The 57,671-nt window shown below is 30.6% G+C and carries 51 protein-coding genes, 1 other RNA gene and 1 pseudogene (1 of these 53 running past the window's edge); 26 read left to right on the forward strand and 27 right to left on the reverse strand.

The features are described 5' to 3' along the window. Positions 1 to 7: 7 nt before the first annotated feature. From AJ887_RS05315 to AJ887_RS05325, 3 genes are all read right to left on the reverse strand, one after another. Positions 8 to 2,281, reverse strand: coding sequence for an autotransporter outer membrane beta-barrel domain-containing protein (locus AJ887_RS05315; RefSeq protein ID WP_070284923.1), 2,274 nt, complete (start codon positions 2,279 to 2,281; stop codon positions 8 to 10). 203 nt (positions 2,282 to 2,484) lie between these two features. Then, positions 2,485 to 2,843: a transfer-messenger RNA gene (gene ssrA / locus AJ887_RS05320) on the reverse strand. Further along, positions 2,844 to 3,254, reverse strand: coding sequence for a hypothetical protein (locus AJ887_RS05325; protein WP_002783915.1), 411 nt, complete (start codon positions 3,252 to 3,254; stop codon positions 2,844 to 2,846). 90 nt (positions 3,255 to 3,344) lie between these two features. Between AJ887_RS05325 and ruvB the strand changes: the two genes are divergently transcribed. Both ruvB and AJ887_RS05335 read left to right on the forward strand, forming a co-directional pair. Beyond that, a complete protein-coding gene (ruvB, locus tag AJ887_RS05330; RefSeq protein ID WP_002862037.1) occupies positions 3,345 to 4,352 on the forward strand; it encodes a Holliday junction branch migration DNA helicase RuvB in 1,008 nt (335 codons plus the stop codon). Between the two features lie 3 nt (positions 4,353 to 4,355). After that, positions 4,356 to 5,399, forward strand: coding sequence for an AI-2E family transporter (locus AJ887_RS05335; RefSeq protein ID WP_002853922.1), 1,044 nt, complete (start codon positions 4,356 to 4,358; stop codon positions 5,397 to 5,399). A 28-nt stretch (positions 5,400 to 5,427) separates the two neighbouring features. Here the strand turns inward: AJ887_RS05335 and fumC are convergent, their stop codons facing one another. Genes fumC through AJ887_RS05355 form a run of 4 tightly spaced genes read right to left on the reverse strand, consistent with a single transcriptional unit; the run spans position 5,428 to position 14,152 of the window. After that, a complete protein-coding gene (gene fumC / locus AJ887_RS05340) occupies positions 5,428 to 6,819 on the reverse strand; it encodes a class II fumarate hydratase (RefSeq protein WP_002854099.1) in 1,392 nt (463 codons plus the stop codon). Between the two features lie 55 nt (positions 6,820 to 6,874). Beyond that, on the reverse strand, positions 6,875 to 10,000 hold the full coding sequence (locus AJ887_RS05345; RefSeq protein WP_070284925.1) for a S8 family serine peptidase: 3,126 nt from the start codon (positions 9,998 to 10,000) through the stop codon (positions 6,875 to 6,877). 2 nt (positions 10,001 to 10,002) lie between these two features. Beyond that, positions 10,003 to 11,799, reverse strand: a complete 1,797-nt coding sequence (gene glmS, locus AJ887_RS05350) for a glutamine--fructose-6-phosphate transaminase (isomerizing) (RefSeq protein ID WP_070284927.1) — start codon at positions 11,797 to 11,799, stop codon at positions 10,003 to 10,005. A 4-nt stretch (positions 11,800 to 11,803) separates the two neighbouring features. Further along, positions 11,804 to 14,152 (reverse strand): nucleotidyltransferase, encoded by a 2,349-nt coding sequence (locus AJ887_RS05355; protein ID WP_044778859.1) that lies wholly within the window; start codon positions 14,150 to 14,152, stop codon positions 11,804 to 11,806. A 143-nt stretch (positions 14,153 to 14,295) separates the two neighbouring features. Between AJ887_RS05355 and mqnE the strand changes: the two genes are divergently transcribed. The 6 genes from mqnE to AJ887_RS05385 are packed head-to-tail and all read left to right on the forward strand — an operon-like array spanning position 14,296 to position 20,940. Continuing rightward, positions 14,296 to 15,360, forward strand: a complete 1,065-nt coding sequence (gene mqnE, locus AJ887_RS05360) for an aminofutalosine synthase MqnE (RefSeq protein WP_070284929.1) — start codon at positions 14,296 to 14,298, stop codon at positions 15,358 to 15,360. Between the two features lie 9 nt (positions 15,361 to 15,369). Continuing rightward, positions 15,370 to 16,689 (forward strand): NCS2 family permease, encoded by a 1,320-nt coding sequence (locus tag AJ887_RS05365; RefSeq protein ID WP_070284931.1) that lies wholly within the window; start codon positions 15,370 to 15,372, stop codon positions 16,687 to 16,689. Between the two features lie 14 nt (positions 16,690 to 16,703). After that, positions 16,704 to 17,147, forward strand: coding sequence for a phosphoribosyltransferase (locus AJ887_RS05370; protein WP_002862044.1), 444 nt, complete (start codon positions 16,704 to 16,706; stop codon positions 17,145 to 17,147). 44 nt (positions 17,148 to 17,191) lie between these two features. Further along, positions 17,192 to 17,890, forward strand: a complete 699-nt coding sequence (locus AJ887_RS05375; RefSeq protein WP_070284932.1) for a VacJ family lipoprotein — start codon at positions 17,192 to 17,194, stop codon at positions 17,888 to 17,890. A gap of 9 nt (positions 17,891 to 17,899) precedes the next feature. Then, positions 17,900 to 18,469, forward strand: coding sequence for an ABC transporter substrate-binding protein (locus tag AJ887_RS05380; RefSeq protein WP_070284933.1), 570 nt, complete (start codon positions 17,900 to 17,902; stop codon positions 18,467 to 18,469). Further along, the gene (locus AJ887_RS05385) at positions 18,469 to 20,940 is read left to right on the forward strand and encodes an efflux RND transporter permease subunit (protein WP_070284934.1); all 2,472 of its coding nucleotides are present in this window, start codon (positions 18,469 to 18,471) and stop codon (positions 20,938 to 20,940) included. Before AJ887_RS05380 ends, AJ887_RS05385 begins: the two co-directional genes overlap by 1 nt. Before the next feature lie 31 nt (positions 20,941 to 20,971). Here the strand turns inward: AJ887_RS05385 and rdgB are convergent, their stop codons facing one another. Next, positions 20,972 to 21,574, reverse strand: a complete 603-nt coding sequence (rdgB, locus tag AJ887_RS05390) for an RdgB/HAM1 family non-canonical purine NTP pyrophosphatase (RefSeq protein ID WP_052950133.1) — start codon at positions 21,572 to 21,574, stop codon at positions 20,972 to 20,974. Positions 21,575 to 21,741: 167 nt separating this feature from the next. Between rdgB and AJ887_RS05395 the strand changes: the two genes are divergently transcribed. Further along, a complete protein-coding gene (locus tag AJ887_RS05395; protein WP_070284936.1) occupies positions 21,742 to 23,043 on the forward strand; it encodes an MFS transporter in 1,302 nt (433 codons plus the stop codon). A gap of 2 nt (positions 23,044 to 23,045) precedes the next feature. Here the strand turns inward: AJ887_RS05395 and AJ887_RS05400 are convergent, their stop codons facing one another. Then, the gene (locus AJ887_RS05400) at positions 23,046 to 24,719 is read right to left on the reverse strand and encodes a 4Fe-4S dicluster domain-containing protein (RefSeq protein WP_070239542.1); all 1,674 of its coding nucleotides are present in this window, start codon (positions 24,717 to 24,719) and stop codon (positions 23,046 to 23,048) included. A 77-nt stretch (positions 24,720 to 24,796) separates the two neighbouring features. Between AJ887_RS05400 and selA the strand changes: the two genes are divergently transcribed. From selA to AJ887_RS05420, 4 genes are read left to right on the forward strand one after another with little or no spacing between them, the layout of a single operon-like run. Further along, positions 24,797 to 26,119, forward strand: coding sequence for an L-seryl-tRNA(Sec) selenium transferase (selA, locus tag AJ887_RS05405; protein WP_002932922.1), 1,323 nt, complete (start codon positions 24,797 to 24,799; stop codon positions 26,117 to 26,119). Further along, entirely contained in the window at positions 26,116 to 27,921 is a 1,806-nt protein-coding gene (gene selB / locus AJ887_RS05410) for a selenocysteine-specific translation elongation factor (protein WP_070239540.1), read from the forward strand. The genes selA and selB overlap by 4 nt, the downstream gene beginning before the upstream one ends. 48 nt (positions 27,922 to 27,969) lie before the next feature. Beyond that, positions 27,970 to 28,680, forward strand: coding sequence for a thioredoxin fold domain-containing protein (locus tag AJ887_RS05415; protein ID WP_002855861.1), 711 nt, complete (start codon positions 27,970 to 27,972; stop codon positions 28,678 to 28,680). Between the two features lie 5 nt (positions 28,681 to 28,685). Next, on the forward strand, positions 28,686 to 29,216 hold the full coding sequence (locus AJ887_RS05420; protein WP_002884155.1) for a hypothetical protein: 531 nt from the start codon (positions 28,686 to 28,688) through the stop codon (positions 29,214 to 29,216). Between the two features lie 44 nt (positions 29,217 to 29,260). Here AJ887_RS05420 and fldA read toward each other — a convergent pair whose 3' ends face one another. From fldA to AJ887_RS05435, 3 genes are read right to left on the reverse strand one after another with little or no spacing between them, the layout of a single operon-like run. After that, on the reverse strand, positions 29,261 to 29,752 hold the full coding sequence (fldA, locus tag AJ887_RS05425; RefSeq protein WP_002855629.1) for a flavodoxin FldA: 492 nt from the start codon (positions 29,750 to 29,752) through the stop codon (positions 29,261 to 29,263). Beyond that, positions 29,752 to 30,447 carry a hypothetical protein gene (locus AJ887_RS05430; RefSeq protein ID WP_070239538.1) on the reverse strand — a complete coding sequence of 232 codons (696 nt, stop codon included), beginning with the start codon at positions 30,445 to 30,447 and terminating at the stop codon, positions 29,752 to 29,754. Before AJ887_RS05430 ends, fldA begins: the two co-directional genes overlap by 1 nt. A 2-nt stretch (positions 30,448 to 30,449) precedes the next feature. Further along, positions 30,450 to 30,764 (reverse strand): DUF2325 domain-containing protein, encoded by a 315-nt coding sequence (locus tag AJ887_RS05435; protein WP_002855637.1) that lies wholly within the window; start codon positions 30,762 to 30,764, stop codon positions 30,450 to 30,452. A gap of 170 nt (positions 30,765 to 30,934) precedes the next feature. On the opposite strand from AJ887_RS05435, the gene AJ887_RS05440 reads away from it, so the two are divergent. Then, complete coding sequence (locus tag AJ887_RS05440; RefSeq protein ID WP_070239537.1) at positions 30,935 to 32,359, forward strand: catalase; 1,425 nt, start codon at positions 30,935 to 30,937, stop codon at positions 32,357 to 32,359. A gap of 56 nt (positions 32,360 to 32,415) precedes the next feature. Beyond that, positions 32,416 to 32,886 carry a Cj1386 family hemin-binding protein gene (locus AJ887_RS05445; RefSeq protein ID WP_070239535.1) on the forward strand — a complete coding sequence of 157 codons (471 nt, stop codon included), beginning with the start codon at positions 32,416 to 32,418 and terminating at the stop codon, positions 32,884 to 32,886. Here the strand turns inward: AJ887_RS05445 and AJ887_RS05450 are convergent, their stop codons facing one another. Continuing rightward, complete coding sequence (locus tag AJ887_RS05450; protein ID WP_002855654.1) at positions 32,887 to 33,543, reverse strand: transcriptional regulator; 657 nt, start codon at positions 33,541 to 33,543, stop codon at positions 32,887 to 32,889. A 167-nt stretch (positions 33,544 to 33,710) separates the two neighbouring features. Between AJ887_RS05450 and AJ887_RS05455 the strand changes: the two genes are divergently transcribed. The 7 genes from AJ887_RS05455 (at position 33,711) to feoB (ending at position 41,562) form a co-directional block, all read left to right on the forward strand. Continuing rightward, positions 33,711 to 34,073 (forward strand): RidA family protein, encoded by a 363-nt coding sequence (locus AJ887_RS05455; RefSeq protein ID WP_002871979.1) that lies wholly within the window; start codon positions 33,711 to 33,713, stop codon positions 34,071 to 34,073. A gap of 3 nt (positions 34,074 to 34,076) precedes the next feature. Next, positions 34,077 to 35,516 carry a C4-dicarboxylate transporter DcuC gene (dcuC, locus tag AJ887_RS05460; protein WP_070239533.1) on the forward strand — a complete coding sequence of 480 codons (1,440 nt, stop codon included), beginning with the start codon at positions 34,077 to 34,079 and terminating at the stop codon, positions 35,514 to 35,516. A 12-nt stretch (positions 35,517 to 35,528) separates the two neighbouring features. Further along, entirely contained in the window at positions 35,529 to 36,692 is a 1,164-nt protein-coding gene (locus AJ887_RS05465; RefSeq protein ID WP_002855396.1) for a trans-sulfuration enzyme family protein, read from the forward strand. A gap of 9 nt (positions 36,693 to 36,701) precedes the next feature. Continuing rightward, positions 36,702 to 38,069, forward strand: a complete 1,368-nt coding sequence (gene purB / locus AJ887_RS05470; RefSeq protein WP_070209806.1) for an adenylosuccinate lyase — start codon at positions 36,702 to 36,704, stop codon at positions 38,067 to 38,069. Between the two features lie 8 nt (positions 38,070 to 38,077). After that, positions 38,078 to 39,418, forward strand: a complete 1,341-nt coding sequence (locus AJ887_RS05475) for an MmgE/PrpD family protein (protein WP_070239531.1) — start codon at positions 38,078 to 38,080, stop codon at positions 39,416 to 39,418. A gap of 81 nt (positions 39,419 to 39,499) precedes the next feature. After that, on the forward strand, positions 39,500 to 39,724 hold the full coding sequence (locus tag AJ887_RS05480) for a ferrous iron transport protein A (protein WP_002779147.1): 225 nt from the start codon (positions 39,500 to 39,502) through the stop codon (positions 39,722 to 39,724). Then, complete coding sequence (feoB, locus tag AJ887_RS05485) at positions 39,721 to 41,562, forward strand: ferrous iron transport protein B (protein ID WP_070209808.1); 1,842 nt, start codon at positions 39,721 to 39,723, stop codon at positions 41,560 to 41,562. The genes AJ887_RS05480 and feoB overlap by 4 nt, the downstream gene beginning before the upstream one ends. Here feoB and AJ887_RS05490 read toward each other — a convergent pair. Genes AJ887_RS05490 through gap form a run of 5 tightly spaced genes read right to left on the reverse strand, consistent with a single transcriptional unit; the run spans position 41,559 to position 46,755 of the window. Continuing rightward, entirely contained in the window at positions 41,559 to 43,052 is a 1,494-nt protein-coding gene (locus AJ887_RS05490) for a hydrogenase small subunit (RefSeq protein ID WP_070209809.1), read from the reverse strand. The two genes, feoB and AJ887_RS05490, sit on opposite strands and share 4 nt — an antisense overlap. Positions 43,053 to 43,055: 3 nt before the next feature. Beyond that, entirely contained in the window at positions 43,056 to 43,880 is an 825-nt protein-coding gene (gene fabI / locus AJ887_RS05495) for an enoyl-ACP reductase FabI (protein ID WP_002887956.1), read from the reverse strand. Positions 43,881 to 43,883: 3 nt separating this feature from the next. Beyond that, entirely contained in the window at positions 43,884 to 44,555 is a 672-nt protein-coding gene (locus tag AJ887_RS05500) for a triose-phosphate isomerase (protein WP_070209810.1), read from the reverse strand. Further along, positions 44,552 to 45,754 (reverse strand): phosphoglycerate kinase, encoded by a 1,203-nt coding sequence (locus AJ887_RS05505; RefSeq protein WP_070239529.1) that lies wholly within the window; start codon positions 45,752 to 45,754, stop codon positions 44,552 to 44,554. Before AJ887_RS05505 ends, AJ887_RS05500 begins: the two co-directional genes overlap by 4 nt. A 2-nt stretch (positions 45,755 to 45,756) precedes the next feature. After that, on the reverse strand, positions 45,757 to 46,755 hold the full coding sequence (gene gap, locus AJ887_RS05510; protein ID WP_070209811.1) for a type I glyceraldehyde-3-phosphate dehydrogenase: 999 nt from the start codon (positions 46,753 to 46,755) through the stop codon (positions 45,757 to 45,759). Positions 46,756 to 46,814: 59 nt separating this feature from the next. Between gap and nadD the strand changes: the two genes are divergently transcribed. Together nadD and rsfS are read left to right on the forward strand one after the other, a co-directional pair. Further along, a complete protein-coding gene (gene nadD, locus AJ887_RS05515; protein WP_070209812.1) occupies positions 46,815 to 47,360 on the forward strand; it encodes a nicotinate (nicotinamide) nucleotide adenylyltransferase in 546 nt (181 codons plus the stop codon). A gap of 27 nt (positions 47,361 to 47,387) precedes the next feature. After that, the gene (gene rsfS, locus AJ887_RS05520; RefSeq protein WP_002855339.1) at positions 47,388 to 47,714 is read left to right on the forward strand and encodes a ribosome silencing factor; all 327 of its coding nucleotides are present in this window, start codon (positions 47,388 to 47,390) and stop codon (positions 47,712 to 47,714) included. Positions 47,715 to 47,744: 30 nt separating this feature from the next. On the opposite strand, the gene AJ887_RS05525 is transcribed toward rsfS, so the two are convergent. Continuing rightward, positions 47,745 to 48,122, reverse strand: a complete 378-nt coding sequence (locus AJ887_RS05525; RefSeq protein WP_070239527.1) for a DUF1090 family protein — start codon at positions 48,120 to 48,122, stop codon at positions 47,745 to 47,747. A 47-nt stretch (positions 48,123 to 48,169) separates the two neighbouring features. Continuing rightward, positions 48,170 to 49,559 (reverse strand): annotated as a pseudogene (gene pgmL / locus AJ887_RS05530) (phosphoglucosamine mutase PgmL). Positions 49,560 to 49,661: 102 nt separating this feature from the next. Here pgmL and fliL point away from each other — a divergent pair. Beyond that, positions 49,662 to 50,198, forward strand: a complete 537-nt coding sequence (gene fliL / locus AJ887_RS05535) for a flagellar basal body-associated protein FliL (protein ID WP_070243142.1) — start codon at positions 49,662 to 49,664, stop codon at positions 50,196 to 50,198. Continuing rightward, the gene (gene acpS / locus AJ887_RS05540; RefSeq protein WP_070239523.1) at positions 50,199 to 50,546 is read left to right on the forward strand and encodes a holo-ACP synthase; all 348 of its coding nucleotides are present in this window, start codon (positions 50,199 to 50,201) and stop codon (positions 50,544 to 50,546) included. Here the strand turns inward: acpS and AJ887_RS05545 are convergent, their stop codons facing one another. The 7 genes from AJ887_RS05545 to AJ887_RS05575 all read right to left on the reverse strand — a co-directional run. Next, positions 50,547 to 50,966, reverse strand: coding sequence for a hypothetical protein (locus AJ887_RS05545; RefSeq protein ID WP_002862076.1), 420 nt, complete (start codon positions 50,964 to 50,966; stop codon positions 50,547 to 50,549). Further along, positions 50,963 to 52,324 carry a cytochrome P450 gene (locus AJ887_RS05550; protein WP_070239521.1) on the reverse strand — a complete coding sequence of 454 codons (1,362 nt, stop codon included), beginning with the start codon at positions 52,322 to 52,324 and terminating at the stop codon, positions 50,963 to 50,965. Before AJ887_RS05550 ends, AJ887_RS05545 begins: the two co-directional genes overlap by 4 nt. After that, entirely contained in the window at positions 52,321 to 53,442 is a 1,122-nt protein-coding gene (locus AJ887_RS05555; RefSeq protein ID WP_070284938.1) for a DUF829 domain-containing protein, read from the reverse strand. The genes AJ887_RS05550 and AJ887_RS05555 overlap by 4 nt, the downstream gene beginning before the upstream one ends. 71 nt (positions 53,443 to 53,513) lie before the next feature. Next, positions 53,514 to 54,698 carry a capsule polysaccharide modification protein KpsS gene (gene kpsS, locus AJ887_RS05560; protein WP_070239518.1) on the reverse strand — a complete coding sequence of 395 codons (1,185 nt, stop codon included), beginning with the start codon at positions 54,696 to 54,698 and terminating at the stop codon, positions 53,514 to 53,516. Further along, on the reverse strand, positions 54,695 to 56,764 hold the full coding sequence (locus AJ887_RS05565; protein ID WP_070284940.1) for a capsular polysaccharide biosynthesis protein: 2,070 nt from the start codon (positions 56,762 to 56,764) through the stop codon (positions 54,695 to 54,697). The genes kpsS and AJ887_RS05565 overlap by 4 nt, the downstream gene beginning before the upstream one ends. Beyond that, a complete protein-coding gene (locus AJ887_RS05570; RefSeq protein WP_070284942.1) occupies positions 56,761 to 57,273 on the reverse strand; it encodes a cytidine diphosphoramidate kinase in 513 nt (170 codons plus the stop codon). Before AJ887_RS05570 ends, AJ887_RS05565 begins: the two co-directional genes overlap by 4 nt. Continuing rightward, a protein-coding gene (locus AJ887_RS05575; RefSeq protein ID WP_002918393.1) for a CTP:phosphoglutamine cytidylyltransferase crosses the window boundary here: on the reverse strand, positions 57,263 to 57,671 show its 3' portion. Its footprint extends 353 nt past the window's final position; only the last 409 of its 762 coding nucleotides appear in the window; its start codon lies beyond the right edge, outside the window; its stop codon occupies positions 57,263 to 57,265. The genes AJ887_RS05570 and AJ887_RS05575 overlap by 11 nt, the downstream gene beginning before the upstream one ends.

The following is a 57,671-nucleotide window of genomic DNA, read 5'->3' on the forward strand; positions in this document are numbered from 1 at the left end:
TTTAAGATTAAAATTTATACTTAAGTCCTACTTGACCACTTAAGTAAGTTTCATTTTTATTATCTACTTTACCTGCTAGTATTTGTTTAGCACCAAAACCAAGATTCATACTGAGTTGATTTGTAAAATCTATATTACCCCCTACGATAATTTGTCCATAAGTTTTTTTCTTGTTGTTAGCTTCTACACTAGTAAAGAAAGCATTATTTATAGCTAAATTAGCTGTGTAATCATCACCCCTATTGATAACAAATTGTTCTATTTTTGGAGTTACAAAAATATAAGAGTTTTCATTCATATATTTTCTAAATTCAGCACCCACTTCAACACTTACAGAATTGTTTTTCATAGAATCAATATCTTTAGCAATAGCACCATTTTCTGTATGAGATGGAGTATAACTAAAATAATAATTTATCCCTGCAAAAGGTTTGATAAATAAAGTATTATCACTAAAGTCAAACACACGACCTGCATTAGCACTAAGTCCTAAGAATTTGCTTGTATAATCTGAGTTATATGCACCATCTGTTTGAATATTGTCTTGTTTAGTTGGAGAAACTTGAGCATAAGCTTTAAGATTAAGTTCCCATTGTGGAGCTACATTGATAGTAGAATACATACCTAATTGGAAGTTATCACTTTTTTGTTCTAAATTATTGTCTTTGATTTTAGCATTTGCATAAGTAAAATAAGCACCCCATAAAACATTATCATTAGCTTGTTTATCTACCCCTACGGTAGCACCATACATTGCACCACTATCTCCATCGATAATGTTAGCACCACCAAAAGCATTAGCCCAAACACTATTGGTATATTCATTTACATAGCTTGGTCTCATATCACTATCTAAAGCAGCAAATTTAAGATCATTCATTTTAGAAGCATAAGTTCCAAAAGGATTGTTTAGCATTGCTACACGAGAGCCTATAGAAACATCATTAGAAATATTCATAGTGGTATTAACTGCACTAGAAGCTGAATTTAGATTAGATACAGATTTACCTGTATTGTCTGTGTCTTTTTTGATATCTAAAGCTAGTTTTACACCTTCTCTACTTGCTAAATCTGCTCCTATACTTCCTAATTGTTCTGTGATAGAACGAAGTACTAGGATAGAAGCTTTATCATTAGCACTAAGATTTAAATTTAAGTTTTTATTTACTAAATCAATGTATTTTTCATCATCGATTTTACCGCCGTTTTTCTCAGCTTCTTGTTTGAGTTGTTCAAGTTCAGTTTTTTGTTTTTCAAGGGCTTCTTTGGCTTTTGCCCATTCTTCATCTTGATCGGAATCAAATTCATTTTTAAGCAATTTATCAATAGTATCTATATCTACTTTAAGTTGTGTGAGTTTATCTTTAGCTGCTGCAGTAGCACCTCCATTAACTACCAAGCATTTATTGGCACCGCAGTTTTGAACACTAAGTTTATAATCTACTAAGCCTTTTTCTCCATCGCCATATTTCTCTTCATCGCTAATATCTATAACAGCTCCTGTTTCTAATTCATCTTTGCCATGAAGATCAGTTGAAACATAATCATTTAAAAATTTTACAAGTAATGCACCTGCGTTGTTCTTTGCTTTTAAAATATCTTCATTGAAATCTTTAGCTTGAACCATCACTACATTATTTGCTTCTAAGTCTGTATAAGAGCGTTTGATAAGTCCAAAATTTGAATTTGTAAGATTTGCAGTTCCATTTACCTTAACAAAATTTCCATAAGTAGCAAAAAGGGTTTTATCGGCAGTAAAATTTCCATTTATAGTTAAGCTACCATTAGCACTTTGTGTTTCACCTGCTCCATTATAAAGAATTATACCCGAACCTTTTTTTTCATCCTCGGTAATGGCTTCCTTTCCTGAGCCAGTCATAGTCAAATCTCCATTAATCACCGAAGGCGCAAAAGCTTGTAAAATTATATCTGTTGTTTTAACCTCTTTAGCAGTAGCGTTTAGATTTGTTACATAAGCAGGTTCTTGATTGTTATTATGCGTAAAGCTTAAAGTATTGTTTTTACCGATATCAATGTTCAATTGATAATCAGCGCTATCATAGCCATCGCTTGGTAAATCTCCAATGCCCATTTTGATACTTAAATCTTTTCCTTTGTAATTATCAGGATTTTTGAGATTGATATCCTTACCATTTTCTTCAAAATAATTTCCTATATCTGAAGACTCTGTAAGATTGATTTCTTGTGCAAAAGCACCTGAATAAAGCAAAGTTGCTACACCTAAGCTTAGCAATATCTTGCTCGAAGCATTTTTCTTCATAAGTTTCTCCTTCAATAAATTTAAACTAAAGAAGAAATTATACCCCCCCTAAAAATAAGCTTAAAAATAAAACTATAATTTTTTAATGAAAAATTATAAAACTTAATATATCAAAGTTTTAAGGGTAATAAATCGATCTTAACTTCATATAAAAAATTCTAAAAATTTGAAATAAACTTATGATTTACTTAAAATTAGCGTGATGGTGGAAGCGAGGGGAATCGAACCCCTGTCCAAAAATAATCCCACAAAGACCTCTACATGCTTAGCAAAGATGACTACTTCACCCTACTTCGCTCATCTTCCAAAACTCAAAAGCAAGGCTAAGACTTTATTTCACCTCAACGCTTGTCAAACGCAAGGCTACACTATCAAAAATGACCGAAAATTAAGCTAGATAGTATGACTTAAATTTCAGGCTCAACTGAACTTACGCAGCTTTAGCGTAAGCAGGAGCGAATTTAACGTTGTTTGCGTTTAATTTTATTTGGGCTTTTTACGCTTTGCCCAAAGCGACATGCCATCTAAGCAGACTTACTCCTGTCGAAGCCAAGTCGCTCCCTTATTTAGAAATAATATTTGGAACATTAACAATTAAAGGATTAAAAACCGCTAAAACAGAATCATCATTTTCATATGAACGACAATATTTTTCAAACTGATCGCTCATCAAAAGCATCCAATCCGTAAATTCATCACTAGCAGGCCCGTTAAAGCGATTTGCTTGTGCCATCATCTCTTCGCAAAATACACAAAAATCAGTCACTTCTTCAAGATTTAAGCGTCTTGCTGCCCAAGCGGTATTGTGTGCTAAAGTTTCAAGCTCTTTTATGGCTTCTTTATAACGCACGCTATCACTTCCAAGCTTGATGATTAAAGGTTCAAACCTATCGCACATGGTTCTAAAAAATTGTAAAAATTTTTCTATATCGTCAATTTCATAATCTAATTCTAATTTTGTTAAAATTCCCATTTTTAAACCATAATCATTAAAGTTTAATGTAAATTCTAGCAAATTTTAGCTAAAATCTTATTTTAATTTTTCCAAAATATAAGCAAAGATATGGATAGAATAGTAGAAATAGAAAAATATTCCTTTGATGAAACTTACGAAACTTCATTGCGTCCTTCAAATTTTGATGGTTATATAGGTCAAGAAAGCATTAAAAAAAATTTAAATGTCTTTATAGCTGCAGCTAAAAAACGCAATGAATGTTTAGATCATATACTTTTTAGCGGTCCTGCAGGACTTGGAAAAACAACACTAGCTAATATCATCTCCTATGAAATGGGTGCAAATATCAAAACAACCGCCGCTCCTATGATAGAAAAAAGCGGGGATTTAGCCGCTATTTTAACTAATCTTAGCGAAGGAGATATACTTTTTATTGATGAAATTCATCGCTTAAGCCCTGCTATCGAAGAAGTGCTTTACCCTGCAATGGAGGATTACCGCCTTGATATCATTATAGGTAGTGGTCCAGCTGCTCAAACCATAAAAATTGATTTACCAAAATTTACTCTTATAGGGGCTACAACGCGTGCAGGTATGCTTAGCAATCCTTTGCGCGATCGTTTTGGTATGCAATTTAGATTAGAATTTTACAAAGATAGCGAACTTGCTCTCATCTTGCAAAAAGCAGCTTTAAAACTTAATAAAACTTGCGAAGAAAAAGCCGCACTTGAGATCGCTAAAAGAAGTCGTTCAACCCCTAGAATAGCTCTAAGGCTTTTAAAAAGGGTAAGAGATTTTGCTGATGTTAATGATGAAGAGATTATCACAGAAAAAAGAGCTAATGAAGCCTTAAATTCTTTAGGAGTGAATGAGCTTGGTTTTGATGCGATGGATTTAAGATATCTTGAACTTTTAACTGCTGCTAAACAAAAACCTATCGGACTTGCAAGCATTGCTGCGGCTTTAAGCGAAGATGAAAATACCATAGAAGATGTAATCGAACCTTATTTACTAGCTAATGGCTATATAGAACGCACTGCAAAAGGGCGTATAGCTAGTACAAAAAGCTATAGTGCTTTAAAATTAAACTATGAAAAAACTTTATTTGAGGAGTAAATTTTGCAAAATGGAAAATTCTTTCTTATAAGCTTTATTTTAGTTATTTTATTTCTTTTGCTTTATCTTTTTAAAGGTTTTTTACTTGTGATTATCATAGCTAGTTTAATGGCAGTAGCTACCTCAAACATCAATGCGAAATTTTTAAATCTTACTAAAGGACATAAATTTTTAGCTTCCATTCTTACAACAGCTTGCATGGTTTTGCTTTTCTTTGCACCTTTTGTTTATGCCATGATAGAACTTGCCAAAGCTTTAAAGAATTTTGATATCAATTTAGTCACACAAACACTTGATTATGTCAAAAACTATCAATTTACCTTGCCTGAAAGCTTTAATTTTTTAGAACCTAAAATCAAAGAATTTTTAGCTTCTATAGATTTAAATAGCATTTCCAAACAAATTCTAAGTTATGCTTCAAGTTTTACAAAATCAGGAGCTAAATTTCTTATAGATATGGTTTTAATTTGTGTGTTTTACTTCTTTGCAAATTTATATGGAACAGAACTTGTTATCTATCTTAAATCCATCATTCCTATTGATAAAAAAGAACTCGATGATGTTTTAAGTGAAGTGGGTAATGTTATGGCTGTTGTGCTTTACTCTATGGTGATTGTAGCGATATTTCAAGGTGCACTTTTTGGTTTAATCACAATGTTTTATGGTTATGATGGAATTTTAATGGGAGTAATTTTTGCTGTAAGTTCTCTCATACCTGCTATAGGAGGAGCTTTAATTTATGTGCCTGTAAGTCTTTATGAATTTGCCTCAAACAATCTTAACTCAGCTCTTGTTATTTTTATTTATTCTGTAATTGTAATTTCTTTTATAGCAGATACTTTAATCAAACCTTTAATCATCAAATGGATCAACAAAAAACTTGTAAAAACCCCAACCAAAATCAACGAACTTTTAATTTTCTTGGCTATGATAGCAGGAATTTCTACCTTTGGTTTTTGGGGTATTATACTAGGTCCTGCAATTTTAACCTTTTTTGTATCAACTTTAAGAATGTATGTGATTTTAAAAGATAAGAATTTAATTTAACTTGCCTTAAAAAGGCAAGTTTTATGTTTTAAGCTTTTGGGCCTATCATTTTAGTAGGATCAACAAATTTATTGAAATCTTCTTCGCTAACCAAACCAAGCTCCATTGCACTTTCTTTTAAAGAAATACCTTTTTTATGGGCATTTTTGGCTACTTTAGCAGCATTTTCATAACCTATGTGTGGATTTAGAGCGGTAACTAGCATTAAAGAATTATGAAGATTATGATCGATTTTTGCACGATTTGGTTCTATACCTACAGCACAATGGATATTGAATGAATGCATAGAATCAGCCAACAAATCAAGACTTTGCAAGAAATTATAAATAATCACAGGCTTAAACACATTAAGTTCAAAATTTCCTTGACTTGCTGCAAATCCAATAGCTGCATCATTTCCCATCACTTGTACAGCAACCATAGTAACAGCTTCACACTGAGTAGGATTTACCTTACCTGGCATAATCGAACTTCCTGGCTCATTTTCAGGGATGATAAGCTCACCAAGACCGCATCTTGGACCTGAAGCTAGCCATCTAATATCATTTGCAATTTTCATTAAATTTGCAGCCAAACCTTTCATAGCTCCATGAGTGAAATTGATCGCATCATGACTCGTTAAAGCATGAAATTTATTTGGACTTGAAACAAATTTCGTACCTATAAGTTGAGTTAACTCTTCACTTACTTTTTGGCTTAATTCTGGATGTGCATTAAGCCCTGTTCCTACTGCGGTTCCTCCTATGGCAAGTTCTCTTAAAGTTGGTAAAGAAGCGATGATTTGCTCTTTTGAATGCAAAAGCATAGAAAGATATCCACTAAATTCTTGTGCTAGAGTAAGTGGGGTAGCATCTTGCAAATGCGTGCGTCCTATCTTGATAATACCATCAAATTCTTTTACTTTTTTTTCAAAAGTTGCAATAAGCTCATCAAGCGCAGGGATAAGCTTTTTCTCTACTTGCTCAACTGCAACGATACTCATAGCTGTTGGAAAAGTATCATTTGAACTTTGACTCATATTAACATGATCATTTGGATGTACAAGCTTTTCTTTGCGAAAATCCCCGCCCATGATTTCAGTGGCACGATTTGCAATAACTTCATTCATATTCATATTGCTTTGCGTACCTGAACCTGTTTGCCAAATCGCAAGTGGAAAATTATCATCAAATTTACCTGCGATAATCTCATCACAAGCTTGAACTATAGCATTTTTTTTAGCATCATCAAGTTTGCCAAGTTTGTTATTGACTAAAGCTAAAGATTTTTTAAGATTTGCAAAAGCATAGATTAAAACCTTTGGCATTTTCTCACAACCGATTTTGAAATTTTCAAAACTTCTTTCAGTTTGCGCTCCCCAATATTTGTCATTTGGGACCTTAACTTCACCCATGGTATCATGTTCAACTCTGTATTCCATAATTTTTTCCTTTGATTAAAATTTTATTTATTATAAGCTAAAAAAATAAATACTTTCAAAAACGTTTTCCTATTGAACTCATTAAATGCAATTCATAGGCATTATGAGAAAATCTATTCATTAACATAAACTGCCAAAATACATTGTTTTTATATAAAAATTCTGAATTAAAACCTTGACTTAAAATATTATCTTTTAATTTATATTTTTGAATAAAAGCAATAGGAAAATCAACAAAACTAGCCTTATTTTCTAAAGTTCTTCCATAAATTCTTTTTTCAAAAATTACAAAAGTAGAAAAAGAAGCTTGATAATCATCTTGCTCTATATTTTTAGCAAGATTAAAACCTAAATTTGCATTTATGCTATGATGTTTTAAACTTTCGTAATTTTTAGCAAAAGGACTTTTATTTTCTTTAAAATCTTCTTGATAAAAAAAACTATGTGTAAAATACATTAAAGGATTAAAAATAAAATCTTGACCTAAAATAATATCTTTAGTTACACCAAGCTGGGCTGAAGTTTGCAATGTTTTATACTTGCCTTCAATTGGCTGCTCTACTACAAAACGATTAAGAGTATTAAATCCTACACCTATACCTAATCCACTTAATATTTTTATAAAATCTAAATCATGGTTATAATTAAACAATAAGTCCATATTATAACTCTTCAAATCACTACCATTATTAAAATTAAATCTAGCGCTAGAAAGAGATAAAGCATAAGCTAAAAAGCCTGATGAGAAATTTTCTCCTAAAGAGATATTAGCACCTGTTTTTTGACCTGAAAAATCTTTATCTTTATAGTATTTATAGCTTGGAGTAAGGTGCCAAAAATATTCTTCATTACTAAAAATTCTAGGTAAATAAGCACTAGCAAGTAACATATTATTGTTTTGTGCAAAATTATTAATATTAAGAGGATGAAGAGTAAACAATATGTTATTTTGTATCAAATTAGATTGATTATGATTACTAAAAGTGCTTAAATACTCTGAACCTTCTATTCTATTTAATTTAGTCTTTACATCTATTCCATTATCTAAAGAAGCAAAAAATTCCTGATAAGTCCGACTCAAGTCTGCTCTAGATCGCAATTGTCTTAAAGCATTTCCCAAGCTTGTATTAGGAATTTCATAAGCATTGGGTTTTAAATTAGGTTTTATTAAGATTTTATTAATACTCACTAAATCATCACTTAAAACAAAATCAAAATTTAAAGCATAAGTATTTTGCACCAAAACATGATTAAAAGATGATAAACTTTTTTCCAAATCTCCTAAATTAATTTTCACTGGCTTATTTAAGATATAGTATTTAGGTAAAGGAATATATTCTAAATTCCCGCTCTTAATATCATAAGTTTTTGCAATCAGTTTAGAATTTTTATAATTACCAAAATCAAGTTGTAATTTAGAGTCAACTCCTTCTTGAGTATAAGTTCCTTGCACGGTTAAATCACTCAAATCTTCATTTCCAGGTCTAACTATGCCTTTATTGTTTAAATTTTGCCCTACAATACCATTACCGCTTAGCATTGCTTCTTGTTCTACATAAGCATTATTTTTAACTTTTCCTTTGAGCTTTAATTCTCCTTGTTTGATTAAAGTTGCACCCTCATAAGTATTTTGACCACTGATAATCAAAATACCTTCACCTTCTTTAGATAATCCTATGTTAAGATTAGCTAAATGTGTAGGTTTATTAATAGCGCTTGATAAATGAGTACTTTCATCCCATTTTCTTTGACTAATATCATTAGAAAATTCAGCATCATAACCTGCAGTATTTATAGTATAATAAGCTGTATTAGGTTCTTGATCATATTTTAATACATCCTGGTCACTGAGTCTGTTTGCATCTAAAATACTCAGTCCTTTTAACGCCTTTTGTGCATCTAAAATTCCTTGTCCAAATAATTCTTCTTTTTCAACCCTAACTACTCCATTAATAGAACTAATAGTGGAAGTATTAAGTTTTTGCGACTGCGCACTATCTCTATTATCCCAAATATAATCACTATAATCAATCCATTGTCCATTAATTTGAACTTGCATTCCATTGTAAAGCTGTTTTAAATCCCGTTTTATTTCATCTTCTATCTTAGGTGGATCTTGCGAAATATACACAATAAGAAATTTAGGTTGATTTGTTCCATCGGTTACTTGTTTAACAGTAAATTTTGGAGCCTTATAATTTTTATTTGCTGTACTTAACAGTATATCAGCAATTTGCTTACCATCCAAAAAGGGGAAATTTTGCTTGACCAGTGCCGCTGTTCCACTCACCATAGGTGCTGCCATAGAAGTTCCACTTTTTTTTGTAAAGTTATCATTAGTGCTTGAATCAACATTATTAATATTTACTCCAGCAGCAACTAAAGAAAAATTCGTAGCTCCCTTAAAACCATTACTAAAATCGGCCAAACCTTGACTTTTAATTGTTAAAGTCCCATCTGATTCTAAAGTAATCTCATTTGCATCCAAAGCTCCAACAGCCAACCAAGCTCTTAAAGATTCATCATAACTTGGTAAAATCGCATGCAAAGCAGGGCTAAGAATTCCTTCATTACCAGCAGCAAATACATTTAATACTCCCTTATCCTTGCTAAGCCTCATCATATCATTAGCAACTTTATCTGCTTTCATAACATACTCCAAAGGAGTATTACAGATATTATAGCTTTTCCCTTGATTAGTTAGAGTACAATCTACTAATCCAGAATTTGAAGCCCTAAGATTAAAATAAGGATAAAATTTAATACCCCAGCTATTATTAATAATACTCACATTTTTGAAAAAATTATAAATATTAGGATTTTGAGTGTAAGAGCCATTTGGAAACACCCCAGCTCCATAAAATTTTGCCCCATAAGCCACTCCATAAGGTTTACTATCGTCTATCTTTGCTCCAACAGCTATACCTGCTACATGACTTCCGTGTGTTGATTTTTGCAAATCAGGTATAAGCTGTTTCCCAGCTGTATCAGTAGGATAAGTAGACTTTAAAATCTTATCCTTTAAACTAATATGATCTTGATTAAAAGCATCATCGGCTACACCTATTATAATAGTATCTCCACTATACCCTAGCTTATGTACTTTATCAATATGATGAAGTTCAAATTCACTTAAAGCAAAAAGTTTACAAACGAAAGTTAAACAAAAAAATTTTTTCATTTCTATTCTACCGTTACGCTTTTAGCCAAATTTCTTGGCATATCCACATCATTACCAAGTCTTATAGAAATTTCCATTGCTAAAAGTTGAGTAATTATCATCATTTCAAAAAATTCACACATATAGTGATCTTGCTCATTGGTTTTTATAAAATCATCACTCAAATTAAATTCTAAAGGCGAAATGCTAAGCACTGTAGAATCCCTAGCTATAAGCTCTTCAACATTTGATTTTGTTTTTTCATAAAGCATATGCTTTGGCATTAAAGCTATAGTATAAAGTTTAGAATCAGCCAGAGCAATAGGGCCATGTTTCATCTCTCCTGCAGGATAACCCTCAGCGTGAAGATAAGATAATTCTTTAAGTTTTAAAGCTCCTTCTAAGGCCAAAGGATAAAACACATCTCTACCTATAAAGAAAAAGCCATGTCCATCTAAATAACGCTTGGATAAACGATGAATTTTTTCATGTAAAGCCTGTTTTACACTCACACAATTTGGAGTATGTAAAAGCGCTTTAATTTCAGCAGAAACATTTAAATTTCTTTTTTGCGCCATAAAAATAGCAAGCATCCAAAGTGTTAAAACCTGAGTGGCAAAAGCTTTAGTTGAAGCAACTCCTTTTTCTATGCCCGCACGAGTTAAAAGACTTAGGTGTGCTAAACGCACTATATTAGAATTATCCACATTACAAATTGCAAAAGTCTTAGCGCCCTGCTCTTTTGCAATCTTTAAAGCCTCTAAAGTGTCTGCTGTTTCTCCACTTTGAGAAATAACGATAAATAAAGAATCTTTTTTTATAATTGCTTCACGGTAGCGAAATTCACTTGCAATTTCTACTTTAGCTTTAACTTTAGCAATTCTTTCAAATAAATAAGCACTTGCCATTGCAGCATGATAGCTTGTTCCACAAGCACAAAGCGTGATTTCATCTACTTGACTTAAATCTTCATTGTTTAGCTCATCAAAAACGACTTCATCGCCTTGAATACGTCCCATTAAAACTTCACTCATCACGCGACTTTGTTCATAAATTTCTTTTTCCATAAAAAAGCGAAAGCCGTCTTTTTTTGCATAAGCCTTATCGCCTGAAAGCTTAGAAAAACAAAGTGATTTTAAAACATCATTTTCATAAACAACAAGCTCATCTTTACTCGCGTATCCCAAGCTTAAATCTTCAAGATACATTACCTCATCACAACTTCCTATCAAAGGTGCATCACCTGAAGAAAAATACCATTCTTTATTTGCATTTTTACCGATAATCAAAGGAGCAGCATTTTTTGCAAAATACACATGATGGGGATCTTTTTTTGTTACTAACAAAGTAGCAAAAGCACCGCGAAGTTCTTTGATGGTTTTTTGCCAAGCTTCAAAAACTCCCAAATTTCTTGCGTAAAATTCAAAAAGCTGGACAATAACTTCAGTATCGGTTTGACTTAAAAAACTCACGCCTTCTTTTTCAAGTTTATCTTTGATTTCTTTATAATTTTCTATAATACCATTGTGAATCACACAAGAATACTGTCCTAAATGAGGATGTGCATTGATTTCAGTAGGCTTACCATGAGTTGCCCATCTTGTATGACCTATAGCAAAACCATAACCTTGACTTTCAAAATCCGTGCATTTATTCGCCAAATTTTCAAGTTTTCCTACAGCTTTAAAAAAACTAAGCTCTCCTTCTTGCATCACTGCCATACCCGCACTATCATAGCCACGATATTCTAATTCTTTAAGTCCATTTAGTATAATTTGTTTTTTTTCATTATTTCCTATATAGCCTACGATTCCACACATTTTTTTACTCACTTATTAATAAATTAACTAACTTTTGCTCGCTATGTTCTAATTTTTCATTCTTTTGAAAAATAAAAATATTACGCGTCCTTTGTCTTATGGTTTGAATTTTTGCTGCACATAAAACAAGTTCAAGTTCATTAAAAACATTCATCAAATACGCCATTAAACCCTGCTGATCTTTAGTATTAAGACCTAATTTGGCATACATTTTAGAATAATTTAAGTCTAATTTTAACTCATCTTTTTTAATGATTGGCTTTTTAATTTTTTTCAAATTAAAACCAGAAAGATTTGAATTTAAAAGCTCGCAAAGTTTTAGTTTTTGCTCATCACTGATAATATTATCATATTCAAATCTTAAATAAATTTTATCATCAAAAAGTTCAAAAAAATTCATGAAAATAAGATTTAAATTTGTTAAAGAACTTAAAATAATAGCAATATTAAAATGAAGTGGTGCAACAATTTGCAAACTAAGATTTGTTTCATTGCTAAACCAAAATTTAAAATCATTTTCTTTGGCTAATTTAGAAATCATAACAATATCTTCAAAAGTATTTTTTATAATAAAAAGATTTGATTTGATATGTATGATTTTATCTTGCAAAATTTCATCTTGCTCTAAAAAAATCTTACTTCTTTTAAGTGTTAATTCTTTTTTTACTCTTCTTGCGCTTTCTTCAAGTAGATTTTCATCTTCAAAACCTTGTTTTGCATTTTCTAAAAGTTTATCAAGAACTCTAAAATAAAAAGCATTGTAATTTAAAGCCTTAGCCTTTAGCCAAGTTAAAGTGTATAAAAGCTCTAAATTTTCTAAATTTTCTAATTTAGAAACCAAACTACTTACAACAATAGGATTATATATATCTTCTTTTTCTACAAGATCTTTTAAGGCATTATTGTTTTTAAATATTTTAAGACCCCATTCTAAAATTTCATTCTTTAAATCAAATTTGGAGCAATACGCTCTATATATGCCTGCTAAAGAAATTTCATTTTCACTTTCTATAGCGCTTAAAAGTATCACAAGCTTTAAAATCATTTTTTCATCGGTTTTAAGTTTTTGGAGTATCTCAAGCTCATCTTCGTATTTTTCAAATTCACTTAACATAAGAAAAACTTGCTCATCAAAACTATAATTTCCTTCTTCATCACTTAAAAAACGAACTGTCCAAAAAGGCTTGCATAAATCTTTTAAAATTCCACTATCAAGCAAAAGTTTTAAAACACAAAAACTATGCCTTTTATAAAAAATTTTCTCAAAAAGTATTAAAGCTTTTTCTATATCTTTTTTACCGTATTTCAATCTTCTTAGGGCAAAAACCAAGTTAAGATCGAAAATAACCTCTTTATCTTCAAGTTTTAATAAGTATTCTAAAACTTCTATAAGAGTTTTAAATTTATACTCTTGTTTAGGGGTATGATTTAATCCATCTTGAATTTGCTTTGCTAGAAAGTGTGTATAAAAACCTATAGTATGCATACTTTGCAAAGCCTTTTGAACCAACAACTCATTTGCTCCAAAATGTTTTTTAGCTTTTTTATACATTAATTCACTCAAATCATGAACATTAATAAGTAAAAACTCATCCTCATCTTTAGCACTTAATAAATTCATCGCTGATTTTAAAGAAAGTAAAAAATCTCCAGCTAAACGCAACTCGCTTAAATTTTTTTCATCTATAAAATTTAAAGCATAATTTTTTGGAGAAGTCTTAAAAAGAACAAGCAAACTCTCTAAGAATCTTAAATGATTTAATCCGCCAAAATCTTTTAAGATATTAAATTCTTGCTTTATAAATGGAATATCAAATTCTTTAAAATTTTCTAGCAAAAGCTTGGCAAAATCATTTTTATTTTCTTCTAAAATACTCTCAAATTTCGTCTTAATCCCTTTAAATAAAATCCTAGAACCACATATGAAACGAGTTTGTATTATAGAAGTCTTAAGCTCATTGCTAGCATTATAAAGTCCATTAAATTCTAAGATAACAGAGTCAATTTGCAAATGTGTATCATTTAAAATTTCAATAAAAGCCTTAATCATAGGTTTTAAATGAAAAGCCTTAATATCTTTATAAACAAAAATCAAAGAAATACTTTCATTAAAACAAAGACTATTGTTTGCATATGCTTTGCTTGCTAAAACACAAAAAGGGATATTATCACTTGGAGGTGAAAAATCATCAAAATAATCTTTAAGAACTATATCATAAGCTTTTTTTATGAAATTATCCATATTTTTAGAATGATATAAACTAAACGCCCCTTGCTTAAGAAAAAATTTTCTACAACTTTGGGTATAGGAACTAAGATTTTTTTTAAAAATTTCTAATTCTTTATTTAACAAAATTTCCACTCTCTTTTAAATTTTAATATTTTAATAATAATCTTAACAAAAATATCTTTTATTTTGGCTTTTTCTATAAACTCTTTTTCAGTAAGCAAAAATTATAATGCTTTATTTAAAAACAGCAAAAGAGTAAAATTAAAATGAAAAATTTAATTACCAAACTAGAAAATGAAGAAAGATTAAACCAAGAAGAAGCCAATGCACTTTGGGATCTAGATCTTTTTACCCTAGGCAAATACGCCCATAAAAAACGCACCAAACTTCATGGAAAAAAAGTTTATTTTAATATCAATCGCCATATCAATCCAACTAATATCTGTGCAGATACCTGTAAATTTTGCGCCTTTTCAGCACACCGAAAAAATCCTAATCCTTATTTGATGACTCATGAAGAAATCATGAAAATCGTCGATGAAACTGTAAAACGAGAAACTAAAGAAGTACATATCGTTTCAGCTCATAACAAAGATACAACTTGGCAATGGTATTTAGAAATTTTTAAAATGATAAAAGAAAAATATCCTAATCTTCATGTAAAAGCTATGACTGCTGCTGAGATTGATTTTTTACATCGTCGTTTTAAAATGAGCTATGAAGAAGTGATAGAAAAAATGCTTGAATACGGCGTTGATTCCATGCCAGGCGGTGGAGCTGAAATTTTTGATGAAGAAGTGCGTAAGAAAATTTGTCATGGAAAAGTTAGCAGTGAAAATTGGCTTAAAATTCATAAACTTTGGCATGAAAAAGGCAAACAAAGTAATGCTACCATGCTTTTTGGACATATAGAAGAAAGACATCACAGGATCGATCATATGTTAAGACTGCGTGATCTTCAAGATCAAACCGGTGGATTTAATGCTTTTATCCCTCTAGTTTGGCAAAGGGATAATAGCTTTATACAAACTGATAAAATCATGGATAGTGAAGAAATTTTAAAAACCATTGCCATTGCTCGTTTAGTGCTTGATAATATTAAAAATATCAAAGCTTACTGGGCAACAATGACTTTAAATTTAGCCATGGTAGCACAAGAATTTGGGGCTAATGATTTAGATGGCACTATAGAAAAAGAAAGCATACAAAGCGCAGGTGGTGCAAAATCTGCCAAAGGCACAAATTTAAAAACTTTTATCGATATGATAAAAACTTCAAATCTTATTCCTGTAGAACGCGATAGTTTATATAACGAGCTAAAAACCTACTAAGGAGAAAAAATGGACTTTTTTAAACTCAAAGAAAACAATACGAGTTTTAAAACTGAAGTTATAGCAGGGCTTACTACTTTTTTGGCTATGGTTTATATTATCCCTGTAAATTCTAGCATAGTAGGAAATACAGGAATGCCTATAGAAGCTTTAATCACCGCAACAGCTTTAATCACCATAGTTGCAAGTGCTTTTAATGCTTTTTTTGCCAATACTCCTGTAGCTATGAGTGTGGGAATGGGTTTAAATGCTTATTTTACCTTTGCAGTTTGTTTAGGTCAAAACATAGCTTGGCAAAGTGCCTTAGGAGCTGTTTTTATTTCAAGTATTATTTTTCTCATACTTTCTTTTACGCATTTTCGCCTTTGGGTAATCCGCAATATCCCAAAAGATTTACGTCTTGCAATTTGTGCGGGCATAGGTTGTTTTATTGCATTTTTAGGCTTAAGTCAAATGGGTGTGATAATGCATAATAAAGATACTTTAGTCAGTATAGGAAATTTCAAAAGCCCTCATGTGCTTTTTGGAATTTTTACCCTAGCTTTAATCATCTTTTTTTGGGCTATAAAGCTTCGCGGAGCTTTTATTTTGGGGGTATTAGTAAGCTCTATTATCGCTTGGATTTTTCATTTAGATAATGCAAGTTTTCCTGTGCAAATCTTTTCTTTGCCAAATTTTAGCATGGAAAATGGTTTAGGAGCCATCTTTTTACAACTTGATATCAAAAGCGCCTTAAATATTACTATGATACCTATAATTCTTACTTTTTTCATCACTCAACTTTTTGATAGTATAGGAACTATCACAGGTGTGGGTGAAAGAGGAAAGATTTTTGATGATCCCAAAAATGGAGAAAAAAAACTAAGCAAAACCTTAATGGCAGATGCAACAGGATCAGCCTTAGGAGCTATGACAGGCACTTCCACAGTTACTGCTTTTGTAGAAAGCACTACAGGGGTTGAAAGCGGAGGAAGAACGGGGCTTACAGCTTTAGTTGTAGCTATTTGTTTTGCTTTTACACTTTTTTTACTGCCACTTTTTAAAGCCATTCCTGCAAACGCAATATACCCCGTACTTGTAATGGTTGGAATTTTAATGTTTATGGAAGTTAAAAATATAGATTTTAAAGATAGTGCTATAGCTGTAGCAAGCTTTTTTACTATTATCATGATGCCTTTTACTTACTCCATTACCACAGGTTTTGCTTTTGGTTTTCTTTCTTATTTGCTTGTAAGAATTTTTAAACGCGAATGGAATAAAATCAATCTTGGCATTATAGTTTTAAGTTTATTATCTTTGGGTAATTTTTTACTTATGGCACTACAATAAATTAAGGATATATAATGATATTTTACTCCTATGAAGAATTTAAAGAAGATGTAAAAATTCTTGCTAAAGAAATTAAAAAAGATTTTAACCCTGATGCACTTTTAGCTATAGCAAGAGGAGGAATGAGTTTAGGACACTCTTTAGCAGTAGCTTTAAAAACACGTCAGCTTTTTGCTTTAAACTCAATTCATTACGATGATACAAAAAAACTTGATACTATTGAAATTTTTAATATTCCTGATTTAAGCAAGCACAAAAAAATTCTACTCATTGATGATATAGTAGATAGCGGAGAAAGTTTAGTAGAAATAAAAAAAGTTTTGCTTGAAAAATTTCCTCATATAGAACTTAAAATTGCAACCATTTTTTACAAAAAAACTGCTCTTTTGGAGCCTGATTTTAAAGCAAAAGAAGCTACTGAATGGGTGGATTTTTACTGGGATATAAATCTTGATTAAAAATTTGCTATAATTTTACTTTTAAAATTTTTAGGAGTTTTTGCTTGAGAATAAAATTTATATCTTTTATTTTAATTTTTTTTACTATTTTTGCTTTTGCTAAAGAACAAAATTTAGATGATTTTGAACAAGAATACCAAAACTATCAAGTAAACGATCCGCTTTCAGGATATAACAAAGCTATGACAAGCTTTAATGTGGCTTTGTATGATTATGGTTTGCGTCCCGTTCTTAAGGGCTATAACGCCATCACCCCTGAATTTATAAGATTAGGAGTAAGAAATTTCTTTGATAATTTACTTGCTCCTTTGCGTTTTATAAGCAATGTTTTGCAGTTTAAATTTGAAGAAGCAGGAGAAGAATTTAAAAGATTTACTGCCAATACCATTATGGGCTTTGGTGGACTTATGGATGTGGCATCAAAAATGGGTCTTAAAAAACATCCCGCGGACTTAGGAACCGTTTTGGCTCACTGGGGCGTAGGAAGCGGTTTTCATATTGTCTTACCTATACTTGGCCCTAGTAATCTTAGAGACACTCTTGCTTTACCTGCAACTTGGTATGCAAGTTTTACCGCTTACATTGATCCTACTTGGGCAAGTATAGCTATAAGCGCTTATGGATTTGGCAATGAACTTAGTTTTAGACTTGATGAAATTGATGAAATTTATCACAACACGCCTAATTTATATCCATTCTTGCGGGATGCTTACGAGCAAAGACGCAATGAACTTAGCAAATAAAGGAAAATAATGAAAAAAATATTTCTAATCTTGGCTTTATTTTTTAATGCTTTTGCCTTGCAGCTAGATGAAATTTCTAGTACTATGCAAAAAAACATTGATACAAGCTTAAAACTTTTACAAGATAGCAAAGAAGATAAAAAACAAGCTGCTGATGGAATTTTTAAACTTTTTGATAATATAATAGATTATAAACTCATGGCAAAACTCAGTCTTTCGAAAAATTATTCTAAATTAAATCCAAAAGAACAAGAAAAATTTACCACAGCCTTTGAAGCAAGTCTTAAAAAAAGTTTTACCGATAAACTCAGTCTTTATAAAGATCAAGTTTTAAAGGTCAAAAATGGTGAGTTAAAAAATGAAAAACGCTATTTTTTAACCACTTCTATGGTAGTAGATGGGGAAGAAAAAAATATCATTTTCAAATTTTACAATGATAATAACAACTGGCTTATTTATGATGTAGATGTTTTAGGTGTGAGTATAGTACAAACTTATAGATCGCAATTTGGAGATATTTTAGCCAACCAAGGCTTTGATGCCCTACTTCAAAAACTTGAAAGTATTGTCATAGAATAATGTTTGCAAAGCTTTTAAAGTTTTTTATTTCTCGTCCAAAAAGTACTTTTTTTGGAACCTTATTTATATGCCTGTTTTTAAGCTTTTTTGCTTTTAAGCTTAGCGTAGATGCAAGTGCTGAAAGTTTGCTTTTAGAAGATGATGCAGATTTAAAAACTTTTAGAGAAATTTCAAAACATTATAAAAGTGATAATTTTTTACTTTTAGCCTTTAAACCCTATGATGAAAAACCTTTTTCAAATGAAAATTTAGCCAAATTAAAAAAACTTCATGAAGAATTAGAAAAAGCCCCTTTAGTAGAACGCGTTTTTAGTATCATCAATGCCCCTTTGCTTCAAAGTTCGCAAAATACGGATTTAAAAGAACTTTTAAAAAATATCCCAAATATAGAAAGCCAAGATATAAACCGCACAAAAGCTCAAAATGAAATTTTAAATAGTCCCTTTTACAAAAATAATATCATCTCAAAAGATGGAAAAGTAACAGGGCTTATTATTTACTTAAAGCCTGATGCAGTTTATAATAACCTTATAGAAAAACGCGATCTTGCTACCGATGAAAAAGAAAAAGATCAAATTCGTCTTGCCATAAAAGAACATCAAGACAAGCAAAAAGTTATCACGAAACAAAGTCTAGATACTATTAAAAGCATAGTTCGAAATTATGAAAAAAACAAAGATACGCTCTACCTTGGTGGCGTAAGCATGATCGCTGATGATATGATAGCTTATATAAAATCTGATCTTGTGCTTTATGGTGTTTCTCTTGTATTTTTACTGGGATTTGCACTTTATTATTTTTTCCGTTCATGGCGCTTTGTTTTTTTACCTCTTTTTATTTGTTTTATAAGCTTAAGTGCAGCTAGTGGAGTTTTTGCACTTTTAAATTTTCAAATCACGGTTATTTCATCAAATTACGTTGCTTTGGTTTTAATTATCACCTTAAGTGTAGTTGTTCATTTGATCACGCATTTTATCGAAAGTACCCAAAATCATCCCAAAGCTAAAGTTGAGCGCATAGTGCTTGAAACCTTACTAGCCAAAGCAAATCCTAGCCTTTATGCCATTGTTACAACGATGATAGGATTTTTTTCTTTAATCCTATCAAATATCGAACCTATCATAAAACTTGGCATTATGATGAGTATAGGTATAGGTTTAGCTCTTATCTTTAGTTATTTATTTTTAGCAAGTATCTTGGTTCTTTTAAAACCAAAAAATTATCATAAAAAAGAGTTTAAATTTAATCTTTTAGCCTTTTGTGCTAAAACCGCTCTTGATCCTAAAAAGCGTCGCATGATTTATGGAATTTCAGTTCTTGCTATAATCTTAGCTTTAATAGGCATTTCAAAACTCAGAGTTGAAAATTCTTTTGTCAATTATTTCAAAGATGGTAGTGAAATCAAAAAAGGACTTTTGGTTATTGATAAAAATCTAGGTGGAACCTTGCCTTTAGAAGTAATCATTCGTTTTCCAAATAATAAAAACGATCAAAATACAAGCGATGCACTTGATAGTTTTGAAAGCGAATTTGAAAATTTAGCCACACAAGAAACTTATTGGTTTGACTCCAAAAAAACACGCATTGCAAAAAAAGTTCATGAATTTTTAGAAAACAAAGAATTTGTAGGTTCAGTTTTAAGTCTTAATAGTCTTTTAACCCTAGGGAAAAATATCAACGATGGAAAAGATTTAGATGATTTTGCTCTTGCGTTTTTAAATGAGAATTTACCTGCTAAATTTAAACAAGACTTGCTCTCACCTTTTGTAAGTATAGAAAATAATGAATTAAGATTTAGCATGCGTATTGTTGATTCTGATCCGAATTTAAGACGTAATGAGTTTTTAATAGATCTTAAAAAACAGCTCAACGAACTTGTAAAAAACGATGGAGTAGAAGTGCAAATCACAGGCATAATGGTGCTTTATAATAATATGCTCCAAAGTCTTTTTTCATCACAATTTGATACTCTTATATTTGTAATTTTAGCTATTTTCATACTTTTTATCATTGTTTTTAGGGATTTAAAATTTTCAGTTGCAGCTATATTAGTAAATGTTATTCCTTTAAGTGTGGTTTTTGCTCTTATGGGACTTTTAGGTATTCCTTTGGATATGATGAGTATTACTATAGCTGCTATTGCTATAGGTATAGGCGTTGATGATGCTATACATTATATTTATCGTTTTAGAGAAGAAATTAAAAACAAAAGCCTAGAAGAAGCCATTATGACTTCTCACCTTAGTATAGGTTCGGCACTTTATTATACCACCATTAGCATAGTTTTAGGTTTTAGCGTGATGATGAGTAGCAATTTCATTCCAACAATTTATTTTGGAATTTTAACCGTTTTTGTAATGATTTTGCTTTTAAGTGGAAGTTTGTTCTTATTACCAAGCTTTTTAATTACTATTTATTCTAAGAAAACCAAGTTTCCAAACCAACATAAAGAGCATATATTAAAACAATAATAGCTATATATTTTAAAAAATTTTTCATTTCTTATCCTTTATTTAAAATCTTTAAAATGATTTTTGCAAGCTCTAAAGCTTTAAAACGATGAGAGATGTTATTCTTCTCATCCACGCTAAGCTGGGCTAAGGTTTTATCAAAACCTTTTGGAATAAAAAGGCTATCATAACCAAAACCATTTTCACCTTTTTCTGTATCAATCACTTTGCCATGCATTGTTCCATGCGTGCTAAATTCCCCCATCAAACCTACTATAGCAATAGCAGCAACATAATGCGCCTTACTTTGTTTAAAACCTTTTTTTATCATTTCATTTACAAGCTTATCACGGTTGCTTTTATCATTACCTTGACCACTGAATCGAGCAGAATAAATTCCTGGATTTCCTCCTAAAACATCTACGCAAATGCCGCTATCATCACTTAAAGCGATAAAATCTTTTTTTTGCTTTTCATCCAAAGCATTAAAAACCGCTCTTGCTTTAATCAAAGCATTTTCTTTAAAAGTTTTTCCATTTTCTTCAATCTCAAAAGGCGTTAAAACTTCATCAAAAGCATAAATTTCAAAATCTTTCAAAATTTCTTTAAGTTCTAAAACCTTATGCTTATTGCTCGTAGCTAGGATAATCTTCATAACAAAAGCTCCAAAATAATATCAAAAAACAAAAATATGATTTTATAAAATTTATCCTTGTGCGTAGCTTTTAAATATTAAATGATAAAACGATGTTAATCAATGCTTAATCCATTTCATAGTAAAATTATCCTAATTTAAATTTCAAATTTAATAGGAAATTGATAATGCTAAATAATGTTTTACCCTTATCTTTCATAGTTGGAACAAGATTTTTTGGGCTTTTTATAGTTTTGCCAGTTTTAAGTCTTTATGCTTTAAAACTTGAAGGCGCTAATGAATTTTTAGTGGGACTTTTAGTTGGTGTTTATGCCTTAACCCAAATGATTTTACAAATGCCTTTTGGGATTTTAAGTGATAAAATTGGTCGTAAAAAAACCATGCTCATTGGACTGATTATTTTTATAATAGGCTCTTTAATCTGCTCTTTTGCGGAAAATATTTACACCATGCTTTTAGGAAGAATGCTCCAAGGTGCAGGAGCTATTGGAGCTGTGGCTACGGCAATGATAAGTGATTTTATCACAGAAGAAAATCGTGGTAAAGCCATGGCGGTAATGGGTTCTTTTATAGGACTTAGTTTTGCAGCTTCTATGGTGATCTCTCCTTTAATGAGTGCAAAATGGGGTTTGTCTAGCCTTTTTGATCTTAGTGCGGCTTTGTCTCTTTTATGTATAATTTTACTTTATACCGTTGTACCTAAAGAAAATAAAATCACTCATGAAAATGAAAAAACTCCTTTTTTTCATCTTATTAAACAAAAAAATTTAGCCCTTATGAATCTTACTAATTTCATGCAAAAAATGCTTATGAGTATAGCATTTTTAAGTATTCCTATTATCCTAGTAAAACATTTAGGCTTTGCTTCTGATAAACTTTGGATTGTTTATAGCGCTTCTATGATAGCAGGTTTTATCGCTATGGGCTTTGCTGGAAGTTTAGGCGAAAAAAGAGGTTTAGCTAAACAAATTTTACTCTTAGGAATTGTTTTTTTCATACTTTCTTATCTTTTTTTTACTTTTAGTAATTCTATAGATTTTTTTATCATAGCAGTTGTGATTTTTTTTATAGGTTTTAATTTACACGAACCTATTATGCAAAGTTGTGCATCAAAATTTTGTAAAGTTCATGAAAAAGGTGCAGCATTAGGGTTGTTTAATGCTTTTGGATATGGTGGAAGTTTTATAGGTGGTATTATCGGAGGGATATTTTTACATCTAGATGCCTTAAATCTTTTGGCTATTATTTTAGTAATTTTAGCTCTAATTTGGCTTGTGGCATTATTTTTCTTAAAAAATCCAGCTGATTTTAAAAACCTTTATCTACCTTTAGAAACGCCTTTAAATTTCAGTACTTTTGGTGAAAATTTAGGGGTTGTAGATATTTACAAAAACTCTAAAAATCTTGTTGTTAAATTTGATAGCAAACTTACAAATAAAGAAGAATTAGAAGGCAAAATTAAGATCTAAATCTAATTTTGCCCCGCAAAACCCATTGCTTTTATCATCACTTTTGCCTTGCAATCTGCACAGCAATAAAGTGTTTTGATTTTATTCTCATCATTACCAAATTTAGGCTTCATTAAATTGGCTATTTTTTCTACAGCTTTTTTGGTGGCAAATTCTTTACCACATTCTATACAGGCAAAAAGCTCATCTTTTGCCATGGTTTGATATTCAAAATAAGAAGCTCTAAGCTCCATTCCACTACGAAATAATTTTAAAGTATCTTTTTCGGCACAACTTAACTCACAATACCCACAAGTCGTGCAAAGAGAGGCATTAAATTTCAAAGCATTTTCTTGTTTATCAGCGATTAAAGCTCCTACATTACAGGCACCCACACAAGAAAGACAAAGCGTACAGGTGTTAGGATTGATTTCTACCTTACCATAACGCAACCATTCACCACTTTCTATACTGCCAAAATCTTCATTTTTTATCATTTCTTGCATTCTTTTGGCAAAATTTTCTCTTGTAGTTAAGGTGTTATTATGAAAATCATATTTTAAATCTTGTATGAATTCTTGCTCTTTTAAAACATTTTGCAATTCTTTTTCATCTTTAGCAACAAAAATAGCTTTTTTTTGAAATTTTCTCTCAAAAAAAGTATTTAAAAGCACAATAGCCTCATTACTACCACGAGATACAAAATCCGTATAAAAAACTAAATTTGCTCCACTATTTTGCAAAAGCGCTAAAAAATGCATAGAAGAAAGCCATTTTTCACCCTCTATCATAAAGGGTAAAACATCTTTTGGTAAAGCAAGATTTAAATTTTCTAAAGACATTTTTTTGGGAATAATTAAAATTTTTTTATCTTTATAAAACTCACAAAGGGTAAAAAAACTTTCTCTTGGCATAGGAGCATAATCAAGCGATCCGCTAGGACACACACTAATACATCCTCCACAACCCAAACAATCCACTTGAGAAAATTCCAAATGCTTTTTTTCATCATCTTTTAAAATCGCCACAGTAGGACAAATTTCAGCACATTTTGCACAATGCTCACTGCGTCTTTCGTGGTATTGACACACGCTAGCATTATAGCTAATATAAGTTTTATAATGATATTTTGGACTTTTGCTTTGTAAAAACTCAAGCAATACTTCAAGATTTTCAAAATTTAAAAGATTATAACATCCACTTTGTCTTGTAAAATCTTTACGCACAACGCTTAAATCCTCAGCTTTAAAAAGTAAAAAATCAAAATCTATTTCCACTTCTTCGCCTTGATTTTTAACCACAGCACAAAGCTCCCCTACACTTCCAAAAACAGCTAAAATTTCTGCACTACTTAAAGCAATAACCTTAAATCCATGTTCTTTTAAAAACTCTACGGTTTGAGTATCGCTATCTACTAAAATCAAACGATTTTGCACTTCTTTGCTTTGTTCTAAATCAAGCCCTAAATCATAAACACTAGCTCTTGCTTCATAAAGCGTTAAAACATTTTTACTTTGCTCTAAAATTTCATCTTGAGAATTTTTAAGATAAAAATTAATCTCAGGGGCATAAATTTGTGCTTTTTGATTTTTATCATTGCAAACTAATGCTTCTTTATCATTTGCCTGATCTAAAATTTCAATAGCATCGGGCAAAGGGATTAAAACATCATTTTTTATATAAACAAAATCTTGCATTGTCTTCCTTAATCTCTTTAAAACATCATTTTATAAATTCTATGTTAAAATAACCAAATATTTTCTTAAGGCTTAAGATGAACAAATTTAGAACTTTTCCACAAATTAACACTCTTATTGAAGATGAGAGTTTAAAATCCTATCCTTTTTATATCAAAGCATTTTTTTGTAAAAAAGTTGTCGCAAAACTAAAAGAAAATTTTTCCCAAGATGAAATTTCTAAAGATAAACTACTTTTAGAAATCAAAAAAGAAATCAAAACTTTTTACCGCAAAGATTTACAAAGTGTGATTAATGCAAGCGGAGTAGTTATACACACAAACCTTGGCAGAAGTGTAATCCATGAAGAACTTTATGAAGCGTGTAAAGATATCATTTGTAATTATTCTAATGTAGAGTTTGATTTAGAAAATGGAAAAAGAGGCTCTCGCTATGCTTTGGTACTAGAAAAACTTAAAATGCTTTTTGAATGCGAAGATGCTTTAGTGGTCAATAACAACGCTGCAGCAGTTTTTTTAGTACTTAATTCTCTTTGTTATGATAAAGAAGTTATAAGCTCAAGAGGAGAACTTGTAGAAATTGGCGGAAGTTTTCGTGTGCCTGAAGTGATAAAAGCTGCAGGTGTAAAGCTTTGCGAAGTTGGAACTAGTAATAAAACACACTTAAAAGACTATGAACAAGCTATCAGTGAAAATACCGCTCTAATTTTAAAAACCCACAAGTCTAATTTCGCTCTTATGGGTTTTCACAGTGAAGTAAATATAAAAGATCTACATGAACTAGCAAAAGAAAAAGGGCTTTTGAGTTATTATGATCTAGGTTCTGGCTGGTGTGAAAATTTAAACGAAAAACTGATTAAAAATGAACCTAAAATCAAAAAACTCGTGCAAGAATGTGATATTTTAAGTTTTAGTGGAGATAAACTTTTTGGTAGTGTGCAAGCAGGCATTATACTTGGAAAAAAAGAACTCATAGAAAAACTTAAACAAAATCAACTTTTAAGAATGCTAAGAGTGGATAAATTAACCCTATCTTTTTTAAACGAAAGCTTAAAAGCTTATTTACAAAAAGATTATGAAAAAATTATTACCTTAAAACTTTTAAATGATGACTTATCCTTTATAGAGAAAAAAGCTTTAAGAGTGCAAAAAGAATTAAAATTTCAAACCCAGCTTAAAAAAAGCAAAAGTTTAGTAGGAGGAGGTTCTATGCCTGATAAAAGTTTAGATACTTATATACTGACTTTTCAAGGAGATGCTTTAAAACTACAAACTCGATTTAGAAAAGAAAATATCATAGGACGCATTGAAAATGATGAATTTGTTCTTGATTTTAGAACTATACGAGAAAATGAACTTCAAAAACTTATTCTTATAATCAATCAAATGGAAAACTTATGAAATCTGTTATTATAGGAACCGCAGGACATATTGATCATGGAAAAACTTCACTCATTAAAGCTTTAAATGGTTTTGAAGGCGATAGTTTAAAAGAAGAACAAGAAAGACAAATCACCATTAATTTAAGTTTTTCAAATCTTAAATTAAAAAATAAAAACATTTCTTTTATCGATGTTCCAGGACATAAAGATTTGGTTAAAACTATGGTAAGTGGAGCTTTTGGATTTAGTGTTTGTTTATTTGTCGTAGATATTAACGAAGGTTTAAAAGAACAAAGTTTAGAACATTTAGAAATTTTAAAAATTCTTGATATTAAAAATATCATTTTAGTGCTTAGCAAATGCGATCTTTGTGAAAATATAGAGCAAAAAAGTGTAGAAATTTTAGAAGAGTTAAAAAATTTAGATTATCCCATTTTAAAAGTATTTCACACCAGTATAAAAAATAATCAAGGCATAGAAGAATTAAAAAATTATCTTTATACCATAGAAAACAAAGAAAACAATGAAGAACTGATTTTTCATTATTATATCGATAGAGTTTTTTCTCTAAAAGGCATAGGAACTGTCGTCACAGGTAGCCTGAATGAAGGAAGTATCACTTTAAATGAAAAAATCATCTGTTTAGACACTCAAAAAGAACTCATTGTTAAAAATATACAAAATCACGATACTAATTTAGAGCAAATCAAAGCTTGTAACCGTGTGGCTTTGAGTTTAAATTGTGATTATAAAGAGTTAAAAAAAGGTTATTTGCTAAGTAAAAAAGGTTATTTTAAAGCCTTTAAAGAATGCGATGCTTTAGTTAAAGCAAAAAATTTACAAAATAGCAAAATGATTTTTTGTGTAGGTTCAAGACAAATAGAATGCAAAATAAATATATTAAAAAAACTAGAAAATGATGAATTTTTTGTGCATTTTAGTTTTGATAAAAATGTATTTTTAAGTTTTGATGAGGCTTTTATTTTATTACAAAACAATCGTGTTATAGGCGGTGGTAAGGTTTTAAATCCTTTAAGCGAACCTTTAAAAAAAGAACAAAAAAATAAATTTTTAATGTTTTTGAAAAATAAAGATTTTAAAGCAGCTTTTTCTTTCTTAAAAGACGCACACAAATACGGCTTTGGTTTGCTTTCAAGCTATCAAAGATTTAAACTCTCTCATCAAAAAGCATTGAAATTAGCAAAAGAATTAAATCAAGTATTTGTCGATGAAAAAAATCTTAATGTATATCATTTACAAAGTCTAGAAGAAATTAAAAATTTCATCAAATTCATACTTGAAAAAAATCCTTATGCCATGCTTTCAGCACATTCTTTAGCTTTAAGGATTACTTGGGCAAGTGAAAATTTTTGCGAACTCGGACTTAAAGAAATGTCAAATTTATTGGATTTTCAAAATGGAATTTATTTTAAAAAAGGCATAGATTTTGAAAAACTTCAAGAAAAAAATAATAATCAATTATATGAAATTTTAAAAAAACAAGGTATTAAATCCGAAGCTCCTTATAATCTTTATGATTTTTTAGAACTTGATAGAAAAAGCGGAGATAATATACTCAAAAAACTTACCCAAAAAGGCTTGGTTGTAAGACTTTCACACAATCTTTTTATAGAAAAACAAGCTCTTGAAAAACTTATGCAAGAATGTTTAAATTTATTAAAAAATCAAAGTCTTGATGTGCAAAGCATGAAAGAATATTTTAATCTTTCAAGAAAATATGCTATTGCTTATTTAGAATACTTAGACAAATTTCCTCAAGTAAGCAAAGAAGCTGAGAAAAGATTTTTAACAAGCATTTAGAAAATCATTATAAAATTAAATGTAATTTATTTAAAGGATTTATAAACTATGAAAAAATTAAGTTTAATTCTTGCCTGTTCAGCATCTTTGTTTGCTGCAAGTAATTCAGAAATTAGTGATTTTTATTCAAAAAGCATTAAAGCACAATTTCCAAATGCTACCGTTAGTGTATCAAATCGTCAAAAGGTTGGTAATACGGGTTTTGAAAGTGTTATTGTAAGCGTTGAATTAAATGGACAAAAACAAGAAAACATTCTTTTTACAAAAGATAGTCTTATTACCCCTGATCTTATCGACTTGAAAACGGGAATTTCTTATGCTCAAGAATATGAAATGAAAAAATTTCAAGAAGCAAGAGAAAATTTTACAAAAAATGCTAAAGCTGTAGCACAAAAAGAAACCATGGTAATAGCTTTGGGAGATAAAAATAAACCTGCAATTTATGTTTTTTCGGATCCTGAATGCCCTTATTGTAGAGAACATTTAGCTCAAATTGATGATGAACTTAAAAACTATCAAGTTAATTATATTTTAACTCCAGTACATGGAAAATCTGCTTTTGAAAAATCCGCTCTAATCTACAAAGAAGCAAAAAAAGCAAAAAATGATAAAGAAAAAATCGCAATTTTAAACAAATACTATGATGCAAATATCAAAAATTATCCAAAAGTAAGTGATGCAGAATTAAAAGAAGTTTTTTCCTTATATGAAAAATATCGCTCATTAGGTCTTAGCGCTACTCCAACTATTATTAAATAAACCTAATGTCTAAATTTGCTTTAATTTTAAGCTTTTTTATAGCACTCTTTATGAGTGCTTGCACCAATGCAACTTTCATACAAAGCTTTATTCAAACAAGCAATGAAGGCATTTTTATCAGATCGCAAAAACAACAAAGTTTTAAAATTTCCTTTCAAAATCCTAGCCAACTTCGAACTACTTTGGATAGAGATTTGGCTTTAAAACTTAAAAATTTAGGCTTAAAAGAAGTAAAAGAGAATGCAGATTATGAAATTTTAATCAATCTTGTAGATATGAAAAAGCATTCTTATGCTCAAAAAATCACAACTTCAGCAAGATTTTTTTATGATTTTGATCCTTTGGAAAGTGATGGAGAATGGATGGTAGAAAACTACTATACTATGCAAGTTAATTTACAAATCAACTCTAAAAATCACAATTCTCAAAAAACAAGTCTTCTTGCAAGAACAGCTTATCTTGGAAATAAAGAACGCTGTCAATTATCTTTAGAAAATAAAATTATAAATCAAATAGTGAGTTTTTTTTATTTTTAAGAAAAGACAATCAAGAGTATAAAAACTCTTGATTTTAAGAATTATTAAGCAAAATAAGGTTTGATTTGTTCTACCCAAGCATCAATTCTTGATTCAGTTTGATCTTCTTGATTATCATTGTCAAGAGCAAGTCCAACAAATTTACCATCTACAACCGCATCGCTTGCTTCAAATGTATAACCATCAGTTGAAACTTCTCCTACCAAATTTGCACCTGCATCTTTTAAATTTTGAGCTAATTTACCCATGCCACCACAAAAAGTGTCAGAATAACTTTCACTATCACCCATACCAAATACAGCTACAGTTTTTCCACCAAGACTAAGCCCTGAAAAATCAAAACCATCCCAATCATCTTGTAAATCACCACTTCCCCAAGTTGAAGTTCCACAAATTAATTTATCGTAAGAATTCATTTTAGCTGCATCAATATCTGAGATATTAAAAACATCACTAATTCCAAGTTTTGAAGCAATTGTATTAGCCGCTCCTTCTGTATTTCCCATAGCACTACCATAGATTACTGCTACTGACATTATTTTCTCCTTATAATTTGATTTGATATTTTATACGGAACTAATTTTAACATAGTTTTGTTTAAATCACACAAAAAATGTTTTATTTCAATAAAATGTGTGAAATTTTTGTTACGCGGACAAACAATATAAAATTTTTCAAAATTATTTTCTTTTATGAAATTCAATAATTCATAAATTTCATTTTCAATTTTTAAATTATATGTATTAATCTCTTTGCAAAGTGGCAAAATTGCAAATTTCTTATCTATTATAATAAGATCACCATCTTGATCTATATTTTTTCCATTATTTTGAAAAGAAACCTTATCATAAACATAGGAGCTAAATAAAATTTGCGCATCAAAACAAATGCCATAAAGATAAATTCTTAAAAGTCTTAAAAGATCGACATTCTTAGATATTTTAGTATTAAAAATCAAGCTTTTTCTTTTTTGAAAGTAAAAAGCGTATGCATTAAGCTTGATATTTATATTTTGAATCTTACCAAATGAAACATGCATTATATCATGTAAAAAATTTCCAAATATCATTTTTAAACTCTTGGTATTTTTTGCATATAAAAGAGGAATTTTTAGAGCGCTATCAACGCTCGCATTATATTGAGTTAAAAAAGTCAACATAAGCTCTTGATTGTTTAAATAGCGATAAATTTGCGGTATAAATTCTTGCTTATCATCAAATCCAAATAACATCTTTAACCTTTATAGCAAGAAAATTCTTTATTAAGATTAAAAATTTTACAATATTCACAATACACACAACTTACACTTCTTTTTGCACAAACTAATGGAATTTTACGCTTTTTAGCTTCATTTTTGATTTTTTTCATAGTATTATGATTTAAAAAGCTTGTTAACATTACTATACATTCTGTATCACAAGGAATCGGCTTGCGATTAACTCTATTTTCATTACGTGCATCCCAGTGTTCTATTTTTTTAGCACCTAAATCATGTAAAACAGCTCTAATAGGAGTGATTTCATCTGCACCAATAACCAAAACTGACATAAATTCTCCTTTGTGATTTTTAAAATATATTTTGATAATTATTATTATAATATAAAAAAACTAAATTTATTTTGAAATTTATTATCAATAAAATGCAATTATTCAGTTAATTTTAATTTTTAATAGATATAATTTACTAATTAATAAAATTTATTATTTAGGAGAAAACAATGAAAAAATTGACTAACGATTTTGGAAACATTATAGCCGATAACCAAAATTCATTAAGCGCAGGCGCAAAAGGACCTTTGCTTATGCAAGATTATCTTTTGCTTGAAAAACTTGCTCATCAAAATAGAGAAAGAATTCCAGAAAGAACCGTTCATGCTAAGGGAAGTGGAGCTTATGGCGAAATAAAAATTACAGCAGACTTAAGTGCTTATACCAAAGCTAAAATTTTTCAAAAAGGCGAAGTTACTCCATTATTTTTACGCTTTTCAACAGTAGCAGGTGAAGCAGGTGCAGCAGATGCTGAACGCGATGTGAGAGGTTTTGCTATTAAATTTTACACCAAAGAAGGAAACTGGGATTTAGTAGGAAATAATACTCCAACTTTTTTTATCCGTGATGCTTATAAATTCCCTGATTTTATCCATACTCAAAAAAGAGATCCAAGAACACATTTAAGAAGCAATAATGCTGCTTGGGATTTTTGGAGTTTATGTCCTGAAAGCTTACATCAAGTAACCATTCTTATGAGTGATAGAGGAATTCCTGCAAGTTATCGTCATATGCATGGATTTGGAAGCCATACTTATAGTTTTATTAATGATAAAAATGAAAGATTTTGGGTGAAATTCCATTTTAAAACCCAACAAGGGATTAAAAATCTTACCGACCAAGAAGCTGCCGAGCTTATAGCAAAGGATAGAGAAAGTCATCAAAGAGATCTCTATAATGCTATAGAAAATAAAGATTTTCCAAAATGGAAAGTTCAAGTTCAAATTCTTGCTGAAAAAGATATAGAAAAACTTGGATTTAATCCTTTTGATTTAACAAAAATTTGGCCTCATAGTCTTGTGCCTTTGATGGATATAGGCGAAATGATTCTAAACAAAAATCCTCAAAATTATTTTAATGAAGTTGAACAAGCTGCCTTTAGTCCAAGCAATATCGTTCCTGGAATTGGCTTTAGCCCTGATAAAATGTTGCAAGCTAGAATTTTTTCATATCCTGATGCACAAAGATATAGAATAGGAACTAATTATCATCTTTTACCCGTAAATCGTGCAAAAAGCGAAGTGAATACTTACAATGTCGCTGGTGCTATGAATTTTGATAGTTATAAAAATGATGCAGCTTATTATGAACCAAACAGCTATGATAATAGCCCAAAAGAAGACAAAAGCTATCTTGAACCTGATTTAGTCTTAGAAGGCGTAGCACAAAGATATGCTCCACTAGATAATGACTTTTATACTCAACCAAGAGCTTTATTTAATCTTATGAATGATGATCAAAAAACTCAACTTTTTCATAATATCGCCGCTTCTATGGAGGGAGTTGATGAAAAAATTATCACTAGAGCCTTAGAACATTTTGAAAAAATTTCACCTGATTATGCAAAAGGAATTAAAAAAGCTTTAGAAAAATAATTTTTACTTGCCACTTTTGGTGGCAAACTAAAGATTATAATAATTAAGGAAAAACAATGACAACTCTTAGTTTAGAAGAAGAAAAAAGATTTGAAAAGCTTTGCAAAATGGCTTTTAATTTTGCAAGAAATAATGAATGTGAAAATCTTAAAATCATGATAGAAGCAGGTTTAAATGTAAATTTAAAAACTCATAAAGGCGATAGCTTGCTTATGCTTGCAGCTTATAATAATTCTTATGAAAGCGCTAAAATGCTTTTAGAAAAAGGTGCAAAAGTAGATGAAAAAAACGATCGCGGACAAACCCCATTAGCAGGAGTTTGTTTTAAAGGATACTTACCTATGTGTGAACTTTTAGTTAAATATGGAGCAAATATTGACGAAAATAATGGTTTAGGAATGACACCTTATACTTTTGCTATTATGTTTGGACGCAAAGATGTGGCAGAATTTTTACTCAAAAAATCTAAAAATAATTTTTTAAAGAAAATGAGCCTAAAAATACTAAAATTTATCAAAAAATTTTAGTTATTTTTTAAATTTCTTCAGATACCTATAAACACTAGGTTCTGAAATTTTTAAAAATTTTGCTACGATAGGAACCGCTCCTTTTATATTAAAAATACCTTTTTCATATAGCTTTTCAGCAATTTCTTCTTTTTGAGCAATGCTTAATTGATAATCAGAATTTAAATAACTAGAATCTACACTTTGAACTAAAATATCCTCTATCGAGTGACTTAATGTTTCTATGCTTGAATCATTTTGAGAAAAACTAATATTTCCTAAAATATCACCCATATCTCCAATTTTTTCTAAATCAATCATCTTGCATATTAAATCTCTCATAATGCTAGTATCATGATTGATACACAAAATACCTACTAATTTGTCATGATTTTTAATAAAAAAAGTAGATCCTCTAATTAATTTTGATTTTCCAACAAGAGCCTTATAATCACATAAAAAATCTTTTTCTAAATATTTTTTATTTTGCATAAGCTCACTTGCAAAAGCAGTCAAGGGAGAATCTAAACTTCTCCCACTAATGTGATTGTTAGCAATTGCCGCAATATAGGCCCCATCTTCAGTAATTACATGAAAAACTATCTCATATTGCTCACCTAAAACTTCTCCTAAAAAATATGTCAACTTTATAAATTGTTGTTTTTGTCCCTCATCCATAAAACTGCCTTCAATAAAAAATTAATATAATATTAAATTCTACTCTTTATACTTTAAAACATTTCTTAAAAATAAAATTTTATTATTATGATAATAAACTATTGACAAATTATTATTGTAGTGATAAAATGCATTCTGTTTAATCTATATTTAACAAAGGAGAATTCATGTCAAACTATCCAAAGGCCATTGGTCCATACTCAGCTTATAGGGAAGCAAATGGACTTTTATTTATATCAGGACAACTTCCTATCAACCCTGCTTCAGGAGAAATAGAAAGCTCTGATATCAAAGAACAAACCAAACAATCTTTAAAAAATATTGGTGCTATCTTAGAAGAAAATGGTATCAGTTATGATAAAGTGATTAAAACCACTTGCTTTTTAGCTGATATTAATGATTTTATAGCATTTAATGAAATTTATGCTGAATTTTTTAAAGCTCCTTATCCAGCAAGAAGTGCTTTTGCAGTAAAAGATCTGCCAAAAAAAGCTAAAGTAGAGATAGAGATCATCGCTCAAAAAGGATAAAACATGCTAGGTATTGTTTTATCTCTATTTAGCATTTTTTTACTTGTTTTTATGCTTTATAAAAAAATCAATGCTCACATGGCATTGCTTTTAAGTGGTTTACTTTTACTTTCCTTAGCTGCTCTTTTTGGACTTTCTCCACACATTGTCGCTAAAGGTTCTTTAAATTTAGGTTTTTTTGATATTTTTCAAGTTTTCAATCAAACCATGTCAAGTACATTAGCAGGGCTTGGACTTACACTTATGACTATAGCAGGTTTTTCTGCTTATATGGATCATGTAGGGGCTTCTTATGCACTTTTTAAAGTTTTTGAAAAACCTTTAAAAGCCGTAAAATCTCCTTATGTTTTACTCATAGTTGCTTATTTTATCGTGCAATTTTTAGTTCTTTTCATCCCTTCTCACGCAGGCTTGGCACTTTTACTTATGGTTACTATGTATCCTATACTTGTACGCTCTGGTGTTTCAAAACTTTCTGCCTTAAGTGTGATTGCTATTTGTCAATATATCGATCATGGGCCTGGAAGTGGAAATGTGATCATGGCATCAAAAGTAGCTGAAGTTGATCCTGCAATTTATTTTGTTCATTATCAACTCCCTACAACCTTGCCTATCATTATAGCTGTAGGTATTGCGATATATCTTTGCAATAAATTTTTTGACAAAAAAGATAATTTTGTCTTCAATGCACAAGAAATTGAAAAAGAACTAAATGAAAATGAAGGTAAAGAAAAAGAACTTAAAAAGCCTCCTAGAATTTATGCGATTTTACCTATAATTCCTTTGGTTTTAATTCTAGGATTTAGTTCCGTGCTTGATAGCATCTTGGTTTTAATGGGGATAAGTAGTGCTGAAGAAGTTAAAGCAGCTGCTAGCACTGCCATTAAAATGAATGTTCCAGTAGCAATGGTGATTTCAACTTTTGTGGCTATTATTTTTGAAATGATACGCTATAAAAGCATAGTAGAAACTCTTAATTCTATTATGATTTTCTTTAAAGGAATGGGACATTTATTTGTTATCACAGTTTCACTCATCGTTTGTGGTCAAGTATTTGCAAGCGGTCTTTTATCTGTAGGTTTTGTAGATACTTTAATAGAATTTTGCAAAAATGCAGGATTTGGAGTTTTGGCTATTATTATCGCCGTTTCAATCTTGCTTGCAGTTTGTGCTTTCTTAATGGGTTCAGGAAATGCGGCATTTTTTAGCTTTGCTCCACTTATCCCAAATATAGCAAAACACTTTGGAGTTGAAACTATCACCATGATAGCACCAATTCAAATCATGACGGGCTTTGGAAGATGTGTTAGTCCTATTGTGCCAGCGATCTTAGCTATCTCAGCTATTGCAAAAGTAAGTCCTTTTGCCGTGGTTAAAAGAACAGCTATTCCTATGCTTGTAGCGGCTATTGTAAATGTTATTATGACTTATATCTATCTTTAAAAAGGAGAAAAAATGAACTCAAAAACTAAACTTATTCATTGTGGCAGAGGCGATCAAGGCGCTGAAGTAAGATCAGTCAATCCTACACTTATGCGTGCATCAACCATACTTTTTAAAGATCACGCAACTTGGCAAAAATACAGAGAATTAAGAAAAACAGATCGTGTTTTAAGCTATGGGGCTAGAGGAACAACAACCAATTTTGAACTTGAAAAACTTATTTGCACTCTAGAGGGTGGTTATAGAGCACAACTTTTCCCAACAGGACTTGCAGCATTAGCTATGGTGCTTTTAAACTATGCAAGCAAAGATGCACATTTTTTAATCACCGATGCAATTTATGGGCCTGTAAGAACGATTTGCGAATTATTTTTAGAAAAAATGGGTGTTGAAATTGATTTTTTAAAAGCTGATGCAAGTGATGTAGAAGAAAAAATCAAACCCAATACCAAGCTTATCCTATGTGAAAGTCCAGGTTCTATACTTTATGAAATCATAGATTTACCAAAACTTTGCAAAATTGCCCATGCGCATAATATCCCTGTAGCTATTGACAATACTTATTCTAGTGGATATTTTCTAAATCCTTTAGAACTTGGAGTGGATATTTCAGTTATCGCCGCTACAAAATATCTTAGCGGACACTCTGATGTAACCATGGGTATAGTAGTAATCAACGAAAAAGAATGGAAAAATTTTGACAAACTTCCAGAAGCTTTAGGCTTTACAACAAGCCCTGATGATGCTTACTTAGTACTTCGTGGTATGAGAACACTAGATGTGAGAATGAAAGCTCATGAAAAAAGTGCTGATGAAATTGTAGAGTTTTTACAAAGCAGAAAAGAAATTAAAACAATTTTCTATCCAAAACTCAAATCCCACCCAAATCATGAAATTTTCATGCGTGATCATAAAGGTGCAAATGGTATGATTACCATAGAATTTGCAGAAGGTTATAGCAAAGATGATGCTATTAAATTTGTAGATAAACTAGAATACTTTTCAATTGGTGCTAGCTGGGGTGGATATGAAAGCTTAGCCACCGTAACTACTCCACCTAGAACTGCAACAGATTGGAGTGCAAGAGGACCATTTGTAAGATTTCATATAGGTCTTGAAGATACTAAAGATTTAATTGCTGATTTAACACAAGCTTTTGATAGTATTAAAAAATAAGGAGATAAGATGACAGGAATTAGCGTATTTGATCATAGATTACTAGCAGACTCATGGAGCACGCAGGAAATGCGTGCTATTTTTTGCGAACAAAACCGCATACAAAAATGGCTCGATGTTGAAGCAGCTTTAGCAAAAGCACAAGCAAAACTTAAAATTATCCCTAAAAAAGCAGCTGATGAGATCGCAAAAAAAGCTCATTATAAATTTATGGATATGGACTTTATCTTTGCTGAATTTAAAAAGACCAAACACCCTTTAGTTCCTACTGTAAGAGGATTAGAAAAAGCTTGCGATAATAATTTAGGCGAATATGTACATTTTGGAGTAACCACTCAAGATATCATCGATACAGGACTGGTTTTACAATTTAAAGAAGCAATGACTCTTATAAAAAGCGAATTAAAAGCTATCGCAAAAGCCTTAGCGAAACTAGCTAAAACCCATAAAAACACTGCTATGATGGGAAGAACTTTAGCACTTCAGGCTTTGCCTATTACTTTTGGACATAAAGTGGCTATTTGGTTAAGCGAACTTGAGCGTCATTTTGAAAGAATACTTGAGCTTGAAAAAAGACTTTATGTAGGCAGTATAGTAGGCGCTGTAGGAACTAAAGCGAGTTTAAGTGATGAGTGCAACGAAGTAGAAAAACTCACTTTAGAAAATTTAGGACTTGATGTGCCTAATATTTCTTGGCAGAGCGCACGTGATCGCTTTATAGAACTTGGTTTTGTGCTAGGTAATATCAACGCAACCTTTAACAAAATTGCTCATGAAATTTTAATCCTTTCGCATAATGAAATTGATGAAGTTGCTGAACCTTTTGGCAAAGGACAAGTAGGATCAAGCACTATGCCACACAAAAGAAATCCTGCAGTAAGTGAAAATGCAGTTACAGTAAGCAATGCCTTTAAAGCAAATTTAGCCATTTTAAGTGATATTGAAAGACATGAACATGAAAGAGATGGTCAAGTTTGGAAAATGGAATGGAAGCTTTTACCTGAAATGTTTTTAATGCTTTCTGTGGTTTTAGCAAATATGAAATTCGCTCTTAGTGATTTAGAAGTAAAAAAAGACAAAATGCTTAAAAATTTAAATACTCTTAATGGTTTTGTTTTAGCAGAGCGTGTTATGTTTGCATTAAGCGATCATTATGGAAAACAACACGCCCATGAAATTGTTTATGAAAATGCTATGCTAGGTATCGAAAAACAAAAAACTTTTAAAGAAGTTTTACTTGCAGATAAAAGAGTATCTAAGGTATTGAAAGAAAAAGAAATTGATGCTTTGCTTGATGCAACAACCTATGTAGGATATGCACCAAAACTTGTAGATGAATTTTTAGCAAAAATCAAAAATAGCGCTATCTTAAAATAGGAAAAATCATGTTCTATAGTGAAATTTTAGCGGATTTTATTTTCAATCTTAAATATGAAAATATCCCTAATACAGTTGTTCAAAGGGCTAAAGAGCTTATGCTTGATAGCCTTGGAACAGCTATAGCAGCAAGCAAAGAAGAATGTGTTTTAAATGCTTTTAAAGCTTTTGAAAATTTAAGCACAGAAAAAAATACTCCTATTTGGGTAAATGATCAAAAATTAGATCCTATATATGCAGCTATGCTAGATGGCATTGCTTCTCATGCGTTAGATTTTGATGATACGCATACAGAAGCGATTTTGCATGCAAGTGCGATTTTAACTCCGCTTTGTTTAAGTTATGGTTTTCATGTTAACAAAGATGCAAAAAAAATCATCAAAGCTTTTATAGTAGGCTGGGAAATTGCAGCTAGAGTAGGCATTGCAAGCAAAGGTACTTTTCATAAGCGTGGTTTTCATACCACTGCTATTGCAGGAATTTTTGGAAGCGTGAGTGCAAGTGCAATCTTGCTAGATCTTAACAAAGAACAAATCATCAATGCTTTAGGACTTGCAGGAAGTTTTGCAAGTGGGGTTAATGAGTTTTTATCCAATGGATCTAATTCAAAAGTTTTACATATTGCCAATGCTATTAAAAACGGCATTATGGTAGCTCATTTTGCTAAAAACAATATGAGTGGACCTTTGAGTATTTTTGAAGGTAGAGATAATATCTTTAAATGTTTTGGCATAGAAGAAGAATGCGATAAAACAGAACTTAACAAAGCCTTAGGAGAAATTTGGCAAACTATGCAAGTTTCAATCAAGCCTTATCCAAGTTGTCATTTTGCTCATGGGCTTATTGATTGTGCTATTGCTTTAAAAAATGATGGTTTAAAAGCTGATGAAATTAAAAGTATTCATTGTTTTGTAGATGAAGTTCCTATTTCTTTTATCTGTGATCCTTTGGAAGCAAAATACACTCCAAATAGTGCTTATGAAGCTAAATTTTCCATGCCTTTTTTAATGGCTCTAGGATTCTTTGATGGCAAAATCACTCTTAATTCTTATGAAAATTTAAAGCGTGGAGAAGTACTAGAATTTGCTAAAAAAATCAGTTACGAAAAAAGGAAATCTCAAGGCTTTCCAAAATATTTTCCAGGGCATTTAGAAGCCAGTTTGCAAGATGGACGCATAATCCAAAAAGATGTTTTTATCAATAAAGGTAATTTTGATAATCCACTAAGTTTTGAAGAATTAAAAGCTAAATTTTTAGCCAATGCACAAATTTACCTTGATAATGCTAAAGCTAACAAAATTCTAGATCAAATCATCAATCTAGAAAATTTAAACCACTTTTCTTTTTAAATATTTATCCTTCTTTTTACAAGAAGGATAATTTCATTACACTTTTTTATTATAATATTTATTATTAATTTAGGAATTACAATGACTTTAAACGAGTTAAAAGATGGACAAAAGGCTATTATTGTCAATTTAAACGCTCACAAAGAACTCAAAAATAGACTTTTAAGCTTTGGATTTATTAAAAATAAAAACTTGAAAAAAATTCACTCCTCTTTAAAAAATGCCACCATAATGGTAGAACTTGATACAAGTTGTGTTATCCTAAGATCTGATGAAGCTAAAACCATAGAAGTGAATCTTATATGAAAAAAATCAAAATAGCCCTTGTAGGTCAGCCTAATGTAGGCAAAAGTCTTCTTATTAATGCGCTTTGCAAAGCCAATATGAAAGTAGGAAATTTTAGCGGAGTTACTATAGAAAAAGCAAGTGCAAAAACTTTTTACAAAAACTATGAATTTGAAGTCATTGATTTGCCAGGAACTTATTCTTTAGATGGATATAGCGAAGAAGAAAAAATCACACGTCATTTTTTAAATCAAAATGACTATGATGTTATTGTTAATGTTTTAGATGCTACCAATTTAGAACGCAATCTTATCCTTAGTGCAGAACTTTTAAGCCTTAATAAAAAAATGCTTTTAGCTTTAAATATGTGTGATGAAGCCAAAAAAGAAGGTATAGAGCTTGACACTTCTATTTTAAGCCAAGAATTTCAAAGTCAAGTTGTTGAAATTTCAGCAAAAACAAAAGAAAATTTAGAACTTTTGCTGCAAAAAATTATTATTTTATTTGAAAGTAAATTTATTCCAAGATCCCAATTTTACACTCCGCTTTGCGAAAAAAGTCCAGAAAAAGAAGATTTATTATATTTTATTAATGAACTTTCAAAAAAAATTATCACACATAAAAAAGAAGAGAGAAATTTAACCAAAAAAATCGATGCCTTACTTATCCATAAATTCTTTGGCTTACCTATATTTTTATTTTTAATGTGGCTTTTATTTCAACTCACCTTTAGCTTAGGACAAATTCCTATGGATTATATAGAATCAGGCTTTAATGCCTTAGGTGAATTTGTTAAAAACAATATTTCTAATACCTTTATCGCTTCAGCTTTGGCTGATGGGATTATCGCAGGTGTTGGTGCTGTGATACTTTTTTTGCCTAATATAATGATTTTATTTTTAGGCATAGCTCTTTTAGAAACCACAGGCTATATGTCAAGAGTAGCTTTTTTACTTGATGGGATTTTACATAAATTTGGTTTGCATGGTAAAAGTTTTATTCCACTAATCACTGGTTTTGGTTGTTCAGTACCTGCTTTTATGGCTACACGCACTCTTAAGAACAAAAGAGATAGACTTTTAACTCTTTTTGTGATCAATTTTATGAGTTGTGGGGCAAGACTTCCTGTATATGTGCTTTTTATCGGTGCTTTTTTTCCAAGTGAAAAAGCAGGAAATTATCTTTTTGGAATTTATATTTTAGGTGCGATTTTAGGACTTTGTGCTGCAAAATTTTTAAGAATGACAGCATTTCGTGGACTTGATGAACCTTTTGTTATGGAAATGCCAAAATATCGTATGCCAAATTGGCATTTAGTTTGGTTTATGGTTTATAATAAAGCCAAAATGTATCTTAAAAAAGCAGGAACTTTCATACTTTTGGCCTCTTTGCTCATATGGTTTGCTAGCAATTTTCCAAAAAGTGAAGAAAATTTAAATGATTTTAATGCTCAAGAAAGAGCTATAGAACAAAGTTATTTAGGACAATTTGGCAAAAGCATAGAACCTATTTTTAAACCCCTTGAGTTAGATTGGAAATTAAGCGTATCTTTAATCAGTGGTTTGGCTGCTAAAGAAGTGATGATCTCAACTATGGGCGTGCTTTATTCACTAGGAAAAGATGTAGATGAAACAAATAATGATTTAAAAGGAATTATCGCTAAAAATATACCCATACCAAGTGCAGTGGCTTTTATTTTATTTGTAATGATTTATAATCCCTGCTTTGCAGCAACTATAGTTTTTTCAAAAGAAAGTGGAAAGCTAAAATATACTCTCTTTCTCTTTCTTTTTACCTGCACAAGTGCTTATATAGTAGCTTTTATAGGACTTTATATCGCTAAAATTTTATTAAACTAACTTGCTTTTAATGATGAAATTTTAGCGATATTATCTTCAAAAGCTTTTAAAATGCTATAAGCAACACCTTCAAAATCAAGTCCGCCGCAAAGATAGATTAAAGTCATACGAAAAGATTTGCTCACATCAAGCTTTGGTTTTTCAGCGTTCATATTTAACTTAAAATCATAAGGACTTGCATGTTTAAAAGCATAATTTTTTGCCGCAATTAAAAAATCATTCTTATCTTTTAAAAATGCGCCTTTAACCAAAATAAAGCTTATCTCAAGATATTTCCAAAAATCTTTTGAAGGCATAGGATTTTCATCAAAATTTTGTTCTATAAAAGCATAGTTTTTTTCAAAGGATTTTTTATAATTTTCTACAAGCAAAGCGCCTAATTTATTTTTAGCTATATTTTGTAAAATAAGTTTTATATTGCTTTCAAATTCAAAATCTATTTGTTCTAAAATTTTAATTTGCTCTTCTAGAAAAAATTCTTGTTTTAACTCTTCATTGCAAAGTTTAGCGTAAGAAAAAATATTTGCCATAGGCTTTTCATAATTCCCAAACTCATCCCAAAAATTTTTCTCACTACAGGCTATACAACCATGTCCTGCAGCCACTGGCCAAGAAGTTTTAGCATTAAATTTCACTTTAGGGCAGTTATTGTAAGTATAAGGTCCTTTACAACCTATCTTAAATAAACAAGCTCCATTCTTTGCAGCCTCATCGTCAAAATGTTCAGCAAAAATCCCACTTTCAAATTTCGCCTTTCTTTCACACATATCATGCAAACATTTACCATAAGCCCACACAGGACGATTTTGCTCATCAAGTTCAGGCAAAACTCCAAATAAAGCAAAAAAACTTAAAGTCACAATGATATTTGCATCACTTGGAGGACAACCTGGGATATTTACTACTTTTTGACTTAAAACTTCACTAATACCACAAGTTTTACTAGGATTTGGATAAGCAGCCTGAATACCACCATAACTTGAACAAGTACCCACTGCAAAGATAGCCTTGGCTTTAGCAGCTAGTTTTTCTAAAATTTCATAGCCACTCTCTCCTTGTGCTCCTATAGTAAGAAAAAAGGTATCAATGGCTGCAACACCACCTTCAACCGCTAAAATAAAATCTTCTTCTAAAACATGCTCTAAAAGTTCTTCAGCCTTAGTGCCATTTGCTGCCATTAAAGTTTCATGATATTCTAAAGAAAAAAAATCAAAAATAAGCTCATCAAAACTTGGCAACTCAGAACGCAACAAACTCTCACTACACCCTGTACATTCACAAAGATGAAGCCATACTAACTTTGTCTTAGGTGCGATTTGAAAAAATCTTTGAGCAAGAGCTGGAATTTCATTGCCTAAAGATAAATGCCTAGCAAGAATTTTTACACTTTCTTCATTAATAACCTTATCCTCTTTTAAAGTAGAATTTTCAAGTTTTTTAATGCGATCTTCAAGTATATTTTTTAATTCTTCATTGCTAAGCTTTGCCATTTTTTATCCTTTTTGATTATCCCAACAAAGAACAGTTTGCCCTTCTTCATTTTTTTCAACATCACCCATACCCATGATGTTATATCCTGCATCGACATAATGTATTTCACCTGTAACACCATTTGCCAAATCGCTAAGTAAATACATAGCCGAATTTCCTACATCTTCTATACTAACATTGCGTTTTAAAGGAGAATTGATTTCATTGTATTTTAAAATCATTCTAAAATCCCCTATTCCACTTGCTGCCAAAGTTTTAATAGGACCTGCTGAAATAGCATTAACACGGATTCCTTTTACCCCTAAATCTCTTGCCAAATAACGCACAGAACTTTCAAGTGCAGCTTTTGCTACACCCATAACATTATAATGAGGCACATATTTAACCCCTCCAAGATAACTTAAAGTCAAAATCGAACCCTTATCTTTTAAAATAGGTAAAACTGCACGCGTTAAAGAAAGTAAAGAATACACAGAAGTTTGCATAGCTATATCAAAAGCTTCTTTTGAAGTTTCTAAAAAAGAATTTTCTAAAGCTTCTTTTGGAGCAAAAGCAACCGCATGCACTACAAAATCAATCTCGCCTAAATCTTTTTTGATTTTTTCAGCGATAGAATCTAAATGCTCGTTATTATTTACATCAAGCTCATAAACAAAATTAGAATTAAACTCTTGCGCTATAGGTTCTACGCGTTTTTTTAAAGCATCATTCAAAAAAGTAAAAGCGAGCTGGGCTCCTTGATCAAAACATGCTTTTGCTATGCCATAAGCGATAGATTTATTATTTGCAACCCCTACAATAAGACCTTTTTTACCTTTCATAATCATCTTTTATCCTTTGATTAATTTTATAAAATTTTCTACTTTTAAAGCTGCAGAGCCTATCAAAACTCCGCCACAATGATTTACACTTAAAATTTCTTTAATATTATTTTCATTCACACTTCCACCATAAAGTAAAGGCGCCTTAGTTAAACTCGCTAAAAATTCAAGCACTTTAGCAATATCTGTAGTTTGTGCGCTCACTCCCGTTCCTATAGAATAAATAGGCTCATAAGCGATGATGAGTTTTTCATAATTTAAATCAATAATTTCAAGTTGTTTTTTTAAAAACTCTAAAGTCTTGCCTGAATTTTTTGTATCTAAATTTTCACCTATACAAAAAATAATTTTGTAACCATGCTCTTTAGCAAAATCAAATTTAGCCTTAATAAATTCTTCATCTCCTAAAGCTCTTCTTTCAGAATGCCCGATTAAAACACATTTGATCCCAAATTCGTCCAAATGTTCTTTTCCAAGCTCGCCTGTAAAAGCGCCATTAACACAAGGATAAAAATTTTGTGCTCCTTGTATGAAGTTATTTTCATTTTCTAAAAATGCTACGCTAGGTGGAAAAACGATAATATCATCGCATTTTGCCCCCATAGTTTTATTTAAAATTTCAGCATAAATTTTAAAGCTTGCCCTTGTGTGATTGCATTTTAAATTTGCAGCAAAGATCATTCATTTTCCTTAGATCTTAAAGCTTTTACACCTGGAAGTTCTTTACCCTCTATAAGTTCAAGAGAAGCACCACCTCCAGTAGAAATAAAAGTCATCTCATCTGCATCACCTGCACGCGCAACCACATCAGCCGTATCGCCACCGCCAACAACAGAAGTTGCATGTCCTTCGCTAATATAATGACTCATTTTAATACTACCTTTTGAAAATTTATCAATTTCAAAAACACCCATAGGTCCATTCCACCAAATCGTTTGCACATCAGAAATCACCTCTTTAAAAAGTCTCACACTTGCAGGTCCTATATCTAAACCCATCCAACCATTTGGAATTTCTTGCGCTGGAACAAATTTCATCGGCGCATCTTGTGAGCACGCAGGAGCGGCTACAACATCTACTGGAAGATAAATTTTCACTCCTAAATTTTTACCTTTAGTAAGAATTTTATTAGCTTCTTCTAAAAGCTCTTCTTCTAAAAGTGAATTTCCTATATCATAACCTAAGGCTTTTAAAAAAGTAAATGCCATACCTCCGCCTATGATTAATTTATCTACCTTTGGTAATAAATTTGTCAATGCTTGAAGTTTTCCACTTACCTTTGAACCTCCAACAACAGCAACAAAAGGACGTGCTGGATGTTTGATAAGATTGCTTGCAAAATCAATTTCTTTTTGGAGTAAAAATCCTGCGCCTTTGTGTTTTTCATCAAAAAATTTAGTAATCGCCTCTACACTAGAATGTGCTCTATGGCACACTCCAAAAGCATCATTGATATAAACTTGAACCATAGAAGCAAGTTCTTTGGCTAAATTTTCATCATTTTTAGTTTCGCCTTTTTCAAAACGTAAATTTTCAAGAAGTAAAATTTCACCCGCTTTTAAATTCATAGCTTTGGTTTTTGCATCTTCGCCGATAACATCTTTTGCCATAATAATTTCTTTATCTAAAAGTCTAGCAAGACGCTTAGCCACAGGTTCTAAAGAATACTTGGAACTAATTTCTTTTGGACGCCCTAAATGAGAGGCTAAAATCACACTGCAACCATTATCCAAACAATATCTTATTGTAGGAATAGCTGATCTTATGCGTCTATCATCAGTGATATTTAAAAAATCATCTTGAGGAACATTAAAATCACATCTTATAAAAACTTTTTTCTTAGCTAAATCAATATCTTTTATAGAAATAATATCACTCATGATTAAGCCTTATTTGCAATATATACTGCCATATCTACTAGACGACTTGAATAGCCCCATTCATTATCATACCAAGCAATTACCTTGATAAAATCATCCGCAATCACTTGAGTTAAATCACTTGCCACAATTGCTCCATAAGAACAAGTGATAAAATCACTTGAAACTCTTTCATCATCATCCACCATTAAAATGCCTTTTAAATTTGTAGTTGCAGCTTTTCTGAAAGCTTCATTGATTTCATCTTTGCTGACTTTACGGCTTAGTTGCGCAGTTAAATCCACGCTTGATACATCAATCACTGGCACACGCATACTTTGTCCATGAAGCTTGCCATTAAGTTCAGGCATAACAAGTTTCATAGCTTTTGCTGCGCCTGTAGAAGTTGGAATGATATTTTGCGCTGCAGCACGAGAACGGCGTTTATCTTTAGCTTTAGCATCAATAATACTTTGTCCATTTGTATAAGCATGTATTGTTGTCATAAGTCCTTTTTCTATGCCAAAATTATCTTGTAAAACACGACAAACAGGACCTAAACAATTTGTTGTACAACTTGCATTAGAAATAATGCTTTCACCCTTGTAAAGTTCTGAATTTACCCCTAAAACATAAGTAGGTGTATCATCTTTTGCAGGAGCACTCATGATCACTTTTTGTACTCCCATATCTATAAATTCTTGACATTTTTCTATAGTTAAATGCGCTCCTGTGCACTCTAAAACAATTTGTGCACCGTGTTTTGCAAAGTCAAGATCTTTTACATTGCGACTTTTAAATACTTTGATTTTTTTACCATTTACCACTAAATCATCGCCTTCACTATCAACACTGCCTTTAAATTCACCATGTACTGTATCGTATTTAAAAAGGTATTTTGTAAGTTCAATATCCGTAGTATCATTTATCGCCACAAGCTCAATATCATTTCTTTCTAAGATGATTCTTGCAACACATCTGCCTATGCGTCCAAAACCATTTATAGCAACTTTTACAGCCATTTAATTTCCTTTTGCAAAATATAATGTTAATATTCTACAAAAAAAAGGTTAAAATTTTAATGAAGATAGCACTTTTTGGTGGCAGTTTTGATCCACCACATAATGGACACAATAGCGTTGTTTTAGAGGCTTTGGAAAAATTAGATATTGATAAGCTTATTATTATGCCTACTTATATCAACCCTTTTAAACAAAACTTTAGTGCTGATGAAAAGCAAAGATTCTTATGGGTTAAAAAACTTTGGGGACATTTTCCAAAAGTTGAAATTTGTGATTTTGAAACCAAGCAAAAACGCCCTGTTCCTAGCATAGAAAGTGTTAAGTATCTTTATAAGCTTTATAATCCTAGTAAATTTTATCTTTTAATTGGTGCTGATCATTTAGAAAAACTTCATCTTTGGCATGATTTTGAAAAACTTAATTCTTTAGTAGAATTTGTTATTGCTAATCGCAATGATATAGAAATTCCTAAGAATTTTAAAGATTTAAAAACCGATAAAAAAATCGCTTCTTCTTTCATACGCAACACTTTAAATACAAATGAAGTTTGCGAAGAAATTAAAGATGAAGTAAAAAAATATTATGAAAAATTACAAAAAAATTGATACAATTTCAAAAATTAAAGGACAATAATGCAAGAAAGAATAGATTTAATCGTTAAAATTTTAGATGAAAAAAAAGCTGAAGATATCAAAACCATTGACATGAGCGAGCAAGAATACTTTGTAAAATATGTCATTATCGCAGCTACTTTAGGAGAAAGACACGCTCTATCTTTGATCGATGAGCTTAAAACACAACTTAAAGCCAAAGGTGAGGAATTTTTAAACATAGATAGTAGTGAAGAATGGAGCGTGATTGATCTTGGTGATATTTTAATCCATCTTTTAACACCAGAACACAGAGGAATTTATAATATAGAAGAATTATTAGAAAATCTTAAAAAAGGTAGGGTTTAAAAAGGCTAAATTTAATTAGCCTTTTAATTTTTAGAGATTATCGATATATTCTTTAATTTCTTTTTTGATTTTCTCTTTTTGTTCTTTTAAAGCTTCTTTTTTAGCTTTATACTCAGCCTTACTCATATAATCTTTTTGTTCTTTTAAAGCATCAAGTTCTTTTTCGATTTTTTCCACTTCTTGTTCTTTAAGTTTTTTAGCTTCTAACTTTTTATCATAAAACATAGGATCTTTAGCACAATCATTTTGTACTTGTTTTAAAGCAAGCTCTAAGCTTAAAGTTCTAGCTGTATCATTATGTGCTTTAGAAAAACTGATTTCTTTATTAATACGATCAATTTTTTTATCGCATTCACTTACACCAAAAGCAAAGGCACATAGCGTAAGTAGAATAAGTATTTTTTTCATTTTTAATTCCTTTTTAAAATAAATTTAAATCGCGAAATATTATCTCATCAATTCTTAAGCCTAGCTTTTATCTCATTAAACAAACTGAATACCATACTTTCAAGCTCTTTTGCTCTTTCTAAAGAAGTTGCTTCAAAACGTGTGATAAGATAAGGGCTGGTATTAGATGCACGAAGCAAAGCCCATCCATCGCCAAAATCTATCCTAGCTCCATCGATTTCACAAAGACTTTTAACACCTTTTAAAGCTCCTTTTTCGATCTCTTTTTGAAATTCTTCCACAAGTTTAAATTTTTCTTCTTCATTTACAGGAATTTTAATTTCAGGCGTAGTATAAAGTTTTGGTAAAGCTTTAATCATACTTTCTAAATCAAAACCCTTATAAACAAGTTCTAAGGCTCTTAAAAATGCGTAAATTCCATCATCATAACCAAAATATCTATGTTTAAAGAAAATATGTCCGCTCACTTCAGCAGCTAAATCAATATCTTTTTCTTTCATCATTTTTTTGATATTAGAATGTCCTGTTTTTCCCATAAAAATAGTTCCAAATTTAGCCACTTCATCAAAAAGATTTTTAGAACATTTTACCTCACCTAAAATGCGTGGATTAGGAATATTTTTAGCAAACAAATAACAAAGCTCATCCCCACAAAATACATGAGTTTTACTCAAAGCAACCATTCTATCAGCATCCCCATCAAAAGCAAAAGCTAAAGAATAATCTTGATTTTGATTTAAAAACTCTCTAATCGCACTTAAGTTTTCTTCTTCTGTAGGATCTGGAGCATGGTTTGGAAACTGTCCATCAGGCTTTGCAAACATTACATGAGCTTTTAAATTTAAAGCCTTAATTAAAGGCTTTATCACCACTCCAGCCGCACCATTTGTGCAATCAACACCAAATTTATAATTAAAATCCTTTAAAAAGCTAAATTGCTCGCACATAAATTTCACATAAAGGTTTAAAATATCATATTTTTCTACTTCTAAATTTTCTTCAATCTCATCATCTAAATGCTTATAAACTTCTTTTGAAAACTCTTTTAATTCCATGCCAAAAAAACTTTCTTTATTGATAGTGATTTTAAAACCATTATAATCTTTTGGGTTATGAGAGCCTGTTATCATAACATTTGCATCAAATTTCAAGCCCTCATAAAGACTAAAATATCCCAATGGAGTTGGTACAAGCCCTATATCATAGATTTTTATTCCCGCTTTGTTAAGTCCACTCACTAGATAATTAAAAAGTTCATTTGCACTATATCTTGCATCATAGCCTACACTTACATTTTTACAGCCTTTATTTAGCATTGTTTGTCCCAAGCAAAAACCTATAGCCTTAACACTTTTTTCATTCAGTTCTTTGCCATAAAGTCCTCTTATATCATATTCTCTAAAAATCACATCTAACATTATTTTCCTTCAAATTCATCTCTTCTTTAACCTAAATTTATCGTTTTTCTAAAGCAAATTTGGATAGAAAAGAAATTTTTGCTACAATTTTACATTAATTTCACTAAATGAAGGAAAATTTATGGATGAAGAATTAGAAAACGAAGAAACGAAAAAGAAAAAAGGTGGTTCACTTGTAATTATTATTGTTATTTTACTTTTTGTTTTACTTCTTAGTATTATGGGAGTGATTGCTTGGCTTATTTCAAGCAGTTCAAGTGATGAAAGTGAAGTCAAAGAAGCTCCAAAAGAAGAGGTAAAAGCCGATAAACCTAAAGTTTCAGCCCCTACTCAACGAGGTAGTGATTTTGCTAATATAGGTCCTATGTATCCACTTGATCCTTTTACCCTAAATTTACTTAGCGATAGCGGCTCAAGATATGTAAAATGCACTATAGAACTAGAACAAAATAGCGAACTTTTAAAACCTGAACTCGATAAAAAAGTTCCAGTGATTCGTGATATTATTATTCGTACATTAACAGCTAAAACTTTTGAAGAAGTAAGTACACAAAAAGGCAAAGAACGTTTAAAAGATGAGCTAGTTGGAAAAATCAATGAAATTTTAACCGATGGCTTTATTAAAAATGTTTATTTTACGGATTTTGTAGTTTCTTAAATGCGTGTAGGCTGTGATATCATCGCCATTTCTAGGATAGAAAAAATTCATTCTAGACATGGCAAAAATTTTCTGGATAAATTTCTAAGCCCAAAAGAACAAATACTCATTAAAAATCCAGCAACTCTAGCAGGTCTTTGGGCTGCTAAAGAAGCTGCTAGCAAGGCTTTGGGTGTTGGAATTTGTGAATTATGCAGTTTTTTTGATATTGAAATATCAAAAGATGAAAAAAACGCGCCTAAATTAAAATATTCTCAAAAAATTACAAAAGATTTTAATATCACTCAAACTTCCCTAAGCATTTCTCATGATAATGGTTTTGCTATAGCCATAGTGGTTATAGTTTGATTATTTTCCTATAGTTTGCTTGTCTAAATTTCTTGAAAGTATGAAATCTACCACAGGTTGTTCTCTTTTATTTGCTCTTTTACAATGATCTTTTTGAAAAAAATCTGTGATTTTTATAACAATCCTTGCCCATTTTTTGCGATTTCTTTCACGCCACGCATGAGAAGAAACGCTCTCCCAAGCATAGCCATTAAACAAGCTTGCATTTACAAAATGATCTAAGGCTCTAACACCCTGTCTTGCTCGTGCGGTATTAAAAAAAGTTCCTATAATCACGATAAAAAGATATCCTAAAACTGCTAAAGGTACTATTGCACAAAGCAGAATAGTCCCTGCTAATTTTTCTTTTAAGCTTCCTTTTAAGGTACGTTTTACACGACGACGAAAATTGGCACGAATTTTAGTTCTAACTCTTTTCATAGTTTTCTTTTGCTAAATTTTATCCTCATTCCATTAGCCGAACGCACTGTTAAACGCCCTACTACATCAGGTACAAAACCTTCTTCAAGTTCTAGTTTGTAAGTTTTTAAAATATTAGCCAAAATCAAAATCGCTTCTTGCATAGCAAAACCTTGTCCTATGCAAATTCTTTCCCCTACCCCAAAAGGCAAATAAGCATCTTTTTTGTATTCTCCTTCAAAACGAGAAGGATTAAATCCATGTGGATTTGTCCAAAATTCTTCATGTCTGTGTATCAGCCAAGGAGCAATCACCACCCCAGAACCTTTTTTAATAAGCTTATCTCTAACTTGGGTATCTTTTTTTGCCTCTCTTGCAAAAAATCCAACAGGAGGATAAAGTCTTAAAGATTCTTTGAAAATATTTGTTAAGTATTTAAACTGTCTTAGATGCGAAATTTCAATGGCTCCACCCTGTAAAACCTGAGTAATCTCCTCATAAGCTTTTTCTTGCTCCTTAGGATAAAGACTAAGCAAATAAAGCGTCCATGTCAAAGAACTTGCTGTGGTTTCATGTCCTGCTAAAAAAAGCATAGCCACTTGATCTAAAATTTCCTCAAAAGAAAAACGCTTATTTGTATCCGCATCCACTACTAAAAGCAAAGATCCTAAAATATCCTCAAATTCTGCATTATCCGCCATATCATATCTTGGTTTTATGATGTCACTTAAAACCTGCCTAATCACATCTCCGGCCTTAGCACGCTTACGATCTCCTAATATATAAGAAAGCCATTTTGGAAAACGAAACATACGACGCATGGCTGTATGCACGCTTTGCTCTTGAAAAGTCACAAAGGCATTTAAGATTTTTTTACCTTTTTCCTCATCGAGTTTTGAAGACATAATGGTACGAAAAATCACATCAGCAGTAATAAAAGTCATAGCTTCATCTACTTCGATAACAGCATGATTTGGATACTTGCTAAAACGATCCATCATATCTGCCACAGCTTCGCTCATAAGATTAAACACTTTATTGATACGAGTCATTTCAAAACTTGGGCGCAAAAGCTCTCTTTGTTTTTTCCAAGCTTCACCATTTGTAGTAAAAATACTCTCCCCTAAAAGCGGACTTAAAAGCTCATGCAAAAATGCACTTTTAGGAAATTCTCTAACCTCATCAACCATCATTCTTTTAACTTCTTTAGTGTCATTTATGACATAAAGATCAAAATTTGGCATCTTCACATAGCCTGTTTGCATTTTATAACTACGCTCATAAAGTCCATCAAGCCAAGATCTACGCTTTAACAAAAAAGTTAAAAGTGTAGAAGCTTTATTTTTATAAGGTTTTGGAAAAAAGGGACATTCACTCATATTTTTACCTTTTCTTCTAAAAATTTAGGCATTATGATGAAAGAAAAAAAATCATAATCACCTTTAACACTAATACTATAAAGATATAAAAAGTGCGCTTTGTTTTTATCTCTTTTTATTTTTTTATACTCATGTTTTTCGTATAAAGTGTGAAATTTAGCACTTAAAAATGGGGGTGTAAATTTAGCATTTACACCACTCGTGCGGAAAAAATCCACTTGAGGAAAACATGCTCCATCAATAATCGATGTGTAATCATACCATTTTAAATCAAACCTTGAAACAAATTCGAGCTTCTTTCTAAATTCATCTGCTTTTTTTTGATAACTCACTAAAGGTATGCATTCTCCTAAAGTAAGAATTTTTAATTTACGAAGTAAAGATAAATCTAAATTTTGTCTTAAAATACACTCCAAAACTTCTATACAAACTATAGTTCCAACACTATGTGCTACTAAAATAAGTTCATAATCTTGTTTATTTTCATTTTGTTTTAGCTTCTCTACTATAGTATTTGCAAAAAGCTTGATTCTTTCTTGCATAGCGCCTGTTTTTTTATCTTGCCAAGTAGCACAAAAAGCACAAATTCTTGCTATCCAAAATACAGCTAATTTCTTACCTAATTTAAATAAAAAATGATTTAGTAAAAATCCTAAAAAACATCCTATGATGATAGCTAAAGAAAAATGCATATAATTTTGCAAAAAAGCAAAACTTCCAAAAGCCAAAATCAAAGAAAATAATAAAGAAAATAACACATAAAAAAAAGGATAATAACCTGTGATAAGCTGATAAATCGACTCTTTACCAAATTTGATAAAAAGTCCTGTGATAGTATAAATTCTAAAAAAACTATAACAGTCCGCTAAGGCATCTTTGTAATTTTCTGACCAATTTTTCTTAACAATATCATTCCATGTTAAAAAATGATATTTAGTTTGTACTCCTTCGCACGAAATTTGAAAAAAAGGAAATTGCTCATTTTTTTCAATTTTACTTAAATCAGTCTTAATGTTAAAAGCATGAGAATAATCTTTTAGGTTTTTTTTAAATAAATCATAATAAAATCTATAACTTTTAGGATCATATCCTGCTATATAAAATACTTCCCTATCCATACAATATTTCTTTTTGCTTTTAATTATAACAACTTTGCTTTAAAAGCTCTCTTAATCAAAGCTTTTTAGTCTTATTTGTCTAAAAAGAAATTTTTATAAAAATTGCCGTTGAATTGGTTAGTTTGTAAAAGATATTTCTTAAAATTACACACCAAAACAGGATTGGGTTTATAAGCATGAGCTTCACGCCAAAAAAATTGAAGTTTTTTTGGATAAGATAAGCCTTCAAAATCATAAAAAGCATTGCCACAAACCTTAGTCGGACAGCCTTCTAAAATAGCACTAAGGCCTACTGTTGAATTTATAGTAATACAACCTAAAGCCTTTCTTAAAAGAACTGGCAAGTGGATATCATGAACATATAAAACCCTTCCCTCTACATGATATTTTTGACTTAAATCATTTATGAGTTTAGAATAATTCTTATAACCCCTATCCATAGGATGGTGTTTAAAAACTAGATAAGATTTAGCTCTTGCATGGTTTGCAAAAGAAAGTATGGTTTGCTCTATAAAGTGCTCTATGCTTTTTTTGTAATGATATTTAATTTGCGTATCGCTATAAACTTGTAAAATCGCCAAAAAGTACTTTTTTTCTAAATTATAAATCTTTTCATTTAGTTTTTTTTCTGTAATCTTATAAAGGTATTTTCTATACAATGATCTAAACCAAAATAAAAATTCAAAAGGATATAAAGTGCGATGATGAAGTTTGTTGTTAAAAAATGGGGCCAAAATAAAAGCAAATAACCAATACAAAAAGGCATCAAAAGCCATAAATTTAAATCCACCTGGAATTTCTTTTATGCTTTCTTTGGTAAAAATATTTTGAGAAAGATAAAAATTTTTATCACGCGGCAAAGAAGAATTTGCATTCACTCCATCTTTTTCCAAAGTAATACAATAAGGCCTTAAATATCCTTCTTCAAAAATCCATACTTCAATTTCTAATTCTTTAGCCACTTTAATAGCCTTAGCATGGATAATGCGACAATCATTATACATTAAAATAGCATCGATTTTTTTACTTTGAAAAAAATCTCTATAGAAATTTTCAAGATCTTTTTCATCGCACTTACACCTCGCTCCACTAGGATAGAAAAAAAAATCTCCGCCGTTAAAATTGAGTTTAAAAACTTTAGTTTGGTTTTTTTTCATTTTCATTGCAAGATGATGAAAAAAATTTCCCACAGGCCCTTGCAAGAGTAAAACATTTTTACCGCTAAATTCTTTTTTAATTTTAGTGCTAAATCTCATTTCTTTGCTAAAAATTCATAAAATCTTCTTATTTTTCTAAGTATAAAGGTTTTAAAATCTATTGCCAATTTTATATGTTTTTTTGAAAAATAATCTTTTTGTAAATTTAGCATTATATCTAAACAAACTTCAATTTCACATAAAGTTTTTGTTTTAGGATTTATATATCTTGGATATGTGATCAAAACACCTGCTACAAGCTCTTCTAGGCTTAGTTTTCTTGTTCTTCTTTCACGTTTATGCTTATCTTTTGTTAAACCCCAGCCTGCATAAAAAGGCATACCATAAGTAAAAACTTTTTTAGCTCTTAAAAGAGCATCAAAACCACTTGTAGAAGTAATAGTGTGAATTTCATCAGCAATTTTTATAGCACTATCAATACTGCAATCTTTTACAATCTCATCACAAAATTCCAAAATGAGTGTTTCATCTTTTAAACCCACACGGTTGCCACTTAACACATCAGGATGAGGCTTAAAGATGATATAAGCATCTTGATTTTTAGAACGCACCTCCTTAATCAAACCAAGAGTAGATAAGCCAAAACCCCCTAAAATCATCGAAGCATCATCTTCAACTTGAGCAGGGATTAAAATAATCTTTTGTCCTATTTTGGCATTGATTTTTAAGTCTTCATGCTTTAAGCCATTATATTTTGAAAAGCGGTTCTCAAGTAAGATTTTTATAATATTTTTTGCCCTATTTAGCATATTTTCATCAAAGATTTCGTTTTGTAAAAGCTCTTCTAGTTTACTTGGTTTATTTGGATCTATGTAAAGTCCTTTATCATCAACGATTAAAGAAAAAGGGCGCGTAAGATCAGAACCTAAAGAGATTGAGCGAATAAATCCATCTTCAACTAAAGAAATTTTAGGAGTAAAATGAAGCAAATTCTCATCTTGTGCTTTTTTTATAAGAGTGCTTTTAAGAGTATTATAATCTATCCTTTTACCCCAAATGAAAAATTTATCATCTTCTTTAAACTTGTATCTAACTAAAGATTTAATAGAATTTAAAAAAATAATTTCATTATTTTTAGCCTTAAAAAAAGGCTTGATAAAATGCCTTTTCCATAAGGTAAAGCCTAGCATAAAAAGTCTATTAGAATTTGCCTTTTCTATGCTTTTATATTTTGCTAAAGTTTGAATAGTGTCAAAAATATTACTTTTTTGATTTAAATAAGGATTAAAATACTCAGCATAAAGTATATAAGCAGCATAGAAAACTTCTTCTAAACTTCTTTTTTGTATCCTTCTTTTACACTCTAATTTATCTTTTGTTAGACCCCAACCTGCATAAAATGGCATGCCATAACAAACACACTCACATTCTTGTATCAAAGCTTCAAAACCCATACCAGAAGTTTTGGTATAAACCTTATCAAAAAACTCAAGCAAGGCTATGGGATTAAAATTTTCAGTGATTAAAATACATTCTTTAGGTAAGGAATTTATAACTAAATCACTTTGTTTTTTACCGCTTAAAACATCAGGATGGATTTTTATATAAATTTTAGAATCAGGATTTTCTTTTATGGCATCTTTTATCATATCGACAGTTTTAAAATCTTTAGCAAAACCAAATTCAAGAGAGGCATCATTGGCTGTTTGAGTGATGATTAAAACGCGTTTTTCATCTTTTTGAAAATAATCATCTGGAATATCAAGATTGTTATTATACTTGCTAATTTTATATTTTTTGATAAGCTCTATAGCTTTTTTAGCTTGTTTGATTTCTTCATCTTTAAATTCATAAGTATTTAAAAGATTTTCAAGCTTTGAAGGCATTGTTCCATCATAATAAATGCCTATATCATCTTTAATTATAGAAAAACTTGGGCTATTTTCAACCCCTAAGTTTAATGAGCGGATAAATCCATCTTCTAAAAGTATGAATTTGGTATTATATTTTTTTGCTAAATTCATAGCTTTTAAACCTGATTTTTTGCGTCCCCAGCCAAGGAAAAGATCATCTTTATTGATTTTTAAATTTCTCTTATATAAAAAAATGCTGTAAAAATTCCTAGCATTAGCGATAAGTTTTTTTGATATTGAGTAATACTTCACAATGCCAATTTCTTTATTATAAGTTCAACTTTTTCTTCTAAATTATTTCGACAAGAATTATTGATCGCTAAATCAGCCTCTGGTTTATCAAATTTTATATCAACACCAACTACATTATCAATTTCTTTATTTAAAGCCTTAGTATAAAGCCCTTTTTGATCTCTTTGTATTAATTCATGCATATCGCATTCTATATAAATTTCATAATAATTTTTTAATTGCTTTCTATTATAATCATAAACCTCATTAAACATTGAAATCGTAGTGACAATAACTATCATACCTTGATCGTTTAAAAATTTTGCAAATTTAGCTCTTTTCAAAGCCATATCAATGCGACCTTGTTTATCGTATACATAATGTCCTAATATTTCTCTTAACTCATCTCCATCGAGATAAATAAGGTTTTTATATTTTAGTTTTAATTTTTCATACAAAGCTTGACCTATAGTTGTTTTTCCGCTTCCAGCTAAACCAGTAAGCCAAATAATATAAGGATTATTTTTCAATTTGCACCTCTAAATCACTCATAAAATCAATTTCACACCAATTGCCATCAATTTCCACTGCTTTTGCGTTGTTGTATTTTTCAATTAAAGCCTGCAAAAAACTTGTCATATACATATTTTCAAAATTTTTATTATCATATAAAATATCTCGGTCAAGCATTTCATAAAAAGCAATAACTTCAGAAAGAAATTGATAAGAAAATTTAAAAAGTCCTATATATTGAGCTTCTATCTCATCATAGGCATTAGCTTTTTTTCCAAGTTCTATAATATAACCATTTATCATCTTTAATGTTTCAGCATCTTCTAAAGGATTTGCAAAGCGTTTACTCCAAAGCTTACGCCAAGACTTATCAACTACTATAGCAAGTTCTTCTTTGGCATTTATAAGCTTTTGC

The organism is Campylobacter sp. BCW_6466 (genome assembly GCF_001762835.1).
GTDB lineage: Bacteria > Campylobacterota > Campylobacteria > Campylobacterales > Campylobacteraceae > Campylobacter_D > Campylobacter_D jejuni.

Coding starts and splice junctions, on each gene's coding strand:
- AJ887_RS05315 (WP_070284923.1), bottom strand. CDS start 2,281: ATGAAGAAAAATGCTTCGAGCAAGATATTGCTAAGCTTAGGTGTAGCA.
- AJ887_RS05325 (WP_002783915.1), bottom strand. CDS start 3,254: ATGGGAATTTTAACAAAATTAGAATTAGATTATGAAATTGACGATATA.
- ruvB (WP_002862037.1), top strand. CDS start 3,345: ATGGATAGAATAGTAGAAATAGAAAAATATTCCTTTGATGAAACTTAC.
- fumC (WP_002854099.1), bottom strand. CDS start 6,819: ATGGAATACAGAGTTGAACATGATACCATGGGTGAAGTTAAGGTCCCA.
- AJ887_RS05345 (WP_070284925.1), bottom strand. CDS start 10,000: ATGAAAAAATTTTTTTGTTTAACTTTCGTTTGTAAACTTTTTGCTTTA.
- glmS (WP_070284927.1), bottom strand. CDS start 11,799: ATGTGTGGAATCGTAGGCTATATAGGAAATAATGAAAAAAAACAAATT.
- mqnE (WP_070284929.1), top strand. CDS start 14,296: ATGAAAAATTTAATTACCAAACTAGAAAATGAAGAAAGATTAAACCAA.
- AJ887_RS05365 (WP_070284931.1), top strand. CDS start 15,370: ATGGACTTTTTTAAACTCAAAGAAAACAATACGAGTTTTAAAACTGAA.
- AJ887_RS05370 (WP_002862044.1), top strand. CDS start 16,704: ATGATATTTTACTCCTATGAAGAATTTAAAGAAGATGTAAAAATTCTT.
- AJ887_RS05380 (WP_070284933.1), top strand. CDS start 17,900: ATGAAAAAAATATTTCTAATCTTGGCTTTATTTTTTAATGCTTTTGCC.
- AJ887_RS05385 (WP_070284934.1), top strand. CDS start 18,469: ATGTTTGCAAAGCTTTTAAAGTTTTTTATTTCTCGTCCAAAAAGTACT.
- rdgB (WP_052950133.1), bottom strand. CDS start 21,574: ATGAAGATTATCCTAGCTACGAGCAATAAGCATAAGGTTTTAGAACTT.
- AJ887_RS05395 (WP_070284936.1), top strand. CDS start 21,742: ATGCTAAATAATGTTTTACCCTTATCTTTCATAGTTGGAACAAGATTT.
- AJ887_RS05400 (WP_070239542.1), bottom strand. CDS start 24,719: ATGCAAGATTTTGTTTATATAAAAAATGATGTTTTAATCCCTTTGCCC.
- selA (WP_002932922.1), top strand. CDS start 24,797: ATGAACAAATTTAGAACTTTTCCACAAATTAACACTCTTATTGAAGAT.
- selB (WP_070239540.1), top strand. CDS start 26,116: ATGAAATCTGTTATTATAGGAACCGCAGGACATATTGATCATGGAAAA.
- AJ887_RS05415 (WP_002855861.1), top strand. CDS start 27,970: ATGAAAAAATTAAGTTTAATTCTTGCCTGTTCAGCATCTTTGTTTGCT.
- AJ887_RS05420 (WP_002884155.1), top strand. CDS start 28,686: ATGTCTAAATTTGCTTTAATTTTAAGCTTTTTTATAGCACTCTTTATG.
- fldA (WP_002855629.1), bottom strand. CDS start 29,752: ATGTCAGTAGCAGTAATCTATGGTAGTGCTATGGGAAATACAGAAGGA.
- AJ887_RS05430 (WP_070239538.1), bottom strand. CDS start 30,447: ATGTTATTTGGATTTGATGATAAGCAAGAATTTATACCGCAAATTTAT.
- AJ887_RS05435 (WP_002855637.1), bottom strand. CDS start 30,764: ATGTCAGTTTTGGTTATTGGTGCAGATGAAATCACTCCTATTAGAGCT.
- AJ887_RS05440 (WP_070239537.1), top strand. CDS start 30,935: ATGAAAAAATTGACTAACGATTTTGGAAACATTATAGCCGATAACCAA.
- AJ887_RS05445 (WP_070239535.1), top strand. CDS start 32,416: ATGACAACTCTTAGTTTAGAAGAAGAAAAAAGATTTGAAAAGCTTTGC.
- AJ887_RS05450 (WP_002855654.1), bottom strand. CDS start 33,543: ATGGATGAGGGACAAAAACAACAATTTATAAAGTTGACATATTTTTTA.
- AJ887_RS05455 (WP_002871979.1), top strand. CDS start 33,711: ATGTCAAACTATCCAAAGGCCATTGGTCCATACTCAGCTTATAGGGAA.
- dcuC (WP_070239533.1), top strand. CDS start 34,077: ATGCTAGGTATTGTTTTATCTCTATTTAGCATTTTTTTACTTGTTTTT.
- AJ887_RS05465 (WP_002855396.1), top strand. CDS start 35,529: ATGAACTCAAAAACTAAACTTATTCATTGTGGCAGAGGCGATCAAGGC.
- purB (WP_070209806.1), top strand. CDS start 36,702: ATGACAGGAATTAGCGTATTTGATCATAGATTACTAGCAGACTCATGG.
- AJ887_RS05475 (WP_070239531.1), top strand. CDS start 38,078: ATGTTCTATAGTGAAATTTTAGCGGATTTTATTTTCAATCTTAAATAT.
- AJ887_RS05480 (WP_002779147.1), top strand. CDS start 39,500: ATGACTTTAAACGAGTTAAAAGATGGACAAAAGGCTATTATTGTCAAT.
- feoB (WP_070209808.1), top strand. CDS start 39,721: ATGAAAAAAATCAAAATAGCCCTTGTAGGTCAGCCTAATGTAGGCAAA.
- AJ887_RS05490 (WP_070209809.1), bottom strand. CDS start 43,052: ATGGCAAAGCTTAGCAATGAAGAATTAAAAAATATACTTGAAGATCGC.
- fabI (WP_002887956.1), bottom strand. CDS start 43,880: ATGATTATGAAAGGTAAAAAAGGTCTTATTGTAGGGGTTGCAAATAAT.
- AJ887_RS05500 (WP_070209810.1), bottom strand. CDS start 44,555: ATGATCTTTGCTGCAAATTTAAAATGCAATCACACAAGGGCAAGCTTT.
- AJ887_RS05505 (WP_070239529.1), bottom strand. CDS start 45,754: ATGAGTGATATTATTTCTATAAAAGATATTGATTTAGCTAAGAAAAAA.
- gap (WP_070209811.1), bottom strand. CDS start 46,755: ATGGCTGTAAAAGTTGCTATAAATGGTTTTGGACGCATAGGCAGATGT.
- nadD (WP_070209812.1), top strand. CDS start 46,815: ATGAAGATAGCACTTTTTGGTGGCAGTTTTGATCCACCACATAATGGA.
- rsfS (WP_002855339.1), top strand. CDS start 47,388: ATGCAAGAAAGAATAGATTTAATCGTTAAAATTTTAGATGAAAAAAAA.
- AJ887_RS05525 (WP_070239527.1), bottom strand. CDS start 48,122: ATGAAAAAAATACTTATTCTACTTACGCTATGTGCCTTTGCTTTTGGT.
- fliL (WP_070243142.1), top strand. CDS start 49,662: ATGGATGAAGAATTAGAAAACGAAGAAACGAAAAAGAAAAAAGGTGGT.
- acpS (WP_070239523.1), top strand. CDS start 50,199: ATGCGTGTAGGCTGTGATATCATCGCCATTTCTAGGATAGAAAAAATT.
- AJ887_RS05545 (WP_002862076.1), bottom strand. CDS start 50,966: ATGAAAAGAGTTAGAACTAAAATTCGTGCCAATTTTCGTCGTCGTGTA.
- AJ887_RS05550 (WP_070239521.1), bottom strand. CDS start 52,324: ATGAGTGAATGTCCCTTTTTTCCAAAACCTTATAAAAATAAAGCTTCT.
- AJ887_RS05555 (WP_070284938.1), bottom strand. CDS start 53,442: ATGGATAGGGAAGTATTTTATATAGCAGGATATGATCCTAAAAGTTAT.
- kpsS (WP_070239518.1), bottom strand. CDS start 54,698: ATGAGATTTAGCACTAAAATTAAAAAAGAATTTAGCGGTAAAAATGTT.